Origin of the sequence: Citrobacter sp. Cpo012, assembly GCF_030333015.1 — a bacterium.
Taxonomy (GTDB): domain Bacteria; phylum Pseudomonadota; class Gammaproteobacteria; order Enterobacterales; family Enterobacteriaceae; genus Citrobacter; species Citrobacter portucalensis.
The window spans coordinates 1-57,671 of record NZ_JAOWGR010000034.1 but is presented as its reverse complement, the minus strand read 5'-3'; the positions used below and the strand labels follow the sequence as shown (position 1 = coordinate 57,671).

Genomic DNA, 57,671 nt, shown 5'->3' with positions numbered 1-57,671 from the left:
CTATATGCTGCCGGTAGCTCTCGTCGGTGCGTACGGCATCATCAACCAGTATGCGTTAAAAATGGTAGGTGGGCCGATTGGCGGAATGTTGGCAGATAAAGTTGCTAAATCACCGACAGTGTATCTGAAGTGGACGTTCCTGATCTCTGCTGTGGCGATGCTTGTGTTCATGCAGTTACCGCATCAAACAATGAACGTGTATATCGGTATGGCGGCGACATTAGGATTCGGAGCGATTATCTTCTCACAGCGCGCCATTTTCTTCGCGCCGATGGATGAGATCGGTACCCCACGTGAGTATGCGGGCTCGGCAATGGCATTTGGTTGCATCATCGGTTATATGCCAGCGATGTTTGCGTACACGTTGTACGGCTATTTGCTGGATACCAATAGCGGCATCACTGGCTACAACTATGTCTTTAGCGTGATGATTGCGTTCAGCTTAATGGGCTTTATCTGCTCGACCATTCTGGTGAAGCGAATTAAAAAGCAAAAGCTAGCGGCGGCGGCTGCGGCGGCATAACGTGAATGCTTCCCCGGTAATCATGTCGTACCGGGGAAGCCAGTTAAGCGCGTTTATACAGTGGCAACCAAATCACCAGCCGTAAACCACCCAGTGGGCTGTCTTCGGCCTTTACCCAGCCACGATGCTGCTGAATTGCGGTTTCAACAATCGCCAGACCCAGACCTGTTCCGCCAGACTCGCGATCGCGCGCCTCATCGGTACGATAGAACGGACGGAAAATCTGTTCTCTGTCTTCAGGGCTAACGCCTGGGCCATCGTCGTCCACGGTGATGGTAATCCCGTCGATATCCACCGCGAAGCCAACTTCAATCTTCGTATGTGAATAGCGCAGGGCATTGCGCACAATGTTTTCCAGCGCACTTTCCAACGCATTTGGGTTACCGTACAGCGGCCACGGACCCGGCGGGAAATTCACCGTGAGTGATTTACCCATCTGCTCAGCTTCAAAGGCGGCGTTATCCAACACTTCACCCCAAAGCTGATTAGCTTTCACTGTTTCGCTGACCAGCGCGTTTTTCTGCTGATTACGTGACATCACCAGCAGGTCGTTGATCATGCTGTCCAGTCGGTGAGCTTCTGTTTCAATGCGCTCCAGCTCTTTGCTCTCACCGCTACGACGGCGCAGCAGAGCGGTGCCCAGTTGCAGACGCGTTAGCGGTGTTCTCAGCTCGTGAGAGATGTCCGACAGCAGGCGTTGCTGTGTGGTCATCATCCGTTCCAGCGCCGTCACCATCTGGTTAAAGCTTGCGCCTGCCGCCAGGAACTCCTGCGGACCGGCTTCCAGCTCCGGATGCTGACGCAGGTTACCCTGAGCTACTTCATCCGCCGCGTTTTTCAACTTACGCGCCGGTTTCGCCAGACTCCAGGCAAGCCAAAGCAATAGCGGTGAGCTGACTAACATGGTGACGATCAGCAACAACAGCGGTCGGTCGAACAGCAGGTTGATAAAGTCAGATTGTGAGCTGCTGGCAGGTCGTATGAGATACAACTGGTAGTTATCTTCACCGTCTCTGACGGAGAAAGGCCCGACCATCTCAACGCGACCGTATTTTTTCTTTTGCGGATGGTCGGCGTTATCGGCCTGACCAATAAAGTTACGAATGATCTGCATTTCGTTGCGTTCTGCGCCGATCACGCGTCCTTCCGTCGTAACAAGTAATAACCGCTGTCCTGGCGGCGCCCACTTGTCTATCGCCCGAAACAAGCGACGCCACCACATCAAATCGTTGGGTGGATCGTTCGCCAGTTCAGCTTCAACATGTTGCTCAATCATTAACCCCTGGCGCTGCTCGCTGTCCAGTAGCTCGGTCATCTGGCGTGAGTCGAGCTTGGGTAACATCAGTACCAACATCAACACCAGGGCCAGCGTCAACCAGAAGATGGCAAAGATGCGTGCGGTTAAGCTCCCTATCATGAAGCGGAGACCATCAGGTAGCCGCGACCACGCAGGGTTTTAAACCACGGGTGTCCGTCTTTACGCTCTGGCAGCTTACGACGCAGGTTCGAGATATGCATGTCGATCGCGCGATCGAAAGGCGTCAGGCGTTTGCCCAGCACTTCCTGGCTCAGGTGTTCACGCGAAACCACCTGACCGAGATGCTGAGCCAGCAAATAGAGCAGGGTGAATTCGGTGCCGGTTAACTCCAGAATTTGCCCGTCAAAGCTGGCTTCCTGGCGACCCGGATTAAGGCTTAACGCATCTACTTCCAGCGTCGGCGAGCCGTTATCGCTGTTCTGCTGCTGTTCGCTCCAGTGTGAGCGACGCAGAATAGCGCGGATGCGCGCGACCAGTTCACGGTCGTTAAACGGTTTAGGTAAATAGTCGTCCGCGCCCAGCTCAAGGCCAAGTACGCGATCCAATTCGCTGCCGCGAGCGGTCAGCATGATTACAGGTGTCTGGTGTGTCTGACGAAGTGCTTTCAGCGTATCAATGCCGTTTTTCTTCGGCATCATGACGTCGAGCAAAAGTAAATCGATGCTGTCATCCAGAAGCTCAAGCGCCTGTTCCCCATCATAGGCAACCAGCACATCGAAACCTTCCATTTCGAGCAACTCCTTTAACAGGGAAGTCAGCTCTCGGTCATCATCAACTAACAGGATTTTATTCATTGTTTACGTACCTCCGAGGCAGAAATTACGTCATCAGGCGTCGCTAATCTATGACTTTACGTTGTTTTACACCCCCTGACGCATGTTTGCAGCCCGAATCGTAAACTGTCTCTCGTTGAATCGCGACAGAAAAGATTTTGGGAGCAAGTGATGGGCAAAGTTACCGCTGCCGTCATGGCCTCAACGCTGGCACTCAGTACATTTAGCCATGCAGCTGAAGTCGTCACAGGCGATCACTGGCACCTGGGTGAAGGCTCATCGCAACGCAGCGTTCAGAGCCACATGTTTGACGGTATCAGTTTAACCGAACATCAACGTCAACAGATGCGAGATTTAATGCAGCAGGCAAGACACGAACAGCCTCCTGTTAATGTTAGCGAAATGGAGACAATGCATCGCCTTGTCACCGCAGAGAAATTTGATGAAAGCGCAGTGCGCGCTCAGGCAGAAAGAATGGCGCAAGAACAGGTTGCCCGCCAGGTTGAAATAGCCAGGATCCGCAATCAGATGTATCGCCTGTTAACGCCAGAGCAGCAAGCGGTTTTAAATGAGAAACATGAACAACGAATGGAGCAACTGCGCGATGTAGCGCACTGGAAAAAAAGCTCATCGTTGAATTTATTGAGTAGTAGCAACTCACGTTCCCAGTAGTAACCCTGTTTTCCTTGCCATAGACACCATCCCTGTCTTCCCCCACATGATGTGGGGGTTTTTTTTGCCCAAAATTTGTCCCTCGGTTATTGCCTGACTGTTTTACTTCATCCGTTATACTAGCGGCATATCCTGGCAGGAGTGTTTATGAATCAAACCTATGGGCGGCTAGTGAGCCGGGCGGCAATCGCGGCAACCGTGATGGCATCGCTGTTACTTTTGATCAAAATTTTTGCGTGGTGGTACACCGGATCGGTCAGTATTCTGGCTGCACTGGTGGATTCTCTGGTGGACATCGCGGCGTCGTTAACCAACCTGTTGGTGGTGCGCTATTCGCTGCAGCCCGCCGATGATGAGCATACGTTCGGACACGGAAAAGCGGAATCGCTGGCGGCGCTGGCGCAAAGCATGTTTATTTCTGGTTCGGCGCTATTTTTATTCCTGACCGGGATTCAGCATCTCATCCAACCCACGCCGATGAAAGATCCGGGCGTTGGGGTGGTGGTCACCATCATTGCGTTAGTGTGTACAATCATTCTGGTCTCGTTTCAGCGCTGGGTAGTGAAGCGTACGCAAAGTCAGGCCGTTCGGGCAGATATGCTTCATTATCAGTCTGATGTTATGATGAACGGTGCGATTCTCATTGCGCTCGGGCTGGCATGGTATGGCTGGCATCGTGCAGATGCCTTGTTTGCGCTGGGGATTGGCATCTATATTTTATATAGCGCATTACGCATGGGGTATGAGGCAGTGCAATCTTTGCTGGATCGCGCTTTACCCGATGAGGAACGTCAGGAAATTATTGATATAGTGACGTCATGGCCTGGAGTCAGCGGCGCTCACGATCTTCGCACGCGGCAGTCAGGGCCGACCCGCTTTATTCAGATTCATTTGGAAATGGAAGATAATCTGCCGCTCGTTCAGGCGCATTTAGTGGCTGAACAGGTTGAGCAGGCAATTTTACGGCGTTTCCCGGGATCGGATGTCATCATTCATCAGGATCCCTGTTCAGTCGTACCCAAGGAAGGCAAGATGTTTGAGCTTTCATAATTCGTTGTAAAAAAAGTGAACCGGGCCAGCATTTTGTGTATAAATTACCACCATTTGGCCTGACCTGAATCAATTCAGCAGGAAGTGATTGTTATACTATCTGCATATTCGTTGGATCGTTTCGATATGCGGAATCGACTTCCGGCAGCAGATTTCATTTTGCATTCCAAAGTTCAGAGGTAGTCATGATTAAGAAAATCGGTGTGTTGACAAGCGGCGGTGATGCGCCGGGCATGAACGCAGCAATCCGTGGTGTTGTACGTGCAGCGTTGACGGAAGGGCTGGAAGTCATGGGGATCCATGATGGCTACCTGGGTTTGTATGAAGACCGTATGGTCCAGCTTGACCGCTACAGCGTGTCCGACATGATCAACCGTGGCGGTACTTTCCTCGGTTCTGCTCGCTTCCCGGAATTCCGTGATGAAAACGTACGTGCGGTGGCGATCGAAAACCTGAAGAAGCGTGGCATCGACGCCCTGGTTGTTATCGGGGGTGACGGTTCTTACATGGGTGCAAAACGCCTGACTGAAATGGGCTTCCCATGCATCGGTCTGCCGGGCACTATCGATAATGATATCAAAGGTACCGACTACACCATCGGCTACTTCACTGCTCTGGGCACTGTCGTTGAAGCGATTGACCGCCTGCGTGATACCTCTTCTTCTCACCAGCGCATTTCCATCGTCGAAGTGATGGGCCGCTACTGTGGTGACCTGACCCTGGCAGCAGCGATTGCCGGTGGCTGTGAGTTCGTGGTGGTTCCGGAAGTGGAATTCAGCCGTGACGATTTGGTTACTGAAATCAAAGCGGGCATCGCGAAAGGTAAAAAACACGCAATCGTAGCGATCACTGAACACATGTGTGACGTTGACGAACTGGCGCATTACATTGAGAAAGAAACGGGTCGTGAAACGCGTGCAACCGTACTGGGTCACATCCAGCGTGGTGGTTCCCCGGTTCCTTACGACCGTATCCTGGCATCCCGTATGGGCGCCTATGCCATTGAACTTCTGCTGGAAGGTCACGGCGGTCGCTGCGTAGGTATTCAGAACGAGCAGCTGGTTCACCACGACATCATCGACGCTATCGAAAACATGAAGCGTCCGTTCAAAGGTGACTGGCTGGACTGCGCGAAAAAACTGTACTAATTGCAATTGCCGGATGGCGACTTGCGCCTTATCCGGCCTACATGATGCAAATCGTAGGCCTGATAAGCGTAGCGCCATCAGGCAAAAACTCGACTCCATATATTCCCCCAAGTTATAGCAAATCTTTTTTTATTCTTTAATGTTTGGATGCCTTTCTGGCACGCTTTGCTCATCACAACACTACCTAAGAGAGCTGGGCGATGAACAAATGGGGCGTAGGGTTAACATTATTGCTGGCATCGACCAGCGTTCTGGCAAAGGATATTCAGTTACTTAACGTATCGTACGATCCAACGCGTGAACTGTACGAGCAGTACAATAAGGCCTTCAGCGCGCACTGGAAGCAGGAAACGGGCGACAACGTTGTGATCCGCCAGTCGCACGGCGGTTCGGGTAAACAGGCGACTTCCGTCATCAACGGCATTGAAGCCGATGTTGTGACGCTGGCACTGGCTTACGACGTGGATGCCATTGCTGAACGTGGCCGTATCGATAAAAACTGGATTAAACGCCTGCCGGATAACTCTGCGCCTTACACCTCCACCATCGTGTTCCTGGTCCGCAAAGGCAATCCCAAACAAATTCATGACTGGAACGATTTAATCAAGCCGGGCGTGTCGGTCATTACGCCAAACCCGAAAAGCTCCGGCGGAGCTCGCTGGAACTATCTGGCGGCATGGGGCTATGCCCTGCACCACAACAACAACGATCAGGCCAAGGCACAAGACTTTGTGAAGGCCCTGTATAAAAACGTTGAGGTACTCGATTCTGGCGCACGTGGCTCAACCAATACCTTCGTTGAACGTGGTATCGGTGATGTGCTGATTGCCTGGGAAAACGAAGCGCTGTTGGCAACGAACGAGCTGGGCAAAGATAAATTCGAGATAGTGACCCCGAGTGAATCTATCCTCGCGGAGCCGACCGTGTCCGTGGTTGATAAAGTGGTGGAAAAGAAAGACACCAAAGCGGTGGCGGAAGCTTACCTGAAGTATCTCTACTCTCCGGAAGGCCAGGAAATTGCGGCGAAAAACTACTATCGTCCACGTGATGCAGAAGTCGCGAAGAAATACGAAAACGCATTTCCGAAGCTGAAGCTGTTCACTATCGACGAAGAGTTTGGCGGCTGGACGAAAGCGCAGAAAGAGCACTTCTCTAACGGCGGTACGTTCGACCAAATCAGTAAACGATAAATAAGTCTGTGACTTACCGACCCGGTGGCCAAGCGCGACCGGGTTTTTTATTTGTCATGGTTTTGCGTTACTCTTGCCCTTCAATGGGATACAGGAAACGCGTAATGAAAAAAGCAGGCTATCTTTTACTGGCGGTGATTGTGGTCGCCGCCGCTGCAGGTATCGGGTACTGGAAATTCACCGGCAACCCGGACGCATTACGCCAGATCGTTCTTCAGCAATGCCTGCCGCACCAGTTGCAGCAGCAGGACCCCGCCCCATGCGCTGAAGTAAAGCCGGATGCCGGATATGTGGTGTTCAAAGACCGTAACGGCCCACTGCAATATCTGTTGATGCCTACCTGGCGGATCAACGGTACGGAAAGTCCGCTGCTGTTGAAATCAGGCACGCCGAACTTTTTCTGGCTGGCCTGGCAGGCACGTAGCTTTATGAGCCAAAAATACGGCCAGGAAATCCCTGACAAAGCAGTCTCTCTGACCATTAACTCTCGTAGCGGGCGTACGCAAAATCACCTGCATATTCATATCTCCTGCCTGCGAACCGATGTCAGAAAGCAGCTGGATGACAACCTGGCGAAAATCAGCACCCGCTGGCTACCATTACCGGGTGGGCTGCGCGGTCATGAATATCTGGCACGTCGCGTCACGGAAAATGAACTGGCACAACGCAGCCCGTTTATGATGCTGGCGGAAGAGGTGCCGGATGCGCGTGAGCATATGGGCAGCTATGCGTTGGCGATGGTGCGCCAGAGCGACGAATCCTTTGTCCTGCTGGCTACTCAGCGCAATCTGCTGGCACTGAATCTCGCCTCCGCTGAGGAAATTCAGGATCATCAATGTGATATTCTGCGTTAACCCCACCTAATCTGGCGTTTACTCCGCATGCCTGTCCCCGTATTCTTGTTGAAAAAAACAACAGGAGACAGGCATGTCGCTCTGGCTTACACACCCTCTGTTTATCCCCTCTCTGGTGGTTGGTATCACCATTCTGCTCTGGGCTACGTCGCTGCTGCCGGAGTTTATAACGGCGCTGCTGTTCTTTGCCGTGGCGATGGTGGCCAAAATCGCGCCACCGGATGTGATTTTTGGCGGCTTTGCGTCCTCCGCGTTCTGGCTGGTGTTTAGCGGCTTTGTACTGGGTATCGCGATTCGTAAAACGGGGCTGGCGGACAGGGCGGCGAGGGCGCTGTCATCGAGGTTGACTGATTCCTGGCCGTTAATGGTGGCGAGCGTAGTGCTGCTGAGTTACGCGCTGGCATTTGTAATGCCATCCAACATGGGCCGCATTGCGCTGCTGATGCCGATTGTCGCGGCGATGGCGAAACGGGCTGGAATTAACGACGGCACGCGCGCCTGGTATGGTCTGGCACTGGCCGTCGGGTTTGGGACGTTCCAGCTTTCTGCGACGATTTTACCCGCAAACGTACCGAATTTGGTGATGAGCGGCGCGGCGGAAGGCTCTTACGGCATCCACCTCAATTATCTTCCCTATTTGCTGCTGCATACGCCGGTTCTGGGTTGGCTTAAAGGCGCGGTGCTCATTGTGCTTATCTGCTGGTTGTTCCCTGGCAAGCCGCATGCGCCGCGCGATCTCACGCCGCCTGAGCCGATGAGCCGGGATGAAAAACGTCTGGCCTGGATGTTAGCGGTGGTGCTGTTCTTGTGGGTAAGCGAAAGCTGGCACGGCATTGGCCCTGCGTGGACCGGGCTGGCTGCGGCAGTTATCACATTGCTACCACGGGTTGGCTTTATCAATGGCGACGAGTTTTCCACTGGGGTCAACATTCGTACCTGTATTTATGTGGCGGGTATTCTGGGGCTGGCGATCACCGTCACGCAAACCGGTATTGGTAGCGCTGTTGGCGAAGCGCTGTTACAGGTGATGCCGCTGGATGCGGAAAAGCCGTTTACCAGTTTCCTCGCGCTGACCGGTATTACCACTGCGCTTAATTTTATTATGACGGCGAACGGTGTTCCGGCGCTGTATACCACGTTGGCGCAAAGTTTTGCCGATGCGACGGGATTCCCACTGCTGTCGGTGATTATGATCCAGGTGCTGGGTTATTCAACGCCACTGTTGCCGTATCAGGCTTCACCGATCGTAGTGGCGATGGCGCTCGGGAAAGTACCTGCAAGGGCGGGGATGCTGCTGTGTATCGCACTGGCGGCGGCAACGTATTTGATTCTTCTGCCGCTGGATTACGCCTGGTTTACGGTGTTAGGAAAACTGTAGATGTATCAAAATGTTAATTTTATGTTTTGTGAGTGAGTGAATTGTATTATGTGCGGCAATATCGGTTAATGCCCGAGCGCAGATTTGCGCACTGGAAACTCAAGGATTGATTCATGGACAGTTTGACCCCCATCCGCTGTTGGCCTGCCATCATCTCGCTCGTGATTACGCTGACCATCTGGTTTGTTATCCCGTGTCCTCCTGACGTAACCCCGCAAGCGTGGCACCTGCTGGCACTGTTTATTGGTACGATCGCTGCGATTATCGGTAAAGCTATGCCCATTGGCGCAATTGCGATTGTGGCGATTATGCTGGTGGCTATGACTGGCGTTACTAACCCCGGCAAACCCTCCGCGGCGTTGAACGATGCGTTGAGTGGCTTTTCGAACCAGTTAATCTGGCTGATTGGTTTATCCATTATGCTGTCGCAAAGTCTGTTAAAGACTGGCCTGGGAGCGCGTATTGGCTACGGGTTTATTGCGCTATTTGGTAAAAGAACGCTGGGTATTGCGTGGGCATTAACCCTTGCGGAAACGCTAATTGCACCCGTAACGCCAAGTAATACCGCGCGTGGCGGCGGCATTATCCACCCGGTAATGCGGGCGATTGCGGAGAGCCTCGGCTCGCAGCCAGGCCATGCCGAGAATGGCTCAACGGGCCGTTATCTCGCGCTGGTGAACTACAACATTAACCCGATCAGCTCGGCAATGTTCATCACCGCGACCGCACCTAACCCGTTAATCGTCAGCTTTTTGACGAAGGGGACGGATGGCGTGCTGAACATGACCTGGGGAATGTGGGCTATTGCGGCGCTTCTTCCCGCTCTGGTATCACTGGTTGTCATGCCGATTGTAATCTGGTGGCTCTATCCGCCAGCTATCACGCGCACGCCAAATGCGCCGCAGTTCGCGCGGCAAAAACTGGATGCGCTGGGTCCACTATCATTGGCAGAAAAAATCACCCTGGCAGTGTTCATTTTGCTGCTCTGCCTGTGGGCGGGTGTTCCAGCGATGCTGATGGGCAGTGCCTGGAGCGTAAACCCCACTAGCGCCGCGTTAATTGGTTTGTCGATTCTATTGATGGCGGGCGTATTGAGCTGGGATGACATTCTTAAATGCCGCGGGGCATGGGATACGATAGTCTGGTTTGCCGCGCTGGTGATGATGGCGGATTTTCTCAGCAAACTGGGGTTGGTGGGATGGCTGGCAACCAGCGTTGGTAGCGCAATCGACCATCTTGGCGTGCACTGGAGTGTTGCAACGCTGCTGTTGATTCTGCTTTATGTCTACTCGCACTACTTTTTCGCCAGCACTACTGCGCATATTACGGCTATGTTCGCTGCGTTTTTCGCCGCAGGATTAGGCCTCGGCGCGCCGCCAGCATTGCTTGGTTTAATGCTCGGTTTCTCCTCCTCCCTGATGATGTCGCTCACGCACTATGGCACGGGTACTGCGCCGATCATCTTTGGTTCGGGCTATGTCACGCTAGCAGAGTGGTGGAAAACGGGGCTGGTGATGAGTGTGGTCAACCTGACCATTTGGGGGGTGACCGGCGCCTTCTGGTGGCACTGGTTGGGATACTGGTAGTTAATACAGCGGGAGGAGTGCTCCTCCCGCCTTAACAACTTAAGCCTGTTTAGCGGCTTCTGCTGCTTTAACGATGACGGCGAAGGCGTCTGCTTTCAGAGAAGCACCACCAACCAGCGCACCGTCGATGTCCGGCTGAGCAAACAGTTCTGCCGCGTTAGCTGCGTTTACAGAACCGCCGTACTGGATGATTACTTGCTCAGCGATTTTCGCGTCAGCTTTAGCAATGTGGTCACGAATAAATTTGTGAACAGCCTGAGCCTGAGCAGGAGTTGCAGATTTACCGGTACCGATAGCCCATACTGGTTCGTAAGCGATAACGACGCCTTCGAATGCTGCCGCGCCCTGAGTTTTCAGAACCGCGTCGATCTGACGTGCACAAACTTCTTCAGTTTTGCCCGCTTCGTTTTCTGCTTCGGTTTCACCGATGCACAGAACTGGAGTCAGACCCTGCTCTTTCAGCACGGCGAATTTTTTAGCGATCAGCTCGTCAGATTCTTTGTGGTAAGTACGACGCTCAGAGTGACCGATAATGATGTACTGTGCGCCGATGTCTTTCAGCATTTCAGCACTTGTTTCACCAGTGAATGCGCCAGACAGGTTCAGGTCAACGTTCTGCGCGCCCAGAATGATGTGGCTACCGGCAGCGGCGTGTTTCGCCAGGTCGATATACATTTCCGGCGGAGCAATCGCTACTGCACAGCCAGCAACGCCAGCCAGTTCTTTACGCAGATTAGCAACCAGTTCGTTTACCATGTGGCGGCTGCCGTTCAGTTTCCAGTTACCCATCACTAAAGGATGTCGCATTTCATTTCTCCACGCTTGTCAGCGAATTAAGGAATATGGCCGCCCCTCAGGGCAGCATGGTCTGTGAAACAGTATAGAGATTCATCCCCCGAAAGGCTTTGCTTTTTGTCATTTCCCCGTCATTCTCCACGTTGCAGGTGCGTTGGCTGTACTCTCTCACCCCAGTCACTTACTGATGTAAGCTCCTGGGGATTCGTTGCGTCGCCGCCTTCCTGAAACGTGAATAATTTAGGGGGAATTCGACCCTTCGAGGTTTTCAGATAGAGCCAGCTTAATCGGTTCAACAGCGAAGGTCAGCCCCTTTTCACCGTTATCTGCCACGACATAGCGAATTGCGCCTTCTGTTTCGGCGTAATAGTGCTTACCTTTGCCTGCGGCGAGCAGTTTTTGCAGTTTTTTCTGGCTCTGTTCCTTCGTCAGTAGCGGTGCGACGGTGCGGATGACGGCGGTCATGTATTCCAGCGCTTTCGCTTTAGCTGCCTTTTGCTCTGGTCCCTGAATTGGTAACCAGGTTATCTGCATGCTTTTGATTTTCAGGGTGCCGCGCTCAAGGGCGGAAGACGCATACAGGTTTTCATTGATTTTACTGGCCGCGCGGGTGAGATTTGCCCGATCGCGACTGCTGTCGATGGCGCGGAACTCATTCAGGATCAGCTTCGGATTCTGTGTATTAAAGTTTTCGCGAAACTGGCTAATCGACAGGTCAAAGGTCGGCGCGCCCGCCAGTAAATAGGGGGCTGTGGTTGCCGTCGATGGCGCTTCCGCCAATGCCGCAGGGCTGGCGGTTAAGGCTGAAAACAATAATAAAAACAGTGTAAATCCGTGCTTCATCAATCGTACCTTTCATTCTCACTGCTCACGATTAAAACGGTAACCGTCGAGCTTGTCAAAAGGGTAAACTGTTCTGGAAGGTAATAATAAAGGAACTTACATGACCATACAGCAGTGGTTATTCTCATTTAAAGGGCGCATCGGGCGCCGTGATTTCTGGATTTGGATTGGCCTATGGATCGTCGGCATGCTGGTTCTGTTTTCGCTGGCGAGCAAACAATTACTCGATATTCAGACCGCGGCTTTTTGTCTGGTGTGTCTGCTATGGCCAACGGCGGCAGTGACGGTAAAACGTTTGCATGACCGGGGACGTTCCGGAGCGTGGGCGCTGTTGATGATTCTGGCGTGGATGCTGCTGGCCGGAAATTGGGCGATGTTACCCGGCGTCTGGCAATGGGCGGTAGGCCGCTTTGTTCCAACGTTGATTCTGGTCGGCATGCTTATCGATCTGGGTGCGTTCATTGGCACCCAGGACGCAAATAAATATGGTAAGGATACGCAGGACGTAAAGTACAGGGCTGACTCGTAGGCCGGATAAGTGTATGCGCTATCCGGCAAAATGCCCGGGTGTTTACCGGGCATTGAAACGTTCTTACCAGTAGTGCTCTGCGGTCATATGGCCCGGTCGGCGGCGCAGGTGTTTGGTCATCTGCCGGGTGTCCTTCAGCAACTGCTGGGTATCGCGCACCATCTGCGGGTTTCCGCACAGCATCACATGACAGGTTTCTTTATCCATTGGCAGCCCGACCGCTTTTTCCAGTTCACCGCTTTCAATTAGTGCCGGTACACGCCCGGTCAGCGAATCTGCCACGGTTTCACGGCTGACAACCGTCTGGATACGTAATTTACCTTCGTAGCGCTTTTCCAGCGCCTGCATCAACGGTAGATAGCTCAAATCGGCGGCATAGCGCGCGGCGTGGACCAGCACCAGATTTTTGAAGCGGTCCAGGTCTTTGCCTAATTGCAGAATCGACAAATATGGGCCGATAGCCGTGCCGGTTGCCAGCATCCACAGCGTGTCGCAATCGGGGACTTCATCCAGTACGAAGAAACCAGCAGCTTCACTCACCACCTGGACTTCATCGCCAGGCTTCAGTGCTGCCAGACGAGGGCTGAGTTTGCCGTCGGGAACCGTCACCAGATAAAACTCTAAATCGGGGTTATCAGGGGCATTGACGTAAGAATAGGCACGCTGGACGCGTTCGCCGTCGATCTCAAGGCCAAGCTTGGTGAATTGACCTGCAGTGAAAGGAAGAACCGGAGCTCGCACGGTCAAACTAAACAGGGCATCGGTCCAGTTCTGTACCTTCGTGACTTTGCCTGTTACCCAATCTGCCATGGTTCTCTCCTGTCTGCTTTGATTGCCTTATCTTCGTTCGTTGGACGAAAGATTTCCAGCCCATATGGGCTGGAAGGCTCTATTGATCAAATCAATTACAGGATGTGCGCCTGCACATCGGGATCTTTGCGATCGAGGTAGTGAATCGACTGAATGCGGCGGATCGTACGTGATTTACCGCGGATCAGCAGCGTTTCGGTGGTTGCGATATTACCTTTGCGGCTAATCCCTTCCAGCAAATCGCCTTTGGTGATGCCGGTGGCAGAGAAAATGACGTTGTCGCTACGCGCCATTTCATCGAGGCGCAGCGCTTTGCCCGCTTCAATGCCCATGGCGGCGCAACGAACCAGTTCTTGTTCGCCAATGCGACGGTTCTCTTCGCTGTTGCCTTTGACGTCATGACGTGCCAGCAAACGGCCCTGCATGTCGCCGTCCAGCGCGCGGATAACGGCGGCAGAAACGACACCTTCCGGTGCGCCGCCAATGCCGTACAGCACGTCAACTTCACTGTCTGGCATGCAGGTCAGAATGGAGGCCGCAACGTCACCGTCTGGAATAGCAAAGACGCGCACGCCCAGTTTTTGCATTTCGGCGATCGTTTCATCATGGCGTGGCTTGGCCAGAATGGTGACGGTCAGTTCACTCAGCGGCTTATTGAGTGCAGCGGCAACGTTATGCAGGTTGGCTTCCAGCGGCAGGTTCAGGTCGATAGACCCTTTTGCGCCTGGGCCGACAATCAGCTTTTCCATGTACATGTCTGGCGCGTTCAGGAAGCAGCCTTTATCGCCAACAGCCAGTACGGCCAGCGCGTTTGCCTGACCCATTGCCGTCATGCGTGTGCCTTCGATAGGATCGACGGCGATGTCGACCGCATCACCAAGACCGGTCCCGACTTTCTCACCGATAAACAGCATCGGTGCTTCATCGATCTCACCCTCGCCAATCACGATGGTGCCGTCGATATTGACCTGGTTGAGCATAATACGCATGGCGTTTACCGCCGCGCCGTCAGCGGTATTTTTGTCGCCGCGGCCCAGCCATTTATAGCCAGCCAGCGCGGCCGCTTCGGTCACGCGTGAAAATTCAATGGCAAGTTCTCGTCTCATTGCAAACTCGTAGCTGAAAGGAATGGCGCGAAGTGTAGCACAGGGGAGGGGGCGAGATTATTGATGTGTGTGCGGGGTTGCCCCCGCACGAAGATATTGCCGGATAAGGCACAGTTGCCATCCGGCTATGACGTATTACTCGTCGTGATCTTCCCACGCCATGGCGCGTTTGACCGCTTTTTTCCAGCCGCTGTAACGGAAGTTACGTTCGGTGGTTTCGATGCCTGGGCGGAATTCACGCTCGATGACCGCTTTTTCCTGCAGCTCATCCAGATTCTGCCAGAAGCCTACTGCCAGACCAGCGAGGTATGCCGCACCCAATGCGGTGACTTCGCGGACTTCCGGGCGCTCAACGCGCGTGCCGAGAATGTCGGACTGGAACTGCATCAGGAAGTTGTTGGCGACCGCACCGCCATCGACGCGCAGGGCGTGCAGGCGAATACCGGAGTCAGCCTGCATTGCTTCCAGAACATCACGAGTCTGATATGCAATAGACTCAAGCGTGGCACGGATGATGTGGTTGGAGTTTACCCCACGGGTCAGACCAAAGATGGCACCGCGAGCATACGGGTCCCAGTACGGTGCGCCCAGGCCAGTAAATGCCGGAACGACGTACACGCCGTTGGTGTCTTTCACTTTGGTGGCGAAATATTCGGAGTCGAACGCATCGCTGATGAGTTTCATTTCATCACGTAGCCACTGGATAGATGCGCCAGCCATAAATACCGCACCTTCCAGCGCGTAGTTCACTTCCCCGGTCGGTCCGCAAGCGATGGTGGTCAGCAGTCCGTTTTCGGACTTAACGGCTTTCTCGCCGGTGTTCATCAGCATGAAGCAGCCGGTACCGTAAGTGTTTTTCGCCATCCCTTCCTTCACGCACAGCTGGCCAAACAGCGCTGCCTGCTGGTCACCGGCGATACCGGAGATAGGAATACGAATACCGCCTTTACCACCGATGTTGGTTTGGCCGTACACTTCAGAAGAACGACGTACTTCCGGCAGCATTGCACGCGGAATATCCAGCGCATCCAGCATCGTGTCATCCCAGTCCAGGGAGTGGATGTTGAACAGCATGGTACGTGAGGCGTTGGTGTAATCCGTGACGTGTACACGTCCCTGCGTCATTTTCCAGATAAGCCAGGTATCTACGGTACCGAACAGCAGTTCGCCGCGACGAGCGCGCTCACGCGAGCCTTCTACGTGGTCGAGGATCCACTTCACTTTGGTGCCGGAGAAGTACGGGTCAATGACCAAACCTGTATTATTACGGATGTACTCTTCCATACCGTCGCGTTTGAGCTTTTCGCAGATATCCGCGGTACGACGACACTGCCACACAATCGCGTTATAGATAGGTTTACCGGTTTCGCGTTCCCAGACGATGGTGGTTTCACGCTGGTTGGTAATACCGATCGCTGCAATTTCATCGGAACTGATATCGGCTTTCGCCAGAACTTCTACCAGCGTGGAGCTTTGGGTCGCCCAAATTTCCATCGGGTCATGTTCTACCCAACCTGCTTTCGGGTAAATTTGTTCGAATTCGCGCTGTGAAACGGCAACGATATTCGCATCGTGGTCCATTACGACCGCGCGGGAGCTGGTGGTGCCCTGGTCGAGCGCAACGATATATTTTTTTTCAGTCATAATTTTTTGTCCCGTAGTCACATTACTGCGAAGCTTTTTGTTGAGTGTTGGCCGCAACGTCTTTTTCTTCAATCGCGCAGACATCGCACGGTAAATGACGACCAATCAGTTTGCGATATGCCCATGCGCCCAAAATCGCGCCGGTAATCGGGCCAAACACCGGAACCAGGAAGTAAGGGATATCGCGACCACCCGTGAAGGCAATCTCACCCCATCCGGCCATCCAGGCGAAGAGTTTCGGTCCGAAGTCACGTGCCGGGTTCATCGCAAAACCTGTCAGCGGACCCATGGAAGCACCAATAACGGCAATCAACAAGCCGATCAGCAGTGGTGCCAGCGGACCACGAGGTACACCGTTACCATCGTCGGTCAGAGCCAGAATCAGCCCCATTAGAATAGCGGTAATGACCATTTCAACCGCGAAGGCCTGCACAAAATTGATATGCGGGTTCGGATAGGTGGAGAAAGTACCTGCCAGACCCAGGCTCTCGGTACTGCCGCGTACGATATGGTTAGTTTGTTCGAAATCGAGGAAAAGATTGTAATAAAGCCCGTAAACCAGTGCCGCTGCGCAAAAGGCGCCGGCAATTTGCGAAATAATAAAAGGAACAACTTTGCGTTTATCAAAACAGGCGAACAGCCAGAGTGCGATGGTTACCGCGGGATTCAGGTGTGCACCAGAAACGCCTGCGGTCAGATAGATAGCCATCGCTACCCCCAGACCCCAGATGACACTGATTTCCCACTGACCGAAAGTAGCCCCAGCCACTTTAAGTGCAGCGACACAGCCCACACCGAAGAAAATCAACAACCCGGTACCGAGGAATTCAGCAATGCACTGGCCTTTTAAGGTTGATGTTTGACTCATAATCGGATCCTGAAGAGAGTTTAATGTTTATTGTGTGCGAGAAGGTCACTGACATCCCCGGAGCCGGTAGGCACACTGTTAATTTATCGTTAACGCGCAAAAACGAGAAATATCGAAATTAAAATGTGTGTACTGCATCAACAAAATGAGCGTTTTCGCGCCATTGTGAGGTATTTGTTATACAAAAATAGTGTGAGCTGAATCATTTCACTGATCAACCTGTTAACACTTAAGAGTTATGACAGTAATGTCACCAGGAGAAAGACTAAAAGTGTTGCAAACCGCAATCTGCGCGGGATGCCGCTGGACAGGGATGACGCGGCTTCATACAATCGGTGTTAAGTAGAGTGCGCTCGTTTTTATTAAGGCGTCGCCGGTTATCGGGACGAGGATTTTTATCCATCAACGCCTTGCAATTCAGGAGAGGTATGACGATGTCATTAGAAGTGTTTGAGAAACTGGAAGCAAAAGTACAGCAGGCGATTGATACCATCACGCTGTTGCAGATGGAAATCGAAGAGCTGAAAGAAAAGAACAACTCACTGTCGCAGGAAGTTCAGACTGCACAGCAGCAGCGTGAAGAACTGGAGCGTGAGAACAACAGCCTGAAAGAACAGCAGAGCGGCTGGCAGGATCGTCTGCATGCCCTGCTGGGTCGTATGGAAGAAGTCTAATTACGCTTTATCTTTCGCGTAACCGCCCCTGATTGTAGGCCGGATAAGGCGTAAGCCGCCATCCGGCAATCAGTGACACGCATAAAAAAGGCACCTTGCGGTGCCTTTTTCGCTTACTCGATATCGAGCGGGTCTTCGGAGAGGATTATCCCGGTGTTATCGGCGTACAGGTGGTCGCCGGAGAAGAACGTCACGCCACCGAAGTTGACGCGTACATCGCTTTCTCCAATGCCTTCACCTGAGGCACCTACCGGAATAGCGGCAATCGCCTGAATGCCGATATCCAGTTCTTCCAGATCGTCTACCTGGCGTACTGAGCCGTAGATGACCAGACCTTCCCATTCATTCTGTACGGCCAGCCGTGCCAGTTCGGCATCGACCAGCGCACGACGAACAGAACCGCCGCCATCGACCAGCAGAATGCGACCACGGCCGTTTTGTTCGAGCAGATCGTACAGCAACCCGTTGTCCTCGAAACATTTTACCGTGATGATTTGTCCGCCAAACGACGACCGTCCTCCAAAGTTAGAGAACAGCGGTTCCACGACGTTGACATCTTCCTGATAGATGTCACAAAGCTCGGATGTATCGTATTTCATAGGCTTAACGTTCAGTTGCTGCGAGAATTTTTAGTATATCGCGCTATGTGTACTGTTGGCAAAATCATCAATTGTTAATTGATATTTGTCAGTTAAAGAGACCACTGACTTAAGAAAATTCCAACGACAAACAGCAGGTTAGTTAACAATGCCGCTTTTACGGTGCGTTCCAGCATCGGACGCATTGCTGCCGGGTCCATCTCGCGCATTACATAGCGAGCCTGTTTGATCAGCAGCGGAGCGGCGAGGATAAACAGCCATCCCCACAGGCTTTGCAGTGAGAACAGGTTGAACAGTGCCAGACAGACCAGCGTGCCCATCAGCAGACAGGCGTGGTAGCGGCGGGCATTGACAGCGCCTAAACGCACGACCAGCGTGTTCTTGCCGTTTTCTCTGTCGCTGTTGATATCGCGCAGGTTGTTGACGTTGAGCACGGCGGTTGCCAGCAGGCCGCAGGCGGTGGCAGGCAGAATCAGCGCTGGAATCAACGTATGCGCCTGCAGATACCAACTTCCCATTACGCTGAGCCAGCCGAAGAATACCAGCACAGAAATATCGCCCAGGCCGATATATCCGTAAGGGCGATTACCCACGGTGTAGGTGATCGCGGCGATAATCGACAGACCGCCGAGCACCAGGAAACCGACAAAGTCCGCCAGCGTGTGACAGGCTACAGCAACCAGGGCCAGCCCGGACAGACAGATCAGCACCACGGTGACGATCAGCGCGCGCTTCATCTGCTGTTGGGTGATGACCCCTTTTTGCATACCGCGCAGCGGTCCAATACGGTCGGGCTTGTCGCTGCCTTTGACGGCATCGCCATAGTCGTTAGCGAGATTGGACAGAATTTGCAGCAGTCCTGCCGTAATCAATGCCAGCAGAGCAACCAGCGGATCGAAGTATCCTTGCCACCATGCTAATGCCGTACCGACGATGATCGCCGCGAAGGCGAGCGGTAAGGTCTTAGGTCGTAAACTTTCCAGCCAGGCTTGTGAGCGGCTAATTTGTTGTTGTTCAGTCATATTTAGCGCCAATAAAAATGGGGCTTTATCAGCCCCATCAACAGTGATGAAAATGCATTGAACGCGATTATAGGATAAAACGGCTCAGATCTTCATCTGCGACCAGCGCATCCAGATGTTTGCTCACATATTCGGCATCAATTGTGATGCTTTGGCCGTTCAAATCGCTCGCATCATAGGAAATATCTTCCATCAGACGTTCCAGAACGGTATGCAGACGACGTGCACCGATGTTTTCGGTGGTTTCGTTAACCTGCCAGGCCGCTTCGGCAATGCGTTTAATACCGGATTCAGTGAAGTTGATGTCCACACCTTCAGTCGCCATCAGCGCTTTGTACTGGACGGTGATGGAGGCATTCGGTTCGGTAAGGATACGCTCAAAATCGCTGGTGGTCAGCGCCTGCAGCTCGACACGAATCGGCAGACGACCCTGCAGTTCTGGGATCAGGTCGGACGGTTTGGCTACCTGGAATGCACCAGAAGCGATAAACAGAATGTGATCTGTTTTCACCATGCCGTGCTTGGTGGAGACAGTGCAGCCTTCAACCAGCGGCAGCAGGTCGCGCTGTACGCCTTCACGGGACACGTCCGGGCCGGAGGATTCACCGCGCTTACAGATTTTGTCGATTTCGTCGATAAACACGATCCCGTGCTGCTCAACGGCGTCGATAGCTTCTTGTTTCAGCTCTTCCGGGTTCACCAGTTTGGCAGCTTCTTCTTCAATCAGCAGCTTCATCGCGTCTTTGATTTTCAGCTTACGCGGTTTTTGCTTCTGACCGCCCAGGTTCTGGAACATGGACTGCAGCTGGCTGGTCATCTCTTCCATTCCTGGAGGCGCCATAATTTCAACGCCCATCGGTGCGGCCGCGAGATCGATTTCGATCTCTTTATCATCCAGCTGGCCTTCACGCAGTTTTTTACGGAATGCCTGACGCGCTGCAGAAGGTTCCTGCGGCTGCTCTGACTGCCCCCAGTTATTTTTAGCTGGTGGGATCAGCACGTCGAGAATGCGCTCTTCCGCCATCTCTTCGGCACGGAAGCGGTTTTTCTCAATTGCCTGCACGCGGACCATTTTGATGGCAGCATCGGTCAGATCGCGGATGATGGAATCTACTTCTTTACCAACATAGCCGACTTCGGTGAATTTTGTTGCTTCGACTTTGATGAACGGCGCGTTGGCCAGTTTTGCCAGACGACGGGCGATTTCGGTTTTACCGACGCCGGTCGGGCCAATCATCAGAATGTTTTTCGGCGTGACTTCATGACGCAACTCTTCGTTGAGCTGCATACGACGCCAGCGGTTACGCAGGGCGATCGCCACGGAACGCTTAGCGTTATCCTGGCCGATGATGTGTTTGTTCAGTTCGCTGACAATTTCGCGTGGGGTCATTTCAGACATGGGGGATCCTTACGCTTTGGAGTTCAATTCTTCGATGGTATGGAAGTGGTTGGTATAAATGCAGATATCCCCTGCAATATCCAACGCTTTCTCAGCAATCTCGCGTGCGCCAAGCTCGGTATTTTCAAGCAGAGCGCGTGCAGCAGCCTGGGCGTAGGGACCGCCGGAGCCTATAGCAATCAGATCGTTTTCTGGCTGGATGACGTCGCCGTTACCGGTGATGATGAGCGATGCAGTTTCATCTGCGACGGCCAGCAGCGCTTCGAGTTTGCGCAGCATACGGTCGGTACGCCAGTCTTTTGCCAGTTCAACGGCAGCTTTCACCAGGTGACCCTGGTGCATTTCCAGCTTGCGTTCAAACAGTTCAAACAGCGTGAATGCATCCGCAGTACCGCCCGCAAAGCCCGCGATGACTTTATCGTTGTACAGACGGCGGACTTTCTTCACGTTGCCTTTCATTACGGTGTTACCCAGTGTGGCCTGACCATCACCGGCGATTACCACATGGCCGTTACGGCGTACGCTTACTATTGTTGTCACGAGCAGACCCCTTGGTTACAAATGCAATGTACAGGCCCCGCACAGTGTACGGGGCGTAATGCAAGTATAGATGGGGGGGATTTTGGGGGTTTCAACCCCCAGTGGCGAGTCGAATGCAGTTTGTGTGACCAGCAACCTTCAGGCGGCTGATGGTGTTGTCGGCATTCTCTTTGCCCTTGACCGGACCAATGACCACACGATTCCAGCCGTTATTGGTGGTAATACGGGAGTTAAAGCCTTCAAAGGCCAGCTGCGCACGCACAGTTTCTGCCTGCTCAGCGCCTTTAAATGATCCGCACTGAACCATCCAGCGGCGTTCATCTTTTTTCTCAGCAGTCTGTTTTGGCGGCTGCGTTTCATTCGTTATTGGCGCGGCCGGCTGCGGTTTTGGCTGAGCAGCGGTGGTATGCGCTGGCGTTTGCAGCAGATCCTGATACGGCTGTTGCGCCGCCGGTTTTGGCTGCGGTTTCGGCTGCTGTACCGGCGCGGCTTGTGCTGTACGCGTTTGCTGCTGCTGATACGGCTGTTCTGTTGCCCGTGGACGCGGCTGCTGAGCCTGCTGCTGTGCGTTATTCCACTGCTGCTGTTGCACCTGACGCTGACGCTGCAGCGTTTGCTGGCGTTGTTCAGGCGTTTGCTCGTTCCACGGTACTTCGTTGAGCTGCGTCGGCTGTTGACGCATATCAGCCTGCATTTGCGCCAATAGCTGGCGCTGCTCATTGGTTAGCTGATCGGCATTCAGCACCTCGCCGCCCGCAGACGGTTCGGTAGGCGCACGTACGCCAGGCTGACGGCTTTCCAGCTCTTTGATGTATCGCCAGCGCTCTTCCGGTTTTGGCGGAATGCCATTACCGGTGACTTTCTGGTTTTGCAGCGTTTCGGACTCTTCTTTCTTGTGATGCGTAATGAAGTACAGACCACCGATAAAGGTCACGAGTACGGCTGCAGCAATAGCAACCATTGCGGGCGATACCGCAGGCGTATTGCGTTGTTTTTTCCGTGATGTGCTCTTCTTGCGCCGCGAAGGTGCCGGTTGGCCGCGACGTACATAATCTCGTTGTGCCACTATCGTTTCGCTGTATTTATTCGTTCGTCAGCCCGCCATGTTACTTAAGCGGCGGGCCTTTGACCAGACAGGGGAGTCCGAAAGCACTTTACTTTACGTCAGTGCCCGGGTAGTACCCCGAATAATAAGCTCGCAGTCCAGTAAACGTGAGCCACTGCTGACGCTCTGCCCTTGTAATTGATCGAGCAGTAACAGCATAGCTTCACGTCCGATATCGAAACGCGGCTGTGCGACGGTTGTCAGGGGTGGATCACAAAATTCCGTGAGCGAAATGTTATCAAAGCCAATAATGGATAAATCATCAGGGACTTTCAGACCCTGACGTTTGGCGTAAGAGAGTGCACCCAGCGCCATGACGTCGCTGTGACAAAAGACAGCGGTCGGCGGCTGCGGTAGTTCAAGGAGCTGCTTCAACGCATTGGCTCCCGCTTCATAGGTAAAGTCACCGCGCGCGATGAAATGCGGATCGACCGTAATTCCGCTGCGGCGTAATGCCTGAACGTAGCCTTGCAGACGGTAATGGCACAGCGGCATATCTTCGGGGCCGGCGATACAACCAATGCGTTTATGCCCCAGTTCCAGCAGATAATTCATCGCGTTAAAGGCGGCGGTGAGGTTATCAATGTGCACGGTAGGGAGTTCCAGCTCTGGCGCGAACTCGTTCGACATGACCATCGGCGGTAAATTGCGCTGTTCTTCCACGCTGGCATCAAACGGCAGGCGCGAGCTGAGCAGTACCATGCCATCGATCTGCTTGGTGATAATGAGGTTAAGAAACGTCTTTTCCTGCTGATTCTGGTGCGCGCAGTCGCCAATAAGCACCAGGTATCCCTGTTCTGCGGCAGTCACTTCGATGCCACGAATCACTTCGCTAAAAAACGGATCGCAGATATCCGGCACAATCACCAGAATGGTACGTGACTCATTACGCTTAACGTTACGTCCCATTGATTGGGGTAGATATCCCACTTCCAGCGCTGCCTGCTCAACCTTGTTACGGGTTGACTGTGAGACTTTGTCCGGGTTCATTAATGCGCGGGATACGGTTGCCGTTGAGACTTTCGCCTTCAGAGCAACATCTTTCATCGTAGCTGCGGCAACCTGCTTATTCGGTTTCACTCTTTCTCCTCGCCAGAGAGCTGCTGGCACAGACTCGTCCCTGGATAACCTTCATCTGAAACATTTTTATCAGATAGTGAATGGAAGCGGTTACAGAATTTTCATAAAAAGTGTGATGGATCTTTAATTTTACGATCCGCCTCGCATCGTGAGGGGTTATCCCTCGATGGGATCGACATCCAGCACCCATTTAACCTTGCGTGCATCGGGTAGCGTATTGATCAGTGCCAGCGTGCCGCTGACGATATGTTGCAGACGAATTCGTGATGGATGTTGCAACAATATTTGCCAACGATAACGACCACCGCGTTTGGGCGCCAGTGCGGGAACCGGGCCGAGCACCCAGAGTTTGTCATCGGCCAACGGGCTGGCTTGAATGAGATTCCGTAGCTGCTGCAAGAACATTGGTGCATGCTGGTTGTTATGGTCTTCTGCCCGCACGATCACATGGCTGGTCCACGGTGGAAGCTGGAGCGTTTGTCGCTCGGCCAGCGCCTGTTCGGCAAACGCGTCATAGCCTTTATACAGCAAGGTTTGCAGCAGCGGATGTTCAGGATGGTGCGTTTGCAGCACCACTTCGCCTTGCTTCCCGGCGCGTCCGGCACGGCCAGAGACCTGCGTATAGAGCTGGGCGAAGCGTTCTGCTGACCGGAAATCTGCGGAGAATAGCGCGCCGTCAACGTCCAGCAGCGCCACCAGAGTGACGTCCGGGAAGTGGTGGCCTTTGGCCAGCATTTGCGTGCCTATAAGAATTCGTGCGCCGCCGCGATGCACTTCTGCCAGATGCTGCTCCAGAGACCCTTTACGGCTGGTGGTGTCGCGATCGATGCGTGAAATTGGCACGCCGGGGAAAAAAGGTGCCAGCGCCTGTTCAAGCTGTTCGGTGCCGAGCCCTACCGGAACCATATGCGTCGAGCCGCAGGAAGGGCACTGACGTGGTATTGGGCGCTGGCTGTCGCAGTGGTGGCAACGCAGGTGGTGCTGCGCCTGATGTAGCGTGTAGTAATGATCGCAACGCGGACATTCGGCAATCCAACCACAGTCGTGGCACAGCAGCGCAGGCGCAAAACCACGACGGTTCAAAAACAGGATCACCTGGTTATCCGCCTGCAGGTGCTGACGCATACGGGCGATCAGCGCAGGGGCGAGTCCGGCCTGCACCTGCTGACCTTTGAGATCCAGCACGTGCTGAGTGGCTGGGCGCGCATTTCCGGCGCGGCGCGTCAGGCGTAGCATGCGATATTTGTTCTGCCGCACGTTACACAGCGTTTCCAGTGCCGGGGTGGCTGAGCCGAGAATAATCGGGATCTGCTCACTATGGGCGCGGTAAACCGCGAGGTCGCGCGCATGATAGCGCCAGCCTTCCTGCTGTTTATAAGAGCTGTCGTGTTCTTCGTCGATGACAATCACGCCGAGATTTTTAAACGGCGTAAATAGCGAAGAACGCGTGCCGATAACAATCGCCGCCTCGCCATTTTTTGCTTTCAGCCAGGCTGAAAGACGTTCACTGTCGTTTAAACCGGAGTGCAGGACTTCGACCGGCGCATTAAAACGTTCGCGAAAACGGGCAATAGTTTGCGGCGTCAGGCCAATCTCCGGCACCATCACCAGCGCCTGCTTGCCCTGGGCAAGGACGTTTTCCAGAACGCTGAGATAGACCTCTGTTTTGCCTGATCCCGTTACGCCCGCTAATAGCCATGCGCTAAAACTGTCTGAGGCGCTGTGAATCGCCCCGACGGCGGTGGCCTGCTCGGTGTTCAGCCGCAGACGCTCACCGGAAACCGCGTAGTGCGTACGCCAGTCGCTAAAGCCTGGTGTTTCGCTCGCCAGATCGCACAGCCCTTTTTTCCGCAGTGCCTGTAATGCGGCATCATTAAATTCCAGTTCAGCCACCTGGTCGCGCCAGATTTTCCCCTGGCGTAGCGCAGCCAGCGCCTGTTGCTGCTTGGGAGAACGCTTCAGGCTGTTGAGGTCAATTACCTGGCCTTCTTCAGTGGCAAACCAGTACCACATGGGCGCGTTTGTCGCCGGGCGTCCCTGGCGCAGTAAAATTGGCAGAGCGTGAAACAGTACGTCACCGATGGGATGATGATAATAATCAGCCGCCCACAACAGCAGACGCCAGACAGAGGTCGAGTAGACCGGTTCGCTGTCCAGCACTTCGAGAACGGCTTTCAATTCGCTCCGCGGCAGTTCACTGTGCTCGCTGACGGAAAGGACGATACCCACGCGCTCCTGCTGCTTGCCAAAGGGCACGCGTACACGACACCCGGCTTTGGCACTCAAGCCTTCCGGCAGGAGGTAGTCAAAGGTGCGAGGTAGCGGAACAGGTAAGGCAACGTGCGCAACGGGCATTGAATCATCCTGACTTGAAATCTGGCGGGTTAGTATACACATTAGTGGAGGGTAGAATGCGGATCAGTTTGCATGAGCAGGTTAATTTCTGTATGATTCGCCGCCTTTGATGCAAATTGATTGCGTCAAACAATGACCATTACCCGAGAGTTTCAGGCTGTTGATGCAGCGTGAAAGGTGACGGGGAATAATTAACATCGCGTGGTGTCTGGCGTTAGGGCTGGAAGAGCGACGCGGCCTTAAACCGAGGTTTTCCCATGAAAAAAGATATTCACCCGAAATACGAAGAAATTACTGCAAACTGCTCTTGCGGTAACGTCATGAAAATCCGCTCTACCGTCGGTCACGATCTGAACCTGGACGTGTGCGGTCAGTGCCACCCGTTCTATACTGGCAAGCAGCGTGATGTTGCTACCGGTGGCCGTGTTGATCGCTTCAACAAGCGTTTCAGCATCCCAGGCAGCAAGTAAGTTTCAGCTGTCAGAAAAAAGCGCCTTATGGCGCTTTTTTTGTTTCTGCGCTTCAGAACTGAAATATATATTGATGTATTGAATAATCTATTTTATTCAATAAATAAAACGGTGTTTTATTTTCTCGATAAAATATTGCAACTGGTGATCTGAGTCCTTTTTATCTTCTGTCTTTTGCCATATTTAGCAGTTCCTGGCAAAATACCAAAGGTTTCTGCTTTCTTTCTAAAATACACTTTCGTGGAAATATAAAATTAATCTAAAAGCCTTTTTGTTTTCCCATTTTATGGACAAACGAGATGGATTATTTCCGTTGTTGAGTGTGAAGAGGGATTGTCATGAAATTTAAATCTGCGTTATTACTGATTCCATTATTCTCTGCGGCCGCACAGGCGGGTTATGTTGATTACCGACATGAATATTATGACGATGGACGTAATTACGATCGTGTGTATATGTCTCACCGTTTTGCCACGGGTTTTGGTGTGGCAGTAGAAGCCATTTCTCGTTCCGAAAACACGCAGTCAAATGATGCGTGGAATAATATGGAAAGTAACGGCAACGAGTATACCGCAAGCTATCAGTTCACCTGGCAGGGTCTTGTCTGGCAGCCCGGCATTGCAATCGAAACGGGCGATAATATCGCGATTTATAAGCCTTATATCCGCGTACAGTACAACATCAACGACAACTGGTGGACCGCGTTCCGCTATCGTCAGGAGTACATGCGCAGAAACACTGACGGCAAAGATGACCGCATGGTCTATCGTCCGGAAGCCTGGCTTGGTTATAACGTCAATGACTGGATGTTTGAGCTAAATGGTATTTATAAAATTGCCGATAGCGAAGATTTATATAACAACCGGAAAGATGATTATGAATATAACTTCCGCGTGGCGTACAAATTAGGCTCCTGGGTTCCATTTGTTGAGGTTGGCAATGTTTCCTCGGGTTATAACACAACAACGACAGACGATCGTCAGACCCGTTATCGTGTCGGCCTTGGTTATAACTTTTAATCGGTAATAGTTTTCGTATCGGCTGATTACGTCGATAAGCATAGTTTGTGTGAATAATATGTCTAAGGAGTTGACATCATGTCTAATGATGGAACTATTATCGGAAATAATGAAACCACTGCCGTCAGGCCTTTCGGAATTAGAGATAAAATTGGTTATTTATGTGGTGATCTCGGAACCTGTTTTATTCTTGGCTTAGTTAATAGTTTTTTAATGATTTATTACACTAACGTCCTCGGTATTTCCGGCGTTATTGTTGGCTCACTCTATTTTGTGACCAAACTCTTTGATGCGTTCGTTGATGTTGGTGTAGGGCGCTTATGCGATACCTCTAAACTGACGGTACATGGACGTTTCAACCCGTGGGTGCGTCGTATGAAGTATCCATTTTGCATCATTGCGGTTGTCCTGTTCCTGCCGTTTGTGAATGATTTTTCTTATACGGCGAAAATCATCTACATCTGCTGCTCCTATTTCATTTACGGTTCGCTGTTATCGACCGTGAGTATTCCGTACGGTGCTATGTCTGCGGCGATTAGCTCGAATCCTGAAGATCGTGTATCGCTTTCAACCTGGCGTAGCGTTGGGTCAGCAATTGGCGGTGGGGCAACTGGCTTTTTCATTCCAATCCTGATGTACACCACCCTGGTGGATGGAAGCCAGGTGATTTCCGGGCAACACTTCTTCTGGATTTCCATTGGTTGCGCAGTGCTGGGCTTGATCTTTTTATCCTTGACCTGTCATTTAACGACGGAGCGCGTGCGCGTGGAGAGAAAAGAGAGCATGCCCGTTTCGGTGTTGCTGAAGGGACTGGCACGCAATAAGGCGCTGATTGTTTTAGTGGTTGTGGATTTGCTGATTGTAATTAATCAGGGGTTGTCCGGTACCAACATGACTTACCTGTTTAATGACTATTTCCACAATAAAGAGGCGATGTCAGTCGCGTTGCTGTTTACCTTTGGTTCCCTGGTTTTGCTGGCGCCATCGGCATCCTGGCTCACGAAGCGGTTTGGTAAAAAAGAAGCCAGCGTAGGCGCGTTGCTTTTTGCCGTGGTCATGTATGTGATTATGTACTTTGTCCACATTACGGATGCAAAGGTCTATCTGGTTTTCTTGTTCCTGGCGACGCTGGGTGCAGGGTTATTCAACCTGATGATTTGGGCGTTTATGACTGATGTTTGTGACTACCATCAGTATGTCACTGGCGATCGCGAGGATGGCACGGTTTATGGTGTGAACTTCTTTGCGCGCAAGGTTGGTCAGGCATGCGCAGGAGCGATTGGTGGCTTTATGTTGGCTATCATTGGCTATCAATCATCGTCAACAGGTGGTGCAGTGCAAACCAGCATTGTGCAGGAAAATATTTATACGATGGCGAATCTCTTGCCGGCGCTATGCCTGTTTTTGGCGGCGGTCATTCTGATTTATTTCTATCCATTGAACCGTACGGAAACGCTCAAAATGGAAGAAACATTGAATAAACTCAATGGTATTAGTAAGTAATACTGTGAGAAAAGGCGGGAGCATTCCCGCCTCTACATGCCCATTGCCGTTCTAACTATCAGTATTCCCACGTTTCCGGGTTGATACCCAGTTCACGCATGATTACCTTTGCTTCTTCCGGGATTTCATCACTGCGTTCTTTACGCAGGTCGTCATCGTTGGGTAAGGGTTGCCCAGTAAAAGCATGCAGAAACGCTTCACACAGCAGTTCGCTGTTGGTGGCGTGGCGCAGGTTGTTCACCTGACGACGCGTGCGTTCATCGGTAAGGATTTTTAACACCTTCAGAGGAATGGAAACCGTAATTTTTTTGACTTGCTCACTCTTCTTACCGTGCTCAGCGTATGGGCTGATATATTCGCCGCTCCATTCAGCCATGAGATACCTAATCCTCTTCGTCATTAATATTGAGGCCAGAACCTGAGCCCGGACCATAATTGCGCGTAGTTTATCGTAGTGGCGTGGCCCTGACACGAAGTAAGCCGACGCAGATGTACGCTAATGCATATAATTTTAACGGCTATTTCCAGTTTGCTCAATCTATACGCAAAGAAGTTTAGATGTCCAGATGTATTGACGGCTATCGTAACTATGATTACTCTGGTGTCTGACTTTTCACCGACTCAGCCAGGATCTCCTCAATATGACGCGTAAACAGGCCACCATCGCAGTGCGTAGCGGGTTAAATGACGACGAACAGTACGGTTGCGTTGTCCCGCCGATTCACCTCTCCAGCACCTATAACTTTACCGGATTTAATGAACCTCGCGCCCATGACTATTCGCGTCGCGGCAACCCAACGCGCGATGTTGTTCAGCGTGCGCTGGCGGAACTGGAAGGCGGTGCAGGTGCTGTGCTGACCAATACTGGCATGTCGGCGATTCATTTGGTGACCACGGTCTTTCTCAAGCCAGGCGATCTGCTGGTCGCACCGCATGACTGCTACGGCGGGAGCTACCGACTGTTTGACAGTCTGGCAAAGCGTGGCTGTTACCGGGTCCTGTTTGTCGATCAAGGAGATGAGCAGGCATTACAGGCCGCATTGGCGGAAAAACCGAAGCTGGTGCTGGTAGAAAGCCCAAGCAACCCGCTGCTGCGCGTGGTGGATATTGCGAAAATCTGCCAGCTGGCGCGTGAAGCTGGCGCGGTCAGCGTGGTCGACAACACTTTTTTAAGCCCGGCACTGCAAAATCCACTGGCATTGGGCGCCGATCTGGTGTTGCATTCATGCACGAAATATTTAAACGGTCACTCAGATGTGGTGGCTGGTGTTGTGATAGCGAAAGATCCGGAAACGGTCACTGAACTGGCATGGTGGGCGAATAATATTGGTGTGACCGGCGGCGCGTTTGATAGTTATCTGCTGTTGCGCGGCCTGCGTACTCTGTCTCCTCGAATGGAGGTGGCGCAACGTAATGCTCAGGCGATAGTCGATTATCTGCAAACTCAGCCGCTGGTGAAAAAATTGTATCACCCGTCATTGCCGGATAATCAGGGCCATGAGATTGCCGCGCGTCAGCAAAAAGGCTTTGGCGCGATGTTAAGTTTTGAACTGGATGGTGATGAGCAAACGCTGCGCCGCTTCCTCGGAGGGTTGTCATTGTTTACGCTGGCGGAATCGTTAGGGGGCGTTGAAAGTCTGATCTCCCACGCCGCAACCATGACACACGCGGGCATGGCGCCAGAAGCGCGTGCTGCTGCCGGAATTTCCGAAACGCTGCTGCGTATCTCCACCGGTATTGAAGATGGCGAAGATTTAATTGCCGACCTGGAAAATGGCTTCCGGGCTGCAAACAAGGGGTAAACATGAGTGTGATTGCGCAGGCAGGGGCGAAGGGTCGTCAACTGCACAAATTTGGTGGTAGTAGTCTGGCTGATGTGAAATGTTATCTGCGTGTCGCAGGCATTATGGCGGAGTACTCGCAGCCTGATGACATGATGGTTGTTTCAGCCGCAGGCAGTACCACTAACCAGTTGATTAGCTGGCTGAAATTAAGCCAGACCGATCGCCTTTCTGCGCATCAGGTTCAACAGGCGTTACGTCGCTATCAGAGCGAGCTTATCAGCGGTTTGTTACCGCCTGAGATAGCGGATGGACTGATTGGCGCGTTTATTCACGATCTGGAGCGTCTGGCCGGATTACTCGACAGCGGCGTGAACGATGCCGTCTATGCTGAGGTTGTTGGGCATGGTGAGGTATGGTCCGCGCGTTTGATGTCTGCGGTCCTTAACCAACAGGGGCTGGAGTCAGCCTGGCTGGATGCGCGCGATTTTTTACGTGCTGAACGCGGTGCCCAGCCGCAGGTAGATGAAGGTCTTTCTTACCCGCTGCTACAGCAACTGCTGGCACAGCATCCGGGTAAACGGCTGGTGGTTACCGGCTTTATTAGCCGCAGCAATGCCGGTGAAACGGTCCTGCTGGGGCGTAACGGCTCCGACTACTCGGCGACGCAGGTTGGCGCGCTGGCGGGCGTTTCTCGCGTAACTATCTGGAGCGATGTCGCCGGGGTTTACAGCGCGGACCCGCGTAAAGTAAAAGACGCCTGTTTGCTGCCGCTGCTGCGTCTGGATGAAGCCAGCGAACTGGCGCGTCTGGCGGCGCCGGTTCTCCATGCCCGTACCTTACAGCCGGTTTCCGGTAGCGATATCGATCTCCAACTGCGTTGTAGCTATACGCCGGAGCAGGGTTCAACGCGCATTGAACGCGTACTGGCCTCCGGTACCGGGGCGCGTATTGTGACCAGTCATGATGACGTCTGCCTGATTGAGTTTTTGGTTCCGACTGGCCAGGACTTTAAGCTGGCTTATAAAGAGATTGATCAGGTTTTAAAACGTACCCAGGTGCGTCCGCTGGCAGTGGGTGTGCATCCTGACCGCCAACTGCTGCAATTTTGCTATACCTCCGAAGTCGCTGACGGCGCACTGAAAATTCTGGATGAAGCTGGTCTGCCGGGCGAGCTGCGTTTGCGCCAGGGGCTGGCGCTGGTGGCGATGGTCGGGGCGGGCGTCACCCGTAATCCGCTGCATTGCCACCGTTTTTGGCAACAGTTGAAAGGTCAGCCGGTTGAATTCACCTGGCAATCGGAAGAGGGTATCAGCCTGGTCGCGGTACTGCGTACTGGGCCAACAGAGAGCCTGATTCAGGGCCTGCATCAGTCAATTTTCCGCGCGGAAAAACGCATTGGTCTGGTGTTGTTCGGCAAAGGCAACATTGGTTCGCGCTGGCTGGAGCTGTTCGCTCGCGAGCAGAGCACGCTCTCGGCGCGCACCGGATTAGAGTTTGTGCTGGCGGGTGTGGTTGATAGCCGTCGTAGCCTGCTGAATTACGAAGGGCTGGATGCCAGCCGCGCGTTAGCTTTCTTTGATGACGAGGCAGTAGAGCAGGATGAAGAGTCTCTATTCCTGTGGATGCGTGCTCACCCGTATGATGATTTAGTGGTGCTGGACGTTACTGCCAGCGAGCAACTTGCGGATCAGTATCTGGATTTTGCCAGCCATGGTTTCCACGTCATCAGCGCCAACAAACTGGCGGGGGCGAGTAGCAGTCATAATTATCGCCAAATTCATGACGCTTTTGAAAAAACCGGCCGCCACTGGCTGTATAACGCCACCGTGGGAGCAGGTTTGCCGATCAATCATACCGTGCGCGATCTGATTGATAGTGGAGATACCATTCTGTCGATCAGCGGGATCTTCTCCGGTACGTTGTCGTGGTTGTTCCTGCAATTTGATGGCACGGTCCCGTTCACCGATCTGGTGGATCAGGCGTGGCAACAGGGGCTGACTGAACCCGATCCGCGCGTAGATCTTTCCGGCAAAGATGTGATGCGTAAGCTGGTGATTCTGGCGCGTGAAGCAGGTTACGACATCGAACCGGACCAGGTTCGCGTGGAATCGCTGGTGCCTGCGCATTGTGAAGAAGGCTCTATTGACCATTTCTTTGAGAATGGTGATGAGCTGAACGAGCAGATGGTGCAGCGTCTGGAAGCGGCGCGTGAAATGGGGCTGGTGCTGCGCTATGTGGCGCGTTTTGATGCTAACGGTAAAGCGCGCGTTGGTGTTGAGGCGGTTCGTCCTGAACACCCGCTGGCGGCGCTGTTGCCGTGCGATAACGTATTCGCCATTGAAAGCCGCTGGTATCGCGATAACCCGCTGGTAATCCGTGGACCGGGCGCAGGTCGTGACGTTACCGCCGGCGCTATTCAGTCAGACATCAACCGTCTGGCGCAGCTGCTGTAGTTTTTGTTGCCGGATGATCCGGCCGACGGTTCGTTTGTGACCCAGGCCGGATAAAATACGTCAACAGCCATCTGCATAATCACTTCAACGCTCTCATCCTGCGTTAAACCTACCCGTATTGCGTCTTACCCGCGCTCTGGCCAGAGGCGAGTCTGTCACCGCTCTCGTTAACGGCTGGCAGACGGTCATGCCACAATTCCCCATCATTTCAGGCTGATGTGAATTTTTTTCACGTTGGCTGAGTATTCCTCACCTTTAACGATGATTTTTGTGTTGACGCCAGCATGCTTTTCCGTCATTTTTACATCTAGACGTCTAAACGTATAGCAGTTCACAACACAACATATAACGACAAAAGATTGATGAGGTAAGGTATGAGCTTTTTTCACGCCAACCAGCGGGAAGCCCTGAATCAGAGCCTGGCGGAAGTACAGGGTCAGATTAACGTTTCGTTTGAGTTTTTCCCGCCGCGCACCAGTGAAATGGAGCAAACCCTGTGGAACTCCATCGATCGCCTGAGCAGCCTGAAGCCGAAGTTTGTTTCAGTCACCTATGGTGCAAACTCTGGTGAGCGCGACCGTACGCACAGCATTATTAAAGGCATTAAGGATCGCACTGGTCTTGAAGCAGCTCCGCACCTGACCTGTATTGATGCAACCCGCGATGAGCTGCGCACCATTGCTCAGGACTACTGGAATAACGGTATTCGTCATATTGTTGCTCTGCGCGGTGACTTGCCGCCGGGAAGCGGTAAACCGGATATGTATGCCTCTGACCTGGTGACTCTGCTGAAAGACGTTGCGGACTTTGATATCTCCGTTGCGGCTTACCCGGAAGTACACCCAGAAGCGAAGAGCGCTCAGGCCGATTTGCTGAACCTGAAGCGTAAGGTTGATGCCGGTGCAAACCGCGCCATTACTCAGTTTTTCTTCGATGTGGAAAGCTATCTGCGCTTTCGCGATCGCTGCGTGTCTGCGGGAATCGATGTGGAAATTATTCCGGGTATCCTGCCAGTCTCCAACTTTAAACAGGCGAAAAAATTTGCCGATATGACCAATGTTCGTATCCCTTCCTGGATGTCGACCATGTTTGATGGTCTGGATGATGATGCGGAAACCCGCAAGCTGGTAGGTGCAAACATCGCTATGGACATGGTGAAAATCCTCAGTCGCGAAGGGGTGAAAGATTTTCACTTCTATACCCTTAACCGTGCCGAGATGAGCTACGCTATTTGTCACACACTGGGTGTAAGACCGAATTAAACAGATGCCCCAGCCCTCTACGGAGGGCTTTTTATTGATCATTTTGATCTACATCTCTGTAACTTTAAATATAAAAGGAATTAGCTATCGAATCTGTGGGTTTTTTCGACTATATCTTATCTCTGGTGGTGTATATCGTAGTCAGAACACTGTAAAGGGAGCATATAGATGAGCATGTCCGACGATAGCCAGAACGCATCAACTGCCGGTAAGTGTCCTTTTCATCAGGGCGGTCACGATCAGAGTGCGGGAGCAGGAACGAACAACCGCGACTGGTGGCCCAATCAACTCCGTGTAGATCTTTTAAACCAACATTCCAACCGTTCTAACCCGCTGGGTGAGGACTTCGACTACCGAAAAGAGTTTAGCAAACTCGACTATTCAGCCCTGAAAGGGGATCTCAGAGCCCTTCTGTCCGAATCTCAACCGTGGTGGCCCGCTGACTGGGGAACCTATGCCGGATTATTTATCCGCATGGCATGGCACGGTGCAGGGACCTATCGCTCCGTCGATGGACGCGGTGGCGCGGGTCGCGGACAGCAGCGTTTTGCACCACTGAACTCCTGGCCGGACAACGTCAGCCTGGATAAAGCGCGTCGTCTGCTGTGGCCAATCAAGCAGAAATATGGCCAGAAAATTTCCTGGGCCGACCTGTTTATCCTTGCGGGTAACGTGGCGCTGGAAAACTCAGGCTTCCGTACCTTCGGCTTTGGTGCCGGTCGTGAAGACGTCTGGGAACCGGATCTCGACGTAAACTGGGGTGATGAAAAAGCCTGGCTGACCCACCGTCATCCGGAAGAACTGGCAAAAGCGCCGCTGGGCGCAACCGAAATGGGCCTTATCTATGTGAACCCGGAAGGGCCGGACCATAGCGGCGAACCGCTCTCTGCGGCCGCGGCTATTCGCGCGACCTTCGGTAACATGGGTATGAACGACGAAGAAACCGTAGCGCTGATTGGCGGCGGTCATACGTTGGGTAAAACTCACGGTGCAGCACCGGCTTCGCACGTAGGCGCCGATCCAGAATCCGCACCAATTGAAGCGCAGGGCCTGGGCTGGGCCAGCAGCTACGGCAGCGGCGCGGGTGCAGACGCAATTACTTCCGGTCTGGAAGTGGTCTGGACGCAGACGCCGACCCAATGGAGCAACTATTTCTTCGAGAACCTGTTCAAATATGAATGGGTACAAACCCGCAGTCCGGCAGGTGCGATTCAATTTGAAGCGGTTGACGCACCGGAAATTATCCCCGATCCGTTCGATCCGTCGAAAAAACGTAAGCCAACAATGTTGGTTACCGACCTGACGCTGCGTTTCGATCCGGAGTTCGAGAAGATCTCCCGTCGTTTCCTGAACGATCCGCAGGCCTTCAACGAAGCATTTGCCCGCGCATGGTTTAAGCTGACGCACCGTGATATGGGGCCAAAAGCACGTTACATCGGACCGGAAGTGCCAAAAGAAGATCTGATTTGGCAAGACCCGCTGCCGCATGCGTTCTTTAACCCAAGCGAAGAAGATATCCTGAAACTGAAGGCGACCATTGCTGCTTCCGGGTTGTCCGTGGGCGAGCTGGTGTCAGTGGCGTGGGCTTCGGCATCAACGTTCCGCGGTGGGGATAAACGTGGCGGCGCTAACGGTGCGCGTCTGGCGCTGGACCCACAGCGTGGCTGGGATGTGAATGCTACCGCGGCACGCGTACTGCCTGTGCTGGAAGGCATTTATAAGTCAGCCCATACCGCTTCGTTAGCCGATATTATCGTGCTGGCCGGTGTTGTCGGTATAGAGCAGGCGGCTAGCGCTGCGGGTGTCAGCATTAAAGTACCTTTTGCGCCGGGCCGCGTGGATGCGCGTCAGGACCAAACGGATATTGAGATGTTTGAACTGCTTGAGCCGATTGCCGATGGTTTCCGTAACTACCGCGCTCGTCCTGACGTATCGACCACCGAGTCGCTGCTGATTGATAAAGCACAGCAGCTGACGCTGACCGCACCGGAAATGACCGTGCTGGTGGGCGGTATGCGCGTACTGGGCACCAACTTCGACGGCAGCCAGCATGGCGTCTTTACCGATCGTCCTGGCGTGCTCAGCACTGACTTCTTCGTCAATCTGCTGGATATGCGCCATGAGTGGAAGGCGGTTGATGAGTCAAAAGAGCTGTTTGAAGGTCGTGACCGTCTGAGCGGCGAAGTAAAATACACGGCAACCCGCGCCGATCTGGTGTTCGGTTCTAACTCCGTACTGCGCGCAGTGGCTGAAGTTTATGCCTGCAGCGATGCTCACGAGAAGTTCGTGAGAGATTTCGTTGCCGCATGGGTGAAAGTGATGAACCTGGATCGTTTCGATCTGCTGTAACAGATAATGCCGGATGTCGCTTGTGCGTATCCGGCATAGTATGAATAAAAAAATCCCCGCGATTGCGGGGATTTTCTATTGGCAGGTTATTCCCACTCTTGCAGGTAACGTTGACCGTACTGGTCAGCCACCAGCAGGGCGGCATACACCTGGTCCGGCGTCGCGCCGCCAGGCATGTTGTGGATGGTTTCGCCTTCGGCACAGGCGGCCTCAGCCACAATGCGCATTTTCGCCGGGATATCCTGTTTGATGTCCAGTTGCGCCAGGGTAATCGGCAGGCCAACGGAATGGCACAGCGCGGCAACGGTTTCAATTTCATCAACTGGCGCGTTTTCCAGCACCAGCTGCGTCAGCGTACCAAACGCCACTTTCTCGCCGTGGTAGTAATGATGCGCATCCGGGATTGCGGTCAGACCGTTATGAATGGCGTGAGCCGCTGCCAGACCACCGCTTTCAAAACCGACGCCACTCAGATAGGTGTTGGCTTCAATAACACGTTCCAGTGCTGGTGTAACCACGTGCTGCTCTGCTGCCAGCATCGCTTTTTCACCTTCTTCGATTAGCGTATTAAAGCACAGCTCTGCCAGCGCCAGCGCCGCCTGAGTACACTGACCGCCCGCCATGGTGGTTGCGCCGCTGCGTGAACAGGCACGCGCTTCGAACCAGGTTGCCAGCGCATCGCCAATACCCGCAGCTAACAGACGCGCCGGTGCGCCCGCGACAATTTTGGTATCCACAATGACCCTGTCCGGGTTGTTGGGCAGCAGCAGATAGCGATCGAATTCACCGGCATCGGTGTAAATGACGGACAGCGCGCTGCACGGCGCATCGGTAGAGGCGATGGTTGGGGCAATGGCGACAGGCACGCCCATAAAGTGCGCCAGCGCTTTGGCGGTATCCAGCGTTTTACCGCCGCCAATACCAAGTACTGCGCCACACTGCGCTTTTTCCGCTACGCCGCGCAGACGGTCGATTTCGTTTTGTGAACATTCGCCGCCAAACGGTGCAATTTCCAGCGCCAGTCCGGCATCCTGGAAGCTTTTTTCCAGTGCGCCCTGGGCAAAGCCTAAGACAAACTTGTCCCCAACGACCAGCCAGCGTTCTGCCAGTGGTTTGAGGTAGCTGCCAAGACGGGTAATAACATCGGCACCCTGGATGTACTTACCAGGTGATTGAATAATGCGATCCATACTTTATTTCCCTCACAGGTTGATGTGACCAAATGCGTTGTTCCAGTCCTGCTCAAACTTCTCTATTGCTGACTCTACCGCAGGGGTATTGAGCATTTGTTGCGCTACGTCTAATGGCAGGGTGATAGCTTCACATCCTGCCAGTAAGCAATCCAGCGCCTGACGCGGGGTTTTAAAGCTGGCTGCCAGTACCATGCTGTTTGGCGCATGCAGCTCCAGTAACGTTTGCAGTTCTTGTACTGTGCGAATCCCATCGCCGCCCTGTGCGTCGATACGGTTAACGTAAGGCGCGATATATTTAGCTCCTGCCAGCGCAGCCAGTAGCCCCTGAGAAGCACTGTAAACGGCGGTTCCCAGCGTGGTGATACCCTCTTTTTTCAGCATCTTAATCGCGGCCAGACCTTCGGATGTCACCGGGATTTTCACTACCAGACCGGGCACTGCATTGCTCAGGCGTTTGGCTTCTTCCACCATGCCCTGCGCCTCGCGGCTCATGGTTTGGGCAAACAAAATACCCTCTTCGCCGATGGCATTTTGCAGGCGCGGCAGTACATCCCAGATAGATTCTTTGCTTGCCGCCACAATGCTTGGGTTGGTGGTAACACCCGCGATAGGGAAGATGCGTGCCAGACGTTCAACTTCCGCGACGTTGGCGGTATCAAGGTAAAGTTCCATACAAAAACATCCTCTTTAAAGTTCAAGTTCATGTTGCAACAGGCTGGCGATAGCGTCGGCTGAGGCGGCGCTAACCAGCGCGTTACGGAATTCTTCATGCATAATGCGGCGCGCCAGACGCGAGAAAATACGCATATGCTGATCGCCAGCGGCATGTTTGTTGAGCGTCAGCATAATAATGAACTGTGCATCATCATCACCCCAACGTACCGGCGCTTGCAGGCGCGCTACGCTGATGGTGGACTGCTCAATATGTTCGGATTTGCTGTGTGGAATGGCGAAGCTAAAACCTAATCCGGTAGAGAAGACGGCTTCGCGTGCCCACAGGTCTGCTTCCAGTTTACGTGGATAGCGGCAACGGCCTGCCAGCAGGAGGTTGTCGGTCATCCCTTTGATGACCTCTTCTTTACTGCGCCAGTTGCTGTCCAGTGTGATGCATTCGGCGGTAACCAGAGGCGTATCCTGTTGGGTCATGCGGAACTGAGCCAACAGATGTTCGACCTCCAGCGAGGTTCGACAAGCCATCGCTTGATTCAGCAATTGACGGCAGGCACGGCTGTCGAGTTGCGCCATCCGCGCTTTGGCGGCGGGAATGGAGGGAGCGCTCATACTGATTTCGTCCAGACCCAGTCCCACCAGCAATGGCAGCACCGAACCTTTGGCACCCAGTTCGCCACACAGGCCAATCCATTTCCCCTGCCGATGTACTGCCTGCACGGCGTAATCCAGCGCGCGCAGGAAGGCCGGATTCAGGCTGTTGTAGTGGCGGGTAACTTTGGCGTTGTCACGGTCGACCGCCAGCAGGTATTGCGTCAGGTCATTGCTGCCAATACTAAAGAAATCAATCTCTTCACAGCATTGGTCAATGATGAACATCACAGACGGAACCTCCAGCATAATACCGAGCTGGATCTTCTCATCAAACGGAATGTGTTCACTTCGCAGTTGCTGCTTGGCTTCTGCCAGTTTCTCTTTGACCCACAGGATCTCTTCCATCGAGGAGATCATTGGGATCATGATTTTCAGGCTACCGTGCGCTGAGGCGCGCAGGATCGATCGCAGTTGCGTAGTAAACAACGTGGCATATTCTTCATAAATACGCACCGCGCGATAACCGAGAAATGGGTTGGTCTCAGCAGGAATATTCAGATAATCAACGGGTTTATCACCGCCGATATCCATGGTGCGTACAATAATGCTGCGTCCCTTTGCGGGTTCCAGCGCCTGGCAGAAAATGTTGTATAGTTCGTTCTCATCCGGGGCGCAGGTACGGTCCATATACAGCATTTCCGTACGGAACAGGCCAACCGCTTCCGCACCGTTACTAAAGGCTGCTTGTGCTTCCACGGAGTGGGCGATGTTGGCGGCGACTTCCATACGGATGCCATCAGCCGTGCGTGCCTCCTGGGTCAGCCAGATACGTTGCTGTTCCCGAATGGCATCCTGGATACGGGCTTCTTGCTGATAATAACGTACGATGGATTCATCAGGGGCAACGACGACTGCTCCTGCGTTACCATCGATATAAACCGTTTGCTGTAGCCATGGCATCAAAGATTCAATATCTACGCCAACCAGCGTAGGGATGTTGAATGACCGGGCGAGAATCACCGTGTGTGACGTAGTACCACCGCTTTTTAACAGCAAGCCTTTCAGCAATGTTTTGTCCAGTTCGAGGAACTGGCTCGGTGTTAGCTCATCCGCCATGCAAACCGTAGGCTGGGTCAGTTTTCCCGGTGCAGGGAAGCGCTGTTCCCCATAAATTTGCTGCAGAAGCTGGAAGCAAACATCGCGTACATCCAGTGTACGCTCCTGTAAATAACTGCTGCTTGAACGGGCGAATTCATCACAAAAATGTCCGGCACTTTCGACAACCGCCTGGGCGCAGCTTAACCCGCGTGATACGCCAGCTAGCAGGTGCTGGCGCAGTGAGAGGTCGCTTGCCAGCGAGCGGTGTGCTTCCAGAATCGCACTGGTAGCGCCGTCGCTGTCGAGTAATCGAAACTCAATATTTTTCATCAACAGCGTTAAACCGTTATCCAGTGCCGCTTGCTCGGTTTCAATATCTTGAGCGGATGGAAGGTTACTGAGCGCGTTAAGATCCAGCGAAGAAAGCAGACTCAGAACGCCCCCTGCGCTGCCGTTGCAGACGGTGCGAGCGCGGAAAAGCTGTGGATTTAAATGGGTGAGTGATGCCGGAAGTGGCTCCAGCTCGTTGTTTTTGGCTTCCGCTAGCGGTGCATCGCAGTGCGGAAATTCATTTCGTAACCATTGGCTCAGATGCAGGTGGGCTGCCTGTTCATCTGTACCGGAAATCAGCAACTGGCAGCTATCACCCGCCAGAGTATCGGTGCCAATCAACGATAGTGCGCTCTTAGCGTTGCCCTTACGTTCGGTACGCAGGTTGTGCCACTCAATGTGTGAGGTAAAGGTGTTGCACTGCGTTTCTATGTGGCTTGCCGGGCGTGCATGTACGCCATTGGGTAGCTCACAGGTAAATTCCACAATCAGGGCCATAGCCTCATCTCCCATAACGATTTCTCGCTACAGGATAAAAGGGCAACGCCTGAGCCTGCCATGTGACAAATCTGCCAAAAACTGGATAAATGTAATGTAACTATCAAAGTGAGACATCCCTCACAAGTCAGCGTATCCACTATAAATTCCGAGAAACTGCAAGTTATGAGGCGGATCGCATTTTTGTACTGATATTACAAAAGTCCAGCAAATGGCCTTTTTATCCACTGTTTGCGTCGCGTCAGATTGCCTATTGTTTTCCGCAACAAGTTTATGGATATGGGCTTTAGGCAGCCCGGGAGCGACTTATGAAAGAGTTGGTACAAATCCTGAAAAATACTCGTCAGCACCTGATGACCGGTGTTTCGCATATGATCCCCTTCGTCGTAGCGGGCGGTATTTTGCTGGCTGTCTCCGTCATGCTGTATGGCAAAGGCGCGGTACCGGATGCTGCGACCGATCCTAATCTTAAAAAGCTGTTTGATATTGGCGTCGCCGGGTTGACTTTGATGGTGCCATTTCTTGCTGCTTATATCGGCTATTCCATCGCTGAACGTTCTGCTCTGGCCCCTTGTGCGATTGGCGCATGGGTGGGAAACAGCTTCGGTGCAGGTTTCTTTGGCGCATTAATTGCTGGGATTATTGGCGGTATCGTTGTCCATTATCTGAAGAAGATCCCCGTACATAAGGTGTTGCGTTCGGTAATGCCTATCTTCGTTATTCCCATCGTCGGCACTTTTATCACCGCAGGTATCATGATGTGGGGGCTGGGGGAGCCTGTTGGCGCGTTAACTACTAGCCTGACCGAGTGGCTGCAGGGTATGCAGCAGGGCAGCATTGTGCTGCTGGCGGTAATTATGGGACTGATGTTGGCCTTCGATATGGGAGGGCCAATTAACAAAGTTGCCTACGCCTTCATGCTGATTTGCGTGGCGCAGGGGGTTTATGCCGTCGTGGCAATCGCCGCAGTAGGGATCTGCGTACCGCCGCTGGGTTTAGGTTTAGCGACGCTGATTGGTCGTAAGAATTTCTCTTCTGAAGAACGCGAAGCCGGTAAAGCTGCGCTGGTAATGGGCTGCGTTGGCGTAACGGAAGGCGCGATTCCGTTTGCTGCAGCCGATCCGCTGCGTGTCATTCCATCGATTATGGTGGGTTCCGCCTGTGGCACGGTAACCGCCGCCCTGTTTGGTGCGCAGTGTTATGCCGGCTGGGGCGGGCTGATTGTTCTGCCTGTAGTGGAAGGAAAACTGGGTTATATTGCGGCGGTTGCCGTTGGTGCTGTAGTGACCGCCGTGTGCGTTAACGTACTGAAAAGTCTGGCGCGGAAAAAAGTGTCTCAGGTCGATCAGAAAGAAGATGACCTGGATTTAGATTTTGAAATGAATTAAGTGAGGAATGAGTCATGACCAAGATTATCGCAGTAACCGCATGTCCTTCTGGCGTTGCCCACACCTATATGGCAGCCGAAGCGCTGGAAAGCGCCGCTAAAGCTAAAGGTTGGCAAGTAAAGGTTGAGACTCAGGGTTCGATCGGTCTGGAAAACGAACTGACCGCGGCGGATGTGGCGGAAGCCGACATGGTCATTCTGACCAAGGACATTGGTATTAAATTTGAAGAACGTTTTGCGGGCAAAACTATCGTTCGCGTCAACATCAGCGATGCAGTGAAACGTGCCGACGCCATCATGAGCAAGATTGGCGCGCATCTGGCGCAAACCGCTTAACCGTTTGTTTGCCGGATGGCGGCTTCGCCTTATCCGGCCTACAGATGCGTAGGCCTGATAAGCGTAGCGCCATCAGGCAACTATTCCCGCAGGAGTTCCTCATGACGAACCGCATCCAACGTTTAAAAACCGCTCTGTTTCAGAACAACCGTGAAATTTCGCTTGAACGTGCGCTGTTATATACCGCCAGCCACCAGCAGACGGAGGGAGAGCCGGTTATTCTGCGTCGGGCGAAAGCCACCGCATATATTCTTGAGCACGTTGAGATTTCGATTCGTGATGAGGAACTGATTGCCGGAAACCGTACTGTTAAACCGCGTGCGGGCATTATGTCACCGGAAATGGATCCTTACTGGCTGCTTAAAGAGCTGGAGCAGTTTCCAACCCGTCCGCAGGACCGTTTTGACATCAGCGAAGAGGATAAACATCTCTATCGCGATGTGCTGTATCCGTACTGGGAAAAGCGGTCGATGAAAGATTTCATCAACGGTCAGATGACCGATGAGGTTAAAGCCGCCGTCAGTACCCAGATTTTTAGCATTAACCAGACTGACAAAGGTCAGGGACATATCATTATTGATTATCCACGCCTGTTGAATCATGGGCTTGGCGAACTGGTAGCGCAGATGCGAGCGCATTGTCTGCAGCAGCCGGAGAATCACTTTTATCAGGCTGCGCTGCTACTGCTGGAGGCTTCGCAAAAACATATTCTGCGTTACGCTATGTTGGCAGAGAAGATGGCGGAAAGCTGCCCGGATGCGCAGCGACGCCAGGAATTACTGACGATTGCTGAAAACTCTCGGCATAACGCCCAAAGCAAGCCGCAAACTTTCTGGCAGGCATGTCAGCTGTTCTGGTACATGAACATTATTTTGCAATATGAATCCAACGCCAGTTCTCTTTCACTCGGACGCTTCGACCAGTATATGCTGCCGTTTTATCAGGCCTCGCTGACGCAGGGGGAAGACCCGGCATTCTTACAAGAGATCCTCGAATCCCTGTGGGTGAAATGTAATGACATCGTACTGCTGCGATCCACCAGCAGCGCGCGCTATTTCGCTGGCTTCCCAACAGGCTACACCGCGCTACTGGGGGGATTGACGGAGAATGGTCGTAGTGCGGTAAATGTATTGTCTTTCCTCTGTCTTGATGCGTATCAGAACGTACAGCTACCACAACCAAACCTCGGTGTGCGCACGAATGCGTTGATCGATACACCGTTCCTGATGAAAACAGCACAGACCATTCGTCTTGGTACCGGCATCCCGCAAATCTTTAACGATGAAGTGGTGGTGCCCGCGTTTCTTAATCGCGGTGTTTCGCTGGAAGATGCGCGGGATTACGCGGTAGTAGGCTGTGTCGAGCTGTCTATTCCAGGCAGAACATACGGTTTGCACGATATCGCTATGTTTAATCTGCTGAAAGTGATGGAAATTTGTCTGCATGAGAACGAAAGCAACCGTACTCTGACGTACGACGATCTCCTGGCGCATATTCGTGCCAAAATCAGCCACTACATCACGTTGATGGTGGAGGGCAGTAATATCTGCGATATCGGTCACCGCGACTGGGCGCCGGTGCCGCTGCTCTCCTCGTTTATTAGCGACTGTCTGGATAAAGGGTGCGATATTACCGACGGCGGTGCGCGTTATAACTTCTCCGGCGTACAGGGGATCGGTATTGCAAACCTGAGCGATTCGCTGCATGCGCTCAATGGGCTGGTATTCGAACAACAGCGCTTATCTTTTGATGAACTTTTGTCGGTGCTAAAAGATAACTTTGCTACCCCGGAAGGCGAGAAAGTTCGCGCCAGGCTGATCAATCGCTTCGAAAAATACGGCAACGATATCGATGATGTAGATAACATCAGCGCCGAACTGCTACGTCATTACTGCAAAGAGGTAGAGAAATACAAGAATCCACGCGGCGGGCAATTTACGCCGGGTTCGTATACCGTCTCTGCGCACGTGCCGCTGGGTTCGGTCGTTGGGGCAACACCGGATGGCCGCTTCGCCGGGGAGCAACTGGCAGATGGGGGGCTGTCGCCGATGCTGGGACAGGATATGCAAGGACCGACGGCGGTATTGAAGTCGGTCAGCAAGCTGGATAACACACTGCTTTCCAATGGGACGTTGCTGAACGTGAAGTTTACGCCAGCCACACTGGAAGGTGAGGCCGGTTTACGCAAGCTGGCGGATTTTCTGCGGGCATTTACCCAGCTCAAACTCCAGCATATCCAGTTTAACGTGGTGAATGCCGACACATTGCGCGAAGCGCAGCAGCGCCCGCAGGATTTCACCGGGCTGGTGGTGCGTGTGGCGGGTTACAGCGCCTTCTTTGTCGAGTTGTCGAAGGAGATCCAGGATGACATCATTCGCCGCACCGCGCATCAACTGTGAGGTAATTGACCCACGAGGCGAGGAAGTCGCGCGTATATTCAACATTCAGCGTTACTCACTGAATGATGGGCAGGGTATTCGTACGGTCGTCTTTTTTAAAGGCTGTCCGCATACCTGCCCTTGGTGTGCTAACCCGGAATCACTCTCACCACGTATTGAAACGGTACGGCGGGAGAGTAAATGTCTGCACTGTACACCCTGTCTGCGTGATGCTGACGAGTGTCCCTCTGGGGCGTTTGAACGTATTGGTCGTGATATCACGTTGGACGAGCTGGAACGTGAAGTGATGAAAGATGATATTTTCTTTCGCACTTCTGGTGGGGGGGTAACGCTTTCCGGCGGTGAAGTGCTGATGCAAGCGCCCTTTGCCACACGGTTCCTGCAACGTCTGCGGCGCTGGGATGTGCGCTGTGCAATTGAAACGGCTGGCGATGCGCCGGCCGGTCGCTTGTTATCGCTCGCAAAAGAGTGTGATGAGGTGTTGTTCGACCTCAAAATAATGGATGGAGATCTGGCTCGTGAGGTCATCAACATGAACCTACCGCGTGTACTGGCGAATTTACGGCTATTGGTGGAGGAAGGGGTTAATGTCATACCTCGCCTGCCGCTGATTCCGGGCTTTACGATGAATTCAGATAACACGCAGCATGTGTTGACGATGTTGTCATCGCTAGGCATAAAACAGGTACACCTGCTACCGTTTCATCAATATGGCGAGCCCAAATACAGCCTGCTCGGTTTGCCCTGGTTGATGAAAGAAGTGCCCGTACCGACTGCGCAAGAGGTGGATATTATACGTAAGATGGCAGAATGCGCCGGATTTCAGGTAACAGTAGGAGGATAGTATGACCATCGCACCTGTACGATATCTGGTTGCTGTCACCGCGTGCGTAAGCGGCGTAGCCCATACCTATATGGCAGCTGAGCGGCTGGAGAAACTCTGCCAGCAGGAAAAATGGAGCATCAAGATCGAAACTCAAGGGGCATTGGGTACCGAAAATCGCCTGACGGAAGAGGATATTAACCGCGCTGATGTGGTGTTGCTCATTACTGATATTGAACTGGCAGGAGCAGAGCGTTTTACGCAGAGCCGATACGTTCAGTCGGGCATTAGCGCATTTCTGCGTGAGCCGCAGCGGGTGATGAGCGCCGTGCGAAAGCTGCTTTCAGCACCACAGCACACACATCTTACTCTGGATTAGCTTCTTTCTCCGTCAATTGGCTGTGGTACTGCCGACGGTATTCTGATGGTGAACGTTCGGTATTTTTGCGAAACAGGCGGCAGAAGTAGTTGCTGTCAACAAACCCACAAATGTGCGCCACCTCTTTAATCTTCAATTCGTAACCCTTCAACAGCGTTTTTGCGTGTTCTAGTCGCGTGTGGTTCAGGTATTCGTTAAAACCGATAGCGCCCGTTTTTTGAAAAAGGTGGGAAAGATAATTGGGTGAGATGTAGAACGCCTGCGCGACGGATTCTCGGGTGAGCGGTGAAGCGTAGCGTTCGTCAATATAGTTGCGAATGGCTTCGAAAAGCGCCTGGCTGCGTGATGCGGTTTGGATCTGGCTGCCGAGCAGATCGCGGCAGTGGCTCAGTAAGCTTGCAACGATTAGCCTGGCGGTTTGCTGCTCCTGCGGCTGCATCTGCATTTCATTGAGCGTTTGCAGCAGGAATGAGCCAATACGCGGTCCACGCCGCGCGACGTGCTGGCGGGTAAGGTTTTGATATTGCTTACCGTCCCACTGAACGATGCTAAAACCCAGTTGCTGTTTGCCAAATAAGATACTGAGTGTGGTCACCGGTGTGAGCCACTGTGGAAAGTTCCAGCCACCAGCCGGAACGAACAAGGCATCGCAAGGCTGTAACGTCGCGGATGCACCAGCAACACCGTTATCGGTGAATTCACCTTCCAGCACAATCTCCAGTCGGGGAAAATCGACCTGATACGCCAGTTCCGGCGTTGAGCTACTGGTGCTGGCAAAGTAAATCTGCCGCAGCGGTGTGGGGCCGTTGATCAGGCGAGAGAGCAGGTGGCTGATGTCGTGATACATGTTAATCCCTTGCAGGCAGCAGACAGGGAAACAGTAACGTTGAAAACAATCGCCCTCAAGCGATTATTGCCGGATGGCGGCTAATGCCTTATCCGGCCTACAAGTCTTTGCGAGCTGTAGGCCGGATAAGCGTAGCGCATCCGGCAGACTGTTACTGATTACCGATTTGATCGCCGTAAGGAAGGGTATCGTAATCAATCAGGGCATTCTTTTTGTACGGGTTGCCAATCCAGCGGGTCGTCTCTTTGAACTGCGGGCTGGTAATGGCACGAGTTGGATCGAAACCATCATAGGTGAAGCCCGCTAAATCAGACCAGGTGTGGATAAGCTCTGAGCTGCTGTATTTACGATTCACATCCTGTGAGAAGTCACGCGGGTGTGCAGCCTGCCATTTTTCCGAGGTCCACAGCAGGAACGGCACCGTATACATATGACGCGTTGGGTTGTCTTCATTACGACCCTGCGTTTTATGCGGCGGCGTATCGTATACCTCTTCCCCATGATCGGAGAAGTACAGCAGGAAGCCGTTCGGATCGGTCGCTTTATAGTCTTTGATCAGACTGGCAATGATATGGTCATTGTAAACATTCGCGCTGTCGTAATCGTTGTAAGCTTCCAGCTCATCGTTACTCAGGCCAGCGGGCACATTGTCGATATTATTGTCGAACTTACCCTGACCATCCGGGTAACGGAATTTGTACTTAATATGCGTACCCAGCAGGTGAACGATGATGAACTTTTTCGGTGCAGGGTCAGCCAGTACTTCTTTAAATGGCGCCAGCACGTTGCTGTCATATTCGCGCGCACTTTGGGTACGCTGCTGGTTCATATAGAACTGTTTATCCGTCTGCTTAGAGAACACCGTCAGCATGGTGTTGCGGGCGGTCATCGTCTGCTGATTGGTGATCCAGAAGGTTTTATAACCTGCCTGTTTCATCATGTTCATCAGGGACGGCTGAGTCAGATACAGATCTGGGTTCTTCTCGTTGGCAAAGGTCAGCGCCTGCTGCAGGATTTCAATGGTGTACGGACGTGAGGTCACGACATTATTGAACACGGTGAAGTTAGGATCGGATTTATGCAGCGCATCCAGTTCAGGCGTTGTTTCGCGTGGGTAACCGTACAGGCTCATGCGGCCACGTTGCGTTGACTCGCCAATCACCAGTACCAGCGTACGCGGCGCATCACCGGAGTTGTCTTTAAAGTTGGCCAGCGGCGGCAGGGCATTGTTCTCATTCAGCAGGCTATTCAGCGCGGTCAACTGCTGACGATACTGATAATACCCGGAGATGAACTGCCACGGTGCGGCAGGCTCCATGCGTGAGGCGAGACCATCCAACGTTTTTTCAAACGGCTTATGTTTGATAAACGTGTTCACTGTCATCGGATGCAGAATCAATCCGTATAACAGTGCAAACGACACCAGATAGCGCCAGGGTGATGGAATATGCACAGGACGCAGACGTGTCCATAGCAGAATTGCCACAGCTGTATAGGCCAGCGCAATTAAGACAATCTTCAGGCTGAAATATTGGCTCAGATATTCGCTGGCTTCGTTCGCATTGGTTTCAAACATTACGTACAGAACGCTTTGCGAGAACTCTTGCCCGTAGATGACGTAATAGCTCAGAGCAGCCAGCGAGGCCGCCCATAACACCACGCCTATCACGGCAGCAATAATGCGGATACGGTTTGGAAATAAGAATACCGGAATCAACCACAGCGAACTAAACAGCAAGGAGTCGCGTAAACCGGTAGATCCGCTGTAGCCGCTAAAATAGATAACGGCCTGCAGTAACGAAGAAAAGAACCAAAAATAGAGGAGCGCCCAACCCAGGGCTTTCCAGCTAAATACGGGTTTAGACTGGAGTTGTAAGGATTGCATAGTATGAGCCTGTCTTTAATTGTAGCGCCAAGATTAGCACCTAAACATTAAGAGGAACTGAAGCATCACGATCTTAGGATCGTGTTTTGCCGTTGTTATATTCACGTGGTGAATATGTTCGAGGGGAAATATATTGAAAATGAAGTGGTTGTAACAGTGGTTTTTGCTGTCGCCTTCGTACAATAGCACGAAGGCGACGGGGGGAGGGACGTTAGCCAGTATTACGCATACCAGCGGCGACACCAGCGATTGTGACCATCAATGCTTGTTCCACGCGTGGGTCCGGTGCATTGCCCTGTTCTTCTGCCTGGCGTGAGCGGTGTAACAGCTCTGCCTGTAAGACGTTCAGTGGGTCAGTATAAACATTCCTTAACTGAATGGACTCGGCAATCCACGGCAGGTCGGCCATCAAATGCGAGTCGTTGGCAATCGCCAGTACGACATCGATATCTGCTGCCAGGCGTTGGCGTAGCTCTGCACCCAGCGGCCACAGATCTTTTTTGACCAGGCGCTGATCGTAATACTCTGCCAGCCACAGGTCTGCTTTTGCGAAAACCATTTCCAGCATGCCAAGGCGTGTGGAGAAGAATGGCCAGTCGCGGCACATGGCTTCAAGTTCGCTTTGCTTGCCGTCTTCAACCACTTTTTGCAGCGCGGTACCTGCACCCAACCAGGCCGGGAGCATCAGGCGGTTCTGCGTCCAGGCGAAGATCCACGGAATGGCGCGCAGAGACTCTACCCCGCCGGTCGGACGGCGTTTTGCCGGACGTGAACCGAGCGGGAGTTTACCCAGTTCCTGCTCCGGTGTCGCTGAGCGGAAATAAGGGACGAAGCCTTTGTTTTCACGCACATATCCACGATAGAGCTCGCAGGAAATATCGGAAAGCTCATCCATGATATGACGCCAGCTATCTTTCGGTTCTGGCGGTGGTAACAGGTTGGCCTCCAGAATTGCTCCGGTATACAGCGACAGGCTGCTGATGGTCACTTCCGGCAGGCCGTACTTAAAGCGGATCATCTCCCCTTGTTCTGTCACGCGCAGACCGCCTTTCAGGCTGCCCGGCGGTTGAGAGAGTAGCGCCGCATGTGCAGGCGCGCCGCCGCGACCAATGGAACCACCGCGACCGTGGAAAAGCGTCAGTTCGATACCGGCTTTTTCGCAGGTTTTGATTAGCGCGTCCTGAGCCTGGTATTGCGCCCAGGAGGCCGCCATCACGCCCGCGTCTTTTGCAGAATCAGAGTAGCCAATCATGACCATCTGTTTGCCCTGAATAAAGCCGCGGTACCAGTCGATATTTAAAAGTTGAGACATGACGTCATCGGCATTGTTGAGGTCGTCCAGCGTTTCAAATAGCGGAGCGACCGGCATAGCAAAACCAATTCCGGCTTCTTTCAGCAGCAGATGCACGGCCAGCACATCCGACGGAGTTTTCGCCATCGAGATAACATAGGCGGCAATGGAGCCATATGGGGCTTCGGCAATGACCCGACAGGTGTCGAGCACTTCACGGGTGTCGTTGCTCGGTTCCCAGTTACGCGGCAGGAGCGGACGCTTGGAATTCAGTTCGCGGATCAGGAAAGCCTGTTTATCCGCTTCCGACCAGTTTTCGTAGTCGCCAATACCCAGATAACGGGTCAGTTCGCCCAGGGCTTCAGTATGACGGGTGCTTTCCTGACGAATATCAATACGCACCAGCGGCACACCGAAACACTTCACGCGCCTAAGGGTGTCGAGCAATTCGCCATTGGCGATGATGCCCATGCCACAGGCCTGTAGAGACTGGTAGCACGCGTATAGCGGGTCCCAAAGCTGTTCGTTTTGGGTGAGCAGTCCCGCAGGTTTCGGCAATTTCTCGCCTTTCAGACGGGCTTCAAGCCAGGCCTGGGTTGCCATCAGACGAGAACGCAGGGTTTTCATCAGATAGCGATAAGGTTCAGCTGCACCTTCTTCGCCTACCAGCGCCATCAGCTCCGGCGTGGCATCCACCATCGACAGCTCAGAAATCAGAAACTGGATGTCTTTCAGGAACAGGTCTGTCGCTTTCCAGCGGCTGAGCAGCAGCACGTGACGGGTGATATCTGCCGTTACGTTCGGGTTACCATCACGGTCACCGCCCATCCAGGAAGTAAATCGAACCGGGACAAAATCAACCGGCAGCTTATAACCCAGATGCTCTTCCAGTTGTTCATTCAGCTCACGCAGGTAGTTTGGTACACCGTCCCACAGGCTGTTTTCAACTACCGCGAAACCCCATTTGGCTTCATCAACCGGGCTTGGGCGCAGCTTGCGGATCTCATCCGTATGCCAGGACTGGGCAATGAGCTGACGCAGACGGCGCATCAGTTGGTTGCGTTCATAATCGACGAGGTCTTTGTTATCAAGCTGCTTGAGGCAGGCGTTCACTTCACCCATTTTATGGATCAGCGTACGACGAGTGATCTCGGTCGGGTGGGCGGTGAGTACCAGCTCCAGAGAGAGTGATTCTACGGCTTTCTTGATGGTGGCGTCATTGAGGTTGGGTTGCTCTTTCAGTTTACGCAGAGTGCGAGCAATCACTTCCGGGTTGCTGGCTGCTTCGCCTTTTGGCGAAATGCTGTGGTATTGCTCGGCGGTGTTGGCCAGGTTCAGGAACTGGCTAAATGCGCGGGCAACCGGCAGCAGCTCGTCGTTAGACAGATTTTGCAGTGTGGTGAGCAATTCCTGGCGATTAACTTCATTGCCAGCGCGAGATGATTTGGACAGCTTACGAATTGTTTCTACGCGATCAAGAATGTTCTCTCCCAGCGCATCCTTGATGGTCTCTCCCAGCACTTTGCCGAGCATACTGACATTACTACGCAACGCGGAATATTGTTCGTTCATATTAACCCAGACACCCCATCTATTTTGAATATGTCCTGTATCTTTCGCGCCTGACTATCACGCGAAATCTTGCGGACTTAACTTTTTAGCCGTCTTTTATAAAGCCACGTAAAACACGTGACGTCAATTGCTGCGAAATCGGTTCAGCAAACGAATAAATGCCGTGAATTTACGTTATTTAATTCACATCCAATCAAATAAGCGTTGCTTATGGAAATGTTAAAAAATCACCCCGCTTACCACTAAAGGATTAGCGGGGTGATAAGCAGTTAATGCCAGCAGAAATGATGCACAACCTGGGTGATTAATTCGCGAGTTGGCTTAATAAAGCGTGTTTCCAGATATTCATCCGGCTGATGCGCCTGATTAATAGAACCTGGACCCAATACCAGCGTCGGGCAAAGCGTCTGGATAAATGGCGCTTCGGTGCAGTAGTTCACCACTTCAGTCTGTGCGCCCAGCAGTTTCTCAACCACCTCTACCAGTTGATGGTCAGGTGGACACTCATAGCCTGGAATCGGTGGATGCAGTTCCGATATGGTCAGGCGACCCGGCCAGCGTTCGCTGACAGGGGCCAGCGCTTCGTTAAGTAACCCATTGAGATCGTTTAGCGTCATACCCGGTAGCGGGCGAATATCCATATGCAGTTCGCAGCAGGCGCAGATTCGGTTGGCGGCGTCGCCGCCGTGGATGTGGCCCAAATTTAACGTTGGATACGGAACGGTAAAGGCATTATGGTGATAGCGCGCTTTCAGGTCATCGCGCAGATGCATGATATGGCCGATGGCATCATGCATCAGTTCAATCGCATTAACGCCACGCGCCGGATCGCTTGAATGACCCGACTGCCCCAGAATGCGTATCGCATTAGAGATATGACCTTTGTGCGCGCGAACCGGTTGCAGTGAAGTGGGTTCGCCAATAATCGCGCAGTCCGGGCGCAGAGCGGTGGTTTCAGAGAAATAGCGTGCTCCCGCCATGCTGGTCTCTTCGTCGGCAGTGGCCAGAATGTAGAGGGGCTTTTTCAGCTTCGTGACGTCGACATCACGCAACGCGTCGAGGATAAAGGCGAAGAAGCCTTTCATGTCCGCCGTACCCAAACCATACAGCTTATTGTCATGCTCGGTCAGGGTGAACGGATCGCGCGTCCAGCGTCCGTCGTCAAAGGGTACGGTATCGGTATGGCCCGCCAACAACAGACCACCAGCGCCCTGTCCAATGCTCGCCAGCATATTGAATTTATTTCGCGTATCGGGAACCGGCTGGACCTCCACATTGAAGCCTAAATCTTTAAACCAGCCCGCCAACAGAGTGATTAAACCTGCATTGCTTTGATCGAGCGCTTCTTCGGTAGCGCTAATCGATGGCGTGGCAATCAGAGCGCGGTAAATCTCGATAAATGGCGGTAAATTGTTTTTCATTGTTGACACACCTCGGGTCATGATAGTATCAATATTCATGCAGTATTTGTGAATAAAAATACATTAACGTTGAGCGTAATAAAACCCACCAAGTGTAAGGTGAGGTGATAAAGGCTTATACCTGGCAACAGAATCTAAGAAGGTGAGCAGCCCCGATGTTGAATACGCTGATTGTGGGCGCCAGTGGCTATGCCGGCGCAGAGCTTGTGACCTATGTAAATCGCCATCCTGATATGACCATAACCGCTTTGACCGTCTCAGCGCAAAGCAATGATGCAGGAAAATTAATCTCCGATTTGCATCCGCAGTTGAAAGGCATTGTCGATTTACCGTTGCAGCCAATGTCAGATATCAGCGAGTTTAGCGCAGGGGTGGATGTTGTGTTCCTCGCAACGGCTCATGAGGTAAGTCATGACCTGGCTCCGCAGTTTTTGCAGGCCGGTTGCGTGGTGTTTGACCTCTCTGGCGCGTTTCGCGTAAATGACGGCGCGTTCTATGAAAAATATTATGGTTTTACCCATCAGCATCCCGATCTGCTGGAGCAGGCAGTTTACGGGCTGGCGGAATGGAACGAAGACCAACTGAAAGAAGCGAATCTGATTGCTGTGCCGGGTTGTTACCCGACGGCGGCGCAGCTTTCGCTGAAACCACTGATTGACGCCGGGCTGTTGGATCTCAGCCAGTGGCCGGTAATTAATGCGACCAGCGGCGTGAGCGGCGCGGGCCGTAAAGCGGCTATCTCTAATAGTTTTTGCGAAGTAAGCCTGCAACCGTATGGCGTGTTTACCCATCGTCACCAGCCGGAAATCGCCACTCATCTGGGGGCTGAAGTGATTTTCACCCCGCATCTGGGCAACTTCCCGCGCGGAATTCTGGAAACTATCACTTGCCGCCTTAAAGCGGGTGTAACTTATGCTCAGGTAGCGCAGACGCTGCAACAGGCGTATGGCGATAAACCGCTGGTGCGTCTGTATGACAAAGGGGTTCCAGCGCTGAAGAATGTGGTTGGATTACCATTCTGTGATATCGGGTTTGCTGTGCAGGGTGAGCATCTGATCGTTGTGGCGACGGAAGACAACTTATTGAAAGGCGCGGCGGCACAGGCGATGCAGTGCGCAAATATTCGTTTTGGCTTTGCCCAAACGCAGTCTCTTATTTAAGGGTGCAACAATGAATCCATTAATTATCAAGCTGGGCGGCGTTTTACTGGATAGCGAAGAGGCGCTGGAGCGCTTGTTTACCGCACTGGTGAATTATCGTGAGTCGCACCAGCGTCCGCTGGTCATTGTGCACGGTGGCGGCTGCGTGGTCGACGAGCTGATGAAGCAGCTGAATCTGCCAGTGAAAAAGAAAAATGGTCTGCGCGTCACGCCAGCCGATCAAATTGACATTATTACCGGTGCCCTGGCGGGAACGGCGAATAAAACCTTGCTGGCCTGGGCGAAAAAGCATCACATCGCGTCTGTTGGTCTGTATCTTGGCGATGGCGACAGCGTAAAAGTGACGCCGCTCGATAAAGAACTGGGTCATGTTGGACTGGCGCAGCCGGGTTCGCCTAAGCTGATTAACACGCTGCTGGAAAGCGGTTTTCTGCCGGTAGTGAGCTCTATTGGTGTCACTGATGATGGTCTGCTGATGAACGTGAATGCCGATCAGGCTGCAACGGCGCTGGCGGCAACGCTGGGTGCGGATCTGATCCTGCTCTCTGATGTGAGCGGTATTCTGGATGGCAAAGGCCAGCGCATTGCCGAAATGACCGCGGCGAAAGCGGAACAGCTGATTGAACAGGGCATTATTACCGATGGCATGATCGTGAAGGTGAATGCAGCGCTGGATGCCGCGCGTACGCTGGGCCGTCCGGTGGATATCGCCTCCTGGCGTCATGCAGAGCAACTTCCCGCGCTGTTTAACGGCACGCCAATTGGTACGCGTATTCTGGCTTAACTATTAATGTGCCGGATGGCGGCTTCGCCTTATCCGGTCTACGTGGGTTTTGTAGGCCCGGTAAGCGCAGCGCCACCGGGCAAAAATATCATATTAAGGAAATTCGTTATGGCACTTTGGGGTGGGCGTTTTACACAGGCAGCAGATCAGCGGTTCAAACAGTTCAACGACTCGTTGCGTTTTGACTACCGCCTGGCAGAACAGGATATTGTTGGCTCTGTGGCCTGGTCCAAAGCGTTGGTAACGGTAGGTGTACTGACTGCCGATGAACAGCTGCAGTTGGAAGAGGCGCTGAATAACCTGCTGGAAGAGGTTCGCGCGAATCCTCAGCAGATTTTGCAAAGCGATGCCGAAGATATTCACAGTTGGGTGGAAGGTAAGCTGATTGATAAAGTCGGCCAGCTTGGTAAAAAACTGCATACCGGGCGTAGCCGTAATGACCAGGTTGCGACCGATCTCAAGCTGTGGTGCAAAGATACGGTTATCGAATTACTGTCGGCCAATCGTCAGTTGCAAACTGCGCTGGTGGTGACGGCGGAGAATAACCAGGACGCCGTCATGCCGGGTTACACCCACCTGCAACGTGCGCAGCCGGTGACGTTTGCTCACTGGTGTCTGGCCTATGTTGAAATGTTGGCGCGTGACGAGAGCCGTTTGCAGGATGCGCTCAAACGCCTGGACGTCAGTCCGTTAGGCTGCGGCGCGCTGGCGGGTACGGCGTATGAAATCGATCGCGAGCAGTTGGCGGCTTGGTTGGGCTTTGCCTCGGCAACGCGCAACAGCCTGGACAGCGTTTCTGACCGTGACCACGTGCTGGAGTTACTCTCCGACGCCTCTATCGGCATGGTACACCTGTCGCGTTTTGCTGAAGATCTGATTTTCTTTAACACCGGCGAAGCGGGCTTTGTTGAACTCTCCGACCGTGTGACTTCCGGTTCATCTCTGATGCCGCAGAAGAAAAACCCGGATGCGCTGGAGCTGATCCGTGGCAAATGCGGTCGCGTGCAGGGTGCGCTGACCGGCATGATGATGACTTTAAAAGGCCTTCCACTGGCATACAACAAAGATATGCAGGAAGACAAAGAAGGGCTGTTCGACGCGCTCGACACCTGGCTGGACTGTCTGCATATGGCCGCGCTGGTGCTGGATGGAATCCAGGTGAAACGTCCGCGTTGCCAGGAAGCGGCGCAGCAGGGTTATGCTAACGCCACTGAGCTGGCGGATTATCTGGTGGCGAAAGGCGTCCCGTTCCGCGAAGCGCACCATATTGTGGGGGAAACGGTGGTCGAGGCGATTCGTCAGGGCAAACCGCTGGAAGCGCTGTCGCTTGCCGACTTACAAAAGTTCAGCCAGGTGATTGGCGATGACGTTTACCCGATCCTCTCGTTGCAATCGTGTCTGGATAAACGTGCAGCGAAAGGTGGCGTGTCGCCGCAGCAGGTTGCGCAGGCGATCGACTACGCGAAGGCACGCCTGTAGGTCGGATAAGGCGAAGCCGCCATCCGGCACTGTGCGCCGTTCTGCCTGATGGCGCTACGCTTATCAGGCCTACCAAACCATAACCCGGCCGAGCTTTGCGACGCCGGGCTTTTTGTGCACAGAAAACCCCCAGCTAGGCTGGGGGTTCCGGAAAGCTTTCAGCTTTGGGCCAGTTATTAAAACCCCTTTTGATTTGTTAAAACACCTTGCGGTCTGGCAACTGCAAGGGTTAAACAAGAAATCAAAAGGGGGTCCCAATGGGGGACGAAAAGAGCTTAGCGCACACCCGATGGAACTGTAAATATCACATAGTTTTTGCGCCCAAATACCGAAGACAAGCATTCTACGGGGAGAAACGTAGGGCGATAGGCAGCATCTTAAGAAAGCTGTGTGAGTGGAAAAACGTGCGGATCCTGGAAGCGGAATGCTGTGCAGATCATATCCATATGCTTGTGGAAATCCCGCCCAAAATGAGCGTATCCGGTTTTATGGGTTATCTGAAAGGTAAAAGCAGTCTGATGTTGTATGAGCAGTTTGGTGATATGAAGTTTAAATACAGGAACAGGGAGTTCTGGTGTCGTGGGTATTACGTAGATACGGTGGGTAAGAACACGGCAAGGATACAGGAATACATAAAGCACCAGCTTGCAGAGGATAAAATGGGCGAGCAGTTATCGATCCCTTATCCGGGTAGCCCGTTTACGGGCCGTAAGTAACGAAGTCTGATGCAAATGTCAGATCGTATGCGCCTGTTAGGGCGCGGCTGGTAACAGAGCCTTATAGGCGCATCAGAAAAACCTCCGGCTATGCCGGAGGATATTTATT

General features: G+C 52.9%; 49 protein-coding genes (1 of these 49 running past the window's edge). 26 read left to right on the top strand and 23 right to left on the bottom strand.

What is annotated here, in order from left to right:
• Positions 1–523 carry the end of an MFS transporter gene (locus OGX90_RS05870; protein WP_095533158.1) on the top strand. It extends 728 nt beyond the left edge of the window, so the window shows 523 of its 1,251 coding nt (coding positions 729–1,251); the start codon falls outside the window, past its left edge; it ends in the stop codon at positions 521–523.
• Positions 524–566: 43 nt separating this feature from the next.
• On the opposite strand, the gene cpxA is transcribed toward OGX90_RS05870, so the two are convergent.
• Together cpxA and cpxR are read right to left on the bottom strand one after the other, a co-directional pair.
• Complete coding sequence (gene cpxA / locus OGX90_RS05865; protein ID WP_003028758.1) at positions 567–1,940, bottom strand: envelope stress sensor histidine kinase CpxA; 1,374 nt, start codon at positions 1,938–1,940, stop codon at positions 567–569.
• Positions 1,937–2,635 (bottom strand): envelope stress response regulator transcription factor CpxR, encoded by a 699-nt coding sequence (gene cpxR, locus OGX90_RS05860; RefSeq protein WP_003028763.1) that lies wholly within the window; start codon positions 2,633–2,635, stop codon positions 1,937–1,939. Before cpxR ends, cpxA begins: the two co-directional genes overlap by 4 nt.
• Before the next feature lie 150 nt (positions 2,636–2,785).
• On the opposite strand from cpxR, the gene cpxP reads away from it, so the two are divergent.
• The 7 genes from cpxP to OGX90_RS05825 all read left to right on the top strand — a co-directional run bounded on the left by cpxP (position 2,786) and on the right by OGX90_RS05825 (position 10,492).
• Positions 2,786–3,286 (top strand): cell-envelope stress modulator CpxP, encoded by a 501-nt coding sequence (gene cpxP, locus OGX90_RS05855; RefSeq protein WP_008787022.1) that lies wholly within the window; start codon positions 2,786–2,788, stop codon positions 3,284–3,286.
• A gap of 147 nt (positions 3,287–3,433) precedes the next feature.
• Positions 3,434–4,336 carry a CDF family cation-efflux transporter FieF gene (gene fieF / locus OGX90_RS05850; RefSeq protein ID WP_003825216.1) on the top strand — a complete coding sequence of 301 codons (903 nt, stop codon included), beginning with the start codon at positions 3,434–3,436 and terminating at the stop codon, positions 4,334–4,336.
• A 185-nt stretch (positions 4,337–4,521) separates the two neighbouring features.
• Complete coding sequence (pfkA, locus tag OGX90_RS05845; protein WP_003825214.1) at positions 4,522–5,484, top strand: 6-phosphofructokinase; 963 nt, start codon at positions 4,522–4,524, stop codon at positions 5,482–5,484.
• Positions 5,485–5,684: 200 nt separating this feature from the next.
• On the top strand, positions 5,685–6,674 hold the full coding sequence (sbp, locus tag OGX90_RS05840; RefSeq protein ID WP_008787024.1) for a sulfate/thiosulfate ABC transporter substrate-binding protein Sbp: 990 nt from the start codon (positions 5,685–5,687) through the stop codon (positions 6,672–6,674).
• A 104-nt stretch (positions 6,675–6,778) separates the two neighbouring features.
• Positions 6,779–7,528, top strand: a complete 750-nt coding sequence (locus tag OGX90_RS05835; RefSeq protein WP_020996109.1) for a CDP-diacylglycerol diphosphatase — start codon at positions 6,779–6,781, stop codon at positions 7,526–7,528.
• Positions 7,529–7,601: 73 nt separating this feature from the next.
• Entirely contained in the window at positions 7,602–8,906 is a 1,305-nt protein-coding gene (locus tag OGX90_RS05830) for an SLC13 family permease (protein ID WP_008787026.1), read from the top strand.
• Between the two features lie 113 nt (positions 8,907–9,019).
• A complete protein-coding gene (locus tag OGX90_RS05825; RefSeq protein WP_003825206.1) occupies positions 9,020–10,492 on the top strand; it encodes a DASS family sodium-coupled anion symporter in 1,473 nt (490 codons plus the stop codon).
• A gap of 39 nt (positions 10,493–10,531) precedes the next feature.
• Here the strand turns inward: OGX90_RS05825 and tpiA are convergent, their stop codons facing one another.
• Positions 10,532–11,299 (bottom strand): triose-phosphate isomerase, encoded by a 768-nt coding sequence (gene tpiA, locus OGX90_RS05820; protein WP_003028783.1) that lies wholly within the window; start codon positions 11,297–11,299, stop codon positions 10,532–10,534.
• A 228-nt stretch (positions 11,300–11,527) separates the two neighbouring features.
• Positions 11,528–12,130 carry a YiiQ family protein gene (locus tag OGX90_RS05815; protein ID WP_071444510.1) on the bottom strand — a complete coding sequence of 201 codons (603 nt, stop codon included), beginning with the start codon at positions 12,128–12,130 and terminating at the stop codon, positions 11,528–11,530.
• Between the two features lie 100 nt (positions 12,131–12,230).
• Here OGX90_RS05815 and OGX90_RS05810 point away from each other — a divergent pair, with 100 nt between their 5' ends.
• The gene (locus OGX90_RS05810; protein WP_008787028.1) at positions 12,231–12,659 is read left to right on the top strand and encodes a DUF805 domain-containing protein; all 429 of its coding nucleotides are present in this window, start codon (positions 12,231–12,233) and stop codon (positions 12,657–12,659) included.
• Between the two features lie 63 nt (positions 12,660–12,722).
• On the opposite strand, the gene fpr is transcribed toward OGX90_RS05810, so the two are convergent.
• The 4 genes from fpr to OGX90_RS05790 form a co-directional block, all read right to left on the bottom strand.
• Complete coding sequence (gene fpr, locus OGX90_RS05805; protein WP_008787029.1) at positions 12,723–13,469, bottom strand: ferredoxin--NADP(+) reductase; 747 nt, start codon at positions 13,467–13,469, stop codon at positions 12,723–12,725.
• A 95-nt stretch (positions 13,470–13,564) separates the two neighbouring features.
• Positions 13,565–14,575 (bottom strand): class II fructose-bisphosphatase, encoded by a 1,011-nt coding sequence (glpX, locus tag OGX90_RS05800; RefSeq protein ID WP_286623331.1) that lies wholly within the window; start codon positions 14,573–14,575, stop codon positions 13,565–13,567.
• 135 nt (positions 14,576–14,710) lie between these two features.
• A complete protein-coding gene (gene glpK / locus OGX90_RS05795) occupies positions 14,711–16,219 on the bottom strand; it encodes a glycerol kinase GlpK (RefSeq protein ID WP_003028792.1) in 1,509 nt (502 codons plus the stop codon).
• A 22-nt stretch (positions 16,220–16,241) separates the two neighbouring features.
• On the bottom strand, positions 16,242–17,087 hold the full coding sequence (locus tag OGX90_RS05790; protein ID WP_008787032.1) for an MIP/aquaporin family protein: 846 nt from the start codon (positions 17,085–17,087) through the stop codon (positions 16,242–16,244).
• A 428-nt stretch (positions 17,088–17,515) separates the two neighbouring features.
• Between OGX90_RS05790 and zapB the strand changes: the two genes are divergently transcribed.
• The gene (gene zapB / locus OGX90_RS05785) at positions 17,516–17,761 is read left to right on the top strand and encodes a septal ring assembly protein ZapB (RefSeq protein ID WP_095533156.1); all 246 of its coding nucleotides are present in this window, start codon (positions 17,516–17,518) and stop codon (positions 17,759–17,761) included.
• A 113-nt stretch (positions 17,762–17,874) separates the two neighbouring features.
• Here the strand turns inward: zapB and rraA are convergent, their stop codons facing one another.
• From rraA to priA, 7 genes are all read right to left on the bottom strand, one after another.
• Complete coding sequence (gene rraA / locus OGX90_RS05780; RefSeq protein ID WP_008787034.1) at positions 17,875–18,360, bottom strand: ribonuclease E activity regulator RraA; 486 nt, start codon at positions 18,358–18,360, stop codon at positions 17,875–17,877.
• Positions 18,361–18,452: 92 nt separating this feature from the next.
• Entirely contained in the window at positions 18,453–19,382 is a 930-nt protein-coding gene (gene menA, locus OGX90_RS05775) for a 1,4-dihydroxy-2-naphthoate polyprenyltransferase (protein ID WP_003825185.1), read from the bottom strand.
• A gap of 67 nt (positions 19,383–19,449) precedes the next feature.
• Positions 19,450–20,781 (bottom strand): ATP-dependent protease ATPase subunit HslU, encoded by a 1,332-nt coding sequence (hslU, locus tag OGX90_RS05770; protein ID WP_003028803.1) that lies wholly within the window; start codon positions 20,779–20,781, stop codon positions 19,450–19,452.
• Between the two features lie 9 nt (positions 20,782–20,790).
• Positions 20,791–21,321 (bottom strand): ATP-dependent protease subunit HslV, encoded by a 531-nt coding sequence (hslV, locus tag OGX90_RS05765; protein ID WP_003028805.1) that lies wholly within the window; start codon positions 21,319–21,321, stop codon positions 20,791–20,793.
• Positions 21,322–21,412: 91 nt separating this feature from the next.
• Complete coding sequence (ftsN, locus tag OGX90_RS05760; RefSeq protein WP_008787037.1) at positions 21,413–22,387, bottom strand: cell division protein FtsN; 975 nt, start codon at positions 22,385–22,387, stop codon at positions 21,413–21,415.
• A gap of 93 nt (positions 22,388–22,480) precedes the next feature.
• Positions 22,481–23,506, bottom strand: coding sequence for a DNA-binding transcriptional regulator CytR (cytR, locus tag OGX90_RS05755; RefSeq protein WP_003825179.1), 1,026 nt, complete (start codon positions 23,504–23,506; stop codon positions 22,481–22,483).
• A gap of 156 nt (positions 23,507–23,662) precedes the next feature.
• Entirely contained in the window at positions 23,663–25,861 is a 2,199-nt protein-coding gene (gene priA, locus OGX90_RS05750) for a primosomal protein N' (protein WP_048215183.1), read from the bottom strand.
• 257 nt (positions 25,862–26,118) lie between these two features.
• Here priA and rpmE point away from each other — a divergent pair, with 257 nt between their 5' ends.
• The 3 genes from rpmE (at position 26,119) to OGX90_RS05735 (ending at position 28,853) form a co-directional block, all read left to right on the top strand.
• Positions 26,119–26,331 (top strand): 50S ribosomal protein L31, encoded by a 213-nt coding sequence (rpmE, locus tag OGX90_RS05745; RefSeq protein ID WP_008787040.1) that lies wholly within the window; start codon positions 26,119–26,121, stop codon positions 26,329–26,331.
• A gap of 338 nt (positions 26,332–26,669) precedes the next feature.
• Positions 26,670–27,350: an oligogalacturonate-specific porin KdgM family protein gene (locus tag OGX90_RS05740; RefSeq protein ID WP_003825173.1), complete on the top strand. Its 681-nt coding sequence runs from the start codon at positions 26,670–26,672 to the stop codon at positions 27,348–27,350.
• 78 nt (positions 27,351–27,428) lie between these two features.
• Positions 27,429–28,853 carry an MFS transporter gene (locus tag OGX90_RS05735; RefSeq protein WP_032945626.1) on the top strand — a complete coding sequence of 475 codons (1,425 nt, stop codon included), beginning with the start codon at positions 27,429–27,431 and terminating at the stop codon, positions 28,851–28,853.
• A 58-nt stretch (positions 28,854–28,911) separates the two neighbouring features.
• On the opposite strand, the gene metJ is transcribed toward OGX90_RS05735, so the two are convergent.
• A complete protein-coding gene (gene metJ, locus OGX90_RS05730) occupies positions 28,912–29,229 on the bottom strand; it encodes a met regulon transcriptional regulator MetJ (RefSeq protein ID WP_003825168.1) in 318 nt (105 codons plus the stop codon).
• A gap of 265 nt (positions 29,230–29,494) precedes the next feature.
• On the opposite strand from metJ, the gene metB reads away from it, so the two are divergent.
• The 4 genes from metB (at position 29,495) to katG (ending at position 36,701) form a co-directional block, all read left to right on the top strand.
• Positions 29,495–30,655, top strand: coding sequence for a cystathionine gamma-synthase (metB, locus tag OGX90_RS05725; RefSeq protein ID WP_003028818.1), 1,161 nt, complete (start codon positions 29,495–29,497; stop codon positions 30,653–30,655).
• 2 nt (positions 30,656–30,657) lie between these two features.
• A complete protein-coding gene (metL, locus tag OGX90_RS05720; RefSeq protein WP_008787044.1) occupies positions 30,658–33,090 on the top strand; it encodes a bifunctional aspartate kinase/homoserine dehydrogenase II in 2,433 nt (810 codons plus the stop codon).
• A gap of 374 nt (positions 33,091–33,464) precedes the next feature.
• Positions 33,465–34,352 carry a methylenetetrahydrofolate reductase gene (gene metF / locus OGX90_RS05715; protein WP_003825161.1) on the top strand — a complete coding sequence of 296 codons (888 nt, stop codon included), beginning with the start codon at positions 33,465–33,467 and terminating at the stop codon, positions 34,350–34,352.
• Positions 34,353–34,520: 168 nt separating this feature from the next.
• The gene (gene katG / locus OGX90_RS05710) at positions 34,521–36,701 is read left to right on the top strand and encodes a catalase/peroxidase HPI (protein WP_234691948.1); all 2,181 of its coding nucleotides are present in this window, start codon (positions 34,521–34,523) and stop codon (positions 36,699–36,701) included.
• An 86-nt stretch (positions 36,702–36,787) separates the two neighbouring features.
• Here katG and gldA read toward each other — a convergent pair whose 3' ends face one another.
• The 3 genes from gldA to ptsP are packed head-to-tail and all read right to left on the bottom strand — an operon-like array spanning position 36,788 to position 41,083.
• On the bottom strand, positions 36,788–37,891 hold the full coding sequence (gene gldA, locus OGX90_RS05705) for a bifunctional L-1,2-propanediol dehydrogenase/glycerol dehydrogenase (protein ID WP_003825158.1): 1,104 nt from the start codon (positions 37,889–37,891) through the stop codon (positions 36,788–36,790).
• A 12-nt stretch (positions 37,892–37,903) separates the two neighbouring features.
• The gene (fsa, locus tag OGX90_RS05700; RefSeq protein WP_020996106.1) at positions 37,904–38,566 is read right to left on the bottom strand and encodes a fructose-6-phosphate aldolase; all 663 of its coding nucleotides are present in this window, start codon (positions 38,564–38,566) and stop codon (positions 37,904–37,906) included.
• Positions 38,567–38,581: 15 nt separating this feature from the next.
• On the bottom strand, positions 38,582–41,083 hold the full coding sequence (gene ptsP / locus OGX90_RS05695) for a phosphoenolpyruvate--protein phosphotransferase (protein WP_234691965.1): 2,502 nt from the start codon (positions 41,081–41,083) through the stop codon (positions 38,582–38,584).
• Positions 41,084–41,391: 308 nt separating this feature from the next.
• Here ptsP and OGX90_RS05690 point away from each other — a divergent pair, with 308 nt between their 5' ends.
• From OGX90_RS05690 to OGX90_RS05670, 5 genes are all read left to right on the top strand, one after another.
• A complete protein-coding gene (locus tag OGX90_RS05690) occupies positions 41,392–42,471 on the top strand; it encodes a PTS fructose transporter subunit EIIC (RefSeq protein WP_174770835.1) in 1,080 nt (359 codons plus the stop codon).
• A 14-nt stretch (positions 42,472–42,485) separates the two neighbouring features.
• Positions 42,486–42,806, top strand: coding sequence for a PTS fructose-like transporter subunit IIB (locus OGX90_RS05685; RefSeq protein ID WP_148362595.1), 321 nt, complete (start codon positions 42,486–42,488; stop codon positions 42,804–42,806).
• A 101-nt stretch (positions 42,807–42,907) separates the two neighbouring features.
• Positions 42,908–45,205, top strand: a complete 2,298-nt coding sequence (locus tag OGX90_RS05680; protein ID WP_174770834.1) for a formate C-acetyltransferase — start codon at positions 42,908–42,910, stop codon at positions 45,203–45,205.
• A complete protein-coding gene (locus OGX90_RS05675; RefSeq protein WP_174770833.1) occupies positions 45,171–46,049 on the top strand; it encodes a [formate-C-acetyltransferase]-activating enzyme in 879 nt (292 codons plus the stop codon). Before OGX90_RS05680 ends, OGX90_RS05675 begins: the two co-directional genes overlap by 35 nt.
• A 1-nt stretch (position 46,050) precedes the next feature.
• Complete coding sequence (locus OGX90_RS05670; protein ID WP_008787052.1) at positions 46,051–46,407, top strand: PTS fructose-like transporter subunit IIB; 357 nt, start codon at positions 46,051–46,053, stop codon at positions 46,405–46,407.
• Here the strand turns inward: OGX90_RS05670 and OGX90_RS05665 are convergent.
• The 4 genes from OGX90_RS05665 to argE all read right to left on the bottom strand — a co-directional run bounded on the left by OGX90_RS05665 (position 46,394) and on the right by argE (position 53,423).
• Complete coding sequence (locus OGX90_RS05665; protein ID WP_008787053.1) at positions 46,394–47,254, bottom strand: helix-turn-helix transcriptional regulator; 861 nt, start codon at positions 47,252–47,254, stop codon at positions 46,394–46,396. The genes OGX90_RS05670 and OGX90_RS05665 overlap by 14 nt on opposite strands.
• A gap of 151 nt (positions 47,255–47,405) precedes the next feature.
• A complete protein-coding gene (locus OGX90_RS05660; protein ID WP_111466268.1) occupies positions 47,406–49,139 on the bottom strand; it encodes a phosphoethanolamine transferase CptA in 1,734 nt (577 codons plus the stop codon).
• 211 nt (positions 49,140–49,350) lie between these two features.
• Entirely contained in the window at positions 49,351–52,002 is a 2,652-nt protein-coding gene (gene ppc / locus OGX90_RS05655; protein ID WP_286623327.1) for a phosphoenolpyruvate carboxylase, read from the bottom strand.
• Between the two features lie 269 nt (positions 52,003–52,271).
• A complete protein-coding gene (gene argE, locus OGX90_RS05650) occupies positions 52,272–53,423 on the bottom strand; it encodes an acetylornithine deacetylase (RefSeq protein WP_174770831.1) in 1,152 nt (383 codons plus the stop codon).
• 155 nt (positions 53,424–53,578) lie between these two features.
• Here argE and argC point away from each other — a divergent pair, with 155 nt between their 5' ends.
• From argC to tnpA, 4 genes are all read left to right on the top strand, one after another.
• On the top strand, positions 53,579–54,583 hold the full coding sequence (gene argC, locus OGX90_RS05645) for an N-acetyl-gamma-glutamyl-phosphate reductase (protein WP_174770830.1): 1,005 nt from the start codon (positions 53,579–53,581) through the stop codon (positions 54,581–54,583).
• Positions 54,584–54,593: 10 nt separating this feature from the next.
• On the top strand, positions 54,594–55,367 hold the full coding sequence (gene argB, locus OGX90_RS05640) for an acetylglutamate kinase (RefSeq protein WP_003028854.1): 774 nt from the start codon (positions 54,594–54,596) through the stop codon (positions 55,365–55,367).
• Positions 55,368–55,475: 108 nt separating this feature from the next.
• The gene (gene argH, locus OGX90_RS05635; RefSeq protein WP_048237070.1) at positions 55,476–56,846 is read left to right on the top strand and encodes an argininosuccinate lyase; all 1,371 of its coding nucleotides are present in this window, start codon (positions 55,476–55,478) and stop codon (positions 56,844–56,846) included.
• Positions 56,847–57,103: 257 nt separating this feature from the next.
• Positions 57,104–57,562, top strand: a complete 459-nt coding sequence (gene tnpA / locus OGX90_RS05630; protein ID WP_057069660.1) for an IS200/IS605 family transposase — start codon at positions 57,104–57,106, stop codon at positions 57,560–57,562.
• Positions 57,563–57,671: the final 109 nt, after the last annotated feature.

Coding starts and splice junctions, on each gene's coding strand:
- cpxA (WP_003028758.1), bottom strand. CDS start 1,940: ATGATAGGGAGCTTAACCGCACGCATCTTTGCCATCTTCTGGTTGACG.
- cpxR (WP_003028763.1), bottom strand. CDS start 2,635: ATGAATAAAATCCTGTTAGTTGATGATGACCGAGAGCTGACTTCCCTG.
- cpxP (WP_008787022.1), top strand. CDS start 2,786: ATGGGCAAAGTTACCGCTGCCGTCATGGCCTCAACGCTGGCACTCAGT.
- fieF (WP_003825216.1), top strand. CDS start 3,434: ATGAATCAAACCTATGGGCGGCTAGTGAGCCGGGCGGCAATCGCGGCA.
- pfkA (WP_003825214.1), top strand. CDS start 4,522: ATGATTAAGAAAATCGGTGTGTTGACAAGCGGCGGTGATGCGCCGGGC.
- sbp (WP_008787024.1), top strand. CDS start 5,685: ATGAACAAATGGGGCGTAGGGTTAACATTATTGCTGGCATCGACCAGC.
- OGX90_RS05835 (WP_020996109.1), top strand. CDS start 6,779: ATGAAAAAAGCAGGCTATCTTTTACTGGCGGTGATTGTGGTCGCCGCC.
- OGX90_RS05830 (WP_008787026.1), top strand. CDS start 7,602: ATGTCGCTCTGGCTTACACACCCTCTGTTTATCCCCTCTCTGGTGGTT.
- OGX90_RS05825 (WP_003825206.1), top strand. CDS start 9,020: ATGGACAGTTTGACCCCCATCCGCTGTTGGCCTGCCATCATCTCGCTC.
- tpiA (WP_003028783.1), bottom strand. CDS start 11,299: ATGCGACATCCTTTAGTGATGGGTAACTGGAAACTGAACGGCAGCCGC.
- OGX90_RS05815 (WP_071444510.1), bottom strand. CDS start 12,130: ATGAAGCACGGATTTACACTGTTTTTATTATTGTTTTCAGCCTTAACC.
- OGX90_RS05810 (WP_008787028.1), top strand. CDS start 12,231: ATGACCATACAGCAGTGGTTATTCTCATTTAAAGGGCGCATCGGGCGC.
- fpr (WP_008787029.1), bottom strand. CDS start 13,469: ATGGCAGATTGGGTAACAGGCAAAGTCACGAAGGTACAGAACTGGACC.
- glpX (WP_286623331.1), bottom strand. CDS start 14,575: ATGAGACGAGAACTTGCCATTGAATTTTCACGCGTGACCGAAGCGGCC.
- glpK (WP_003028792.1), bottom strand. CDS start 16,219: ATGACTGAAAAAAAATATATCGTTGCGCTCGACCAGGGCACCACCAGC.
- OGX90_RS05790 (WP_008787032.1), bottom strand. CDS start 17,087: ATGAGTCAAACATCAACCTTAAAAGGCCAGTGCATTGCTGAATTCCTC.
- zapB (WP_095533156.1), top strand. CDS start 17,516: ATGACGATGTCATTAGAAGTGTTTGAGAAACTGGAAGCAAAAGTACAG.
- rraA (WP_008787034.1), bottom strand. CDS start 18,360: ATGAAATACGATACATCCGAGCTTTGTGACATCTATCAGGAAGATGTC.
- menA (WP_003825185.1), bottom strand. CDS start 19,382: ATGACTGAACAACAACAAATTAGCCGCTCACAAGCCTGGCTGGAAAGT.
- hslU (WP_003028803.1), bottom strand. CDS start 20,781: ATGTCTGAAATGACCCCACGCGAAATTGTCAGCGAACTGAACAAACAC.
- priA (WP_048215183.1), bottom strand. CDS start 25,861: ATGCCCGTTGCGCACGTTGCCTTACCTGTTCCGCTACCTCGCACCTTT.
- rpmE (WP_008787040.1), top strand. CDS start 26,119: ATGAAAAAAGATATTCACCCGAAATACGAAGAAATTACTGCAAACTGC.
- OGX90_RS05740 (WP_003825173.1), top strand. CDS start 26,670: ATGAAATTTAAATCTGCGTTATTACTGATTCCATTATTCTCTGCGGCC.
- OGX90_RS05735 (WP_032945626.1), top strand. CDS start 27,429: ATGTCTAATGATGGAACTATTATCGGAAATAATGAAACCACTGCCGTC.
- metJ (WP_003825168.1), bottom strand. CDS start 29,229: ATGGCTGAATGGAGCGGCGAATATATCAGCCCATACGCTGAGCACGGT.
- metB (WP_003028818.1), top strand. CDS start 29,495: ATGACGCGTAAACAGGCCACCATCGCAGTGCGTAGCGGGTTAAATGAC.
- metL (WP_008787044.1), top strand. CDS start 30,658: ATGAGTGTGATTGCGCAGGCAGGGGCGAAGGGTCGTCAACTGCACAAA.
- metF (WP_003825161.1), top strand. CDS start 33,465: ATGAGCTTTTTTCACGCCAACCAGCGGGAAGCCCTGAATCAGAGCCTG.
- katG (WP_234691948.1), top strand. CDS start 34,521: ATGAGCATGTCCGACGATAGCCAGAACGCATCAACTGCCGGTAAGTGT.
- gldA (WP_003825158.1), bottom strand. CDS start 37,891: ATGGATCGCATTATTCAATCACCTGGTAAGTACATCCAGGGTGCCGAT.
- fsa (WP_020996106.1), bottom strand. CDS start 38,566: ATGGAACTTTACCTTGATACCGCCAACGTCGCGGAAGTTGAACGTCTG.
- ptsP (WP_234691965.1), bottom strand. CDS start 41,083: ATGGCCCTGATTGTGGAATTTACCTGTGAGCTACCCAATGGCGTACAT.
- OGX90_RS05690 (WP_174770835.1), top strand. CDS start 41,392: ATGAAAGAGTTGGTACAAATCCTGAAAAATACTCGTCAGCACCTGATG.
- OGX90_RS05685 (WP_148362595.1), top strand. CDS start 42,486: ATGACCAAGATTATCGCAGTAACCGCATGTCCTTCTGGCGTTGCCCAC.
- OGX90_RS05680 (WP_174770834.1), top strand. CDS start 42,908: ATGACGAACCGCATCCAACGTTTAAAAACCGCTCTGTTTCAGAACAAC.
- OGX90_RS05675 (WP_174770833.1), top strand. CDS start 45,171: ATGACATCATTCGCCGCACCGCGCATCAACTGTGAGGTAATTGACCCA.
- OGX90_RS05670 (WP_008787052.1), top strand. CDS start 46,051: ATGACCATCGCACCTGTACGATATCTGGTTGCTGTCACCGCGTGCGTA.
- OGX90_RS05665 (WP_008787053.1), bottom strand. CDS start 47,254: ATGTATCACGACATCAGCCACCTGCTCTCTCGCCTGATCAACGGCCCC.
- OGX90_RS05660 (WP_111466268.1), bottom strand. CDS start 49,139: ATGCAATCCTTACAACTCCAGTCTAAACCCGTATTTAGCTGGAAAGCC.
- ppc (WP_286623327.1), bottom strand. CDS start 52,002: ATGAACGAACAATATTCCGCGTTGCGTAGTAATGTCAGTATGCTCGGC.
- argE (WP_174770831.1), bottom strand. CDS start 53,423: ATGAAAAACAATTTACCGCCATTTATCGAGATTTACCGCGCTCTGATT.
- argC (WP_174770830.1), top strand. CDS start 53,579: ATGTTGAATACGCTGATTGTGGGCGCCAGTGGCTATGCCGGCGCAGAG.
- argB (WP_003028854.1), top strand. CDS start 54,594: ATGAATCCATTAATTATCAAGCTGGGCGGCGTTTTACTGGATAGCGAA.
- argH (WP_048237070.1), top strand. CDS start 55,476: ATGGCACTTTGGGGTGGGCGTTTTACACAGGCAGCAGATCAGCGGTTC.
- tnpA (WP_057069660.1), top strand. CDS start 57,104: ATGGGGGACGAAAAGAGCTTAGCGCACACCCGATGGAACTGTAAATAT.